This window comes from Bradyrhizobium sp. CFUWI, from assembly GCF_056429085.1.
Genome location: NZ_JBWJZE010000026.1, coordinates 1 through 56763 on the forward strand (window position 1 = coordinate 1; position 56763 = coordinate 56763).

51 protein-coding genes and 4 pseudogenes (1 of these 55 only partly in view) are annotated in these 56763 nt (G+C 64.7%); 25 read left to right on the forward strand and 30 right to left on the reverse strand.

The genetic code is table 11. From position 1 onward, the window contains the following. From AC066S_RS33885 to AC066S_RS33905, 5 genes and pseudogenes are all read right to left on the reverse strand, one after another. Positions 1 to 121: pseudogene (locus AC066S_RS33885) on the reverse strand (IS481 family transposase); the annotation flags it as partial. A gap of 193 nt (positions 122 to 314) precedes the next feature. Continuing rightward, positions 315 to 2045 (reverse strand): FAD-dependent oxidoreductase, encoded by a 1731-nt coding sequence (locus tag AC066S_RS33890; protein WP_478271692.1) that lies wholly within the window; start codon positions 2043 to 2045, stop codon positions 315 to 317. A gap of 58 nt (positions 2046 to 2103) precedes the next feature. Further along, the gene (locus AC066S_RS33895; RefSeq protein WP_126256595.1) at positions 2104 to 3123 is read right to left on the reverse strand and encodes a S1C family serine protease; all 1020 of its coding nucleotides are present in this window, start codon (positions 3121 to 3123) and stop codon (positions 2104 to 2106) included. A gap of 92 nt (positions 3124 to 3215) precedes the next feature. Beyond that, complete coding sequence (locus tag AC066S_RS33900) at positions 3216 to 3665, reverse strand: gluconate 2-dehydrogenase subunit 3 family protein (RefSeq protein WP_135167899.1); 450 nt, start codon at positions 3663 to 3665, stop codon at positions 3216 to 3218. 222 nt (positions 3666 to 3887) lie between these two features. After that, complete coding sequence (locus AC066S_RS33905) at positions 3888 to 5486, reverse strand: GMC family oxidoreductase (RefSeq protein WP_478271693.1); 1599 nt, start codon at positions 5484 to 5486, stop codon at positions 3888 to 3890. A gap of 200 nt (positions 5487 to 5686) precedes the next feature. Between AC066S_RS33905 and AC066S_RS33910 the strand changes: the two genes are divergently transcribed. Next, on the forward strand, positions 5687 to 6475 hold the full coding sequence (locus AC066S_RS33910) for a thermonuclease family protein (protein WP_478271694.1): 789 nt from the start codon (positions 5687 to 5689) through the stop codon (positions 6473 to 6475). A 272-nt stretch (positions 6476 to 6747) separates the two neighbouring features. Here AC066S_RS33910 and cyoD read toward each other — a convergent pair whose 3' ends face one another. Genes cyoD through AC066S_RS33930 form a run of 4 tightly spaced genes read right to left on the reverse strand, consistent with a single transcriptional unit; the run spans position 6748 to position 10595 of the window. Next, entirely contained in the window at positions 6748 to 7134 is a 387-nt protein-coding gene (gene cyoD, locus AC066S_RS33915) for a cytochrome o ubiquinol oxidase subunit IV (protein ID WP_126256600.1), read from the reverse strand. Further along, on the reverse strand, positions 7131 to 7772 hold the full coding sequence (locus tag AC066S_RS33920; RefSeq protein WP_478271695.1) for a cytochrome (ubi)quinol oxidase subunit III: 642 nt from the start codon (positions 7770 to 7772) through the stop codon (positions 7131 to 7133). Before AC066S_RS33920 ends, cyoD begins: the two co-directional genes overlap by 4 nt. After that, a complete protein-coding gene (cyoB, locus tag AC066S_RS33925) occupies positions 7772 to 9772 on the reverse strand; it encodes a cytochrome o ubiquinol oxidase subunit I (protein ID WP_478271696.1) in 2001 nt (666 codons plus the stop codon). The genes AC066S_RS33920 and cyoB overlap by 1 nt, the downstream gene beginning before the upstream one ends. Continuing rightward, a complete protein-coding gene (locus AC066S_RS33930) occupies positions 9762 to 10595 on the reverse strand; it encodes a cytochrome ubiquinol oxidase subunit II family protein (RefSeq protein WP_478271697.1) in 834 nt (277 codons plus the stop codon). Before AC066S_RS33930 ends, cyoB begins: the two co-directional genes overlap by 11 nt. Positions 10596 to 10855: 260 nt before the next feature. On the opposite strand from AC066S_RS33930, the gene AC066S_RS33935 reads away from it, so the two are divergent. Beyond that, the gene (locus tag AC066S_RS33935) at positions 10856 to 11656 is read left to right on the forward strand and encodes an SDR family NAD(P)-dependent oxidoreductase (RefSeq protein WP_126256605.1); all 801 of its coding nucleotides are present in this window, start codon (positions 10856 to 10858) and stop codon (positions 11654 to 11656) included. Positions 11657 to 11918: 262 nt separating this feature from the next. On the opposite strand, the gene AC066S_RS33940 is transcribed toward AC066S_RS33935, so the two are convergent. Further along, positions 11919 to 13253, reverse strand: coding sequence for a PQQ-dependent sugar dehydrogenase (locus tag AC066S_RS33940; RefSeq protein WP_126256606.1), 1335 nt, complete (start codon positions 13251 to 13253; stop codon positions 11919 to 11921). 232 nt (positions 13254 to 13485) lie between these two features. Here AC066S_RS33940 and AC066S_RS33945 point away from each other — a divergent pair, with 232 nt between their 5' ends. The 3 genes from AC066S_RS33945 to AC066S_RS33955 all read left to right on the forward strand — a co-directional run bounded on the left by AC066S_RS33945 (position 13486) and on the right by AC066S_RS33955 (position 16037). After that, a complete protein-coding gene (locus AC066S_RS33945; protein ID WP_478271698.1) occupies positions 13486 to 14676 on the forward strand; it encodes a urate hydroxylase PuuD in 1191 nt (396 codons plus the stop codon). 150 nt (positions 14677 to 14826) lie between these two features. Further along, positions 14827 to 15684, forward strand: coding sequence for a VOC family protein (locus AC066S_RS33950; protein ID WP_478271699.1), 858 nt, complete (start codon positions 14827 to 14829; stop codon positions 15682 to 15684). 77 nt (positions 15685 to 15761) lie between these two features. Next, positions 15762 to 16037, forward strand: a complete 276-nt coding sequence (locus AC066S_RS33955) for a hypothetical protein (RefSeq protein WP_135167890.1) — start codon at positions 15762 to 15764, stop codon at positions 16035 to 16037. On the opposite strand, the gene AC066S_RS33960 is transcribed toward AC066S_RS33955, so the two are convergent. Then, positions 16034 to 17077 carry a L,D-transpeptidase family protein gene (locus tag AC066S_RS33960; protein ID WP_478271700.1) on the reverse strand — a complete coding sequence of 348 codons (1044 nt, stop codon included), beginning with the start codon at positions 17075 to 17077 and terminating at the stop codon, positions 16034 to 16036. The genes AC066S_RS33955 and AC066S_RS33960 overlap by 4 nt on opposite strands. Before the next feature lie 185 nt (positions 17078 to 17262). Between AC066S_RS33960 and AC066S_RS33965 the strand changes: the two genes are divergently transcribed. Further along, positions 17263 to 18225, forward strand: coding sequence for a lytic transglycosylase domain-containing protein (locus AC066S_RS33965; RefSeq protein WP_478271701.1), 963 nt, complete (start codon positions 17263 to 17265; stop codon positions 18223 to 18225). A 141-nt stretch (positions 18226 to 18366) separates the two neighbouring features. Here the strand turns inward: AC066S_RS33965 and AC066S_RS33970 are convergent, their stop codons facing one another. Beyond that, positions 18367 to 19479, reverse strand: coding sequence for a DUF1236 domain-containing protein (locus AC066S_RS33970; RefSeq protein WP_135167887.1), 1113 nt, complete (start codon positions 19477 to 19479; stop codon positions 18367 to 18369). A gap of 106 nt (positions 19480 to 19585) precedes the next feature. Between AC066S_RS33970 and AC066S_RS33975 the strand changes: the two genes are divergently transcribed. Further along, positions 19586 to 20047, forward strand: coding sequence for an NUDIX hydrolase (locus tag AC066S_RS33975; RefSeq protein WP_478271702.1), 462 nt, complete (start codon positions 19586 to 19588; stop codon positions 20045 to 20047). Positions 20048 to 20087: 40 nt separating this feature from the next. Here the strand turns inward: AC066S_RS33975 and AC066S_RS33980 are convergent, their stop codons facing one another. After that, a complete protein-coding gene (locus AC066S_RS33980) occupies positions 20088 to 21071 on the reverse strand; it encodes a Bug family tripartite tricarboxylate transporter substrate binding protein (protein ID WP_478271703.1) in 984 nt (327 codons plus the stop codon). A 453-nt stretch (positions 21072 to 21524) separates the two neighbouring features. Between AC066S_RS33980 and AC066S_RS33985 the strand changes: the two genes are divergently transcribed. Together AC066S_RS33985 and AC066S_RS33990 are read left to right on the forward strand one after the other, a co-directional pair. Then, positions 21525 to 22181 carry a hypothetical protein gene (locus tag AC066S_RS33985; protein WP_478271704.1) on the forward strand — a complete coding sequence of 219 codons (657 nt, stop codon included), beginning with the start codon at positions 21525 to 21527 and terminating at the stop codon, positions 22179 to 22181. Beyond that, positions 22178 to 22453: an HGGxSTG domain-containing protein gene (locus tag AC066S_RS33990; protein WP_478271705.1), complete on the forward strand. Its 276-nt coding sequence runs from the start codon at positions 22178 to 22180 to the stop codon at positions 22451 to 22453. Before AC066S_RS33985 ends, AC066S_RS33990 begins: the two co-directional genes overlap by 4 nt. Positions 22454 to 22618: 165 nt before the next feature. Here AC066S_RS33990 and AC066S_RS33995 read toward each other — a convergent pair whose 3' ends face one another. The 3 genes from AC066S_RS33995 to AC066S_RS34005 all read right to left on the reverse strand — a co-directional run bounded on the left by AC066S_RS33995 (position 22619) and on the right by AC066S_RS34005 (position 24827). Beyond that, positions 22619 to 22801: a hypothetical protein gene (locus AC066S_RS33995; protein WP_126256616.1), complete on the reverse strand. Its 183-nt coding sequence runs from the start codon at positions 22799 to 22801 to the stop codon at positions 22619 to 22621. Positions 22802 to 22974: 173 nt separating this feature from the next. Continuing rightward, the gene (locus AC066S_RS34000; protein ID WP_478271706.1) at positions 22975 to 23202 is read right to left on the reverse strand and encodes a hypothetical protein; all 228 of its coding nucleotides are present in this window, start codon (positions 23200 to 23202) and stop codon (positions 22975 to 22977) included. 233 nt (positions 23203 to 23435) lie between these two features. Continuing rightward, positions 23436 to 24827: a TAXI family TRAP transporter solute-binding subunit gene (locus tag AC066S_RS34005; protein ID WP_478271707.1), complete on the reverse strand. Its 1392-nt coding sequence runs from the start codon at positions 24825 to 24827 to the stop codon at positions 23436 to 23438. Positions 24828 to 25123: 296 nt separating this feature from the next. Here AC066S_RS34005 and AC066S_RS34010 point away from each other — a divergent pair, with 296 nt between their 5' ends. From AC066S_RS34010 to AC066S_RS34030, 5 genes are all read left to right on the forward strand, one after another. After that, the gene (locus tag AC066S_RS34010) at positions 25124 to 26365 is read left to right on the forward strand and encodes an MFS transporter (protein WP_478271708.1); all 1242 of its coding nucleotides are present in this window, start codon (positions 25124 to 25126) and stop codon (positions 26363 to 26365) included. Between the two features lie 31 nt (positions 26366 to 26396). After that, positions 26397 to 27590, forward strand: a complete 1194-nt coding sequence (locus AC066S_RS34015; protein ID WP_478271709.1) for a M20/M25/M40 family metallo-hydrolase — start codon at positions 26397 to 26399, stop codon at positions 27588 to 27590. A 173-nt stretch (positions 27591 to 27763) separates the two neighbouring features. Continuing rightward, complete coding sequence (locus AC066S_RS34020; RefSeq protein WP_126256621.1) at positions 27764 to 28852, forward strand: mandelate racemase/muconate lactonizing enzyme family protein; 1089 nt, start codon at positions 27764 to 27766, stop codon at positions 28850 to 28852. A gap of 273 nt (positions 28853 to 29125) precedes the next feature. Next, positions 29126 to 30274 carry an amidohydrolase gene (locus AC066S_RS34025; protein WP_126256622.1) on the forward strand — a complete coding sequence of 383 codons (1149 nt, stop codon included), beginning with the start codon at positions 29126 to 29128 and terminating at the stop codon, positions 30272 to 30274. A gap of 100 nt (positions 30275 to 30374) precedes the next feature. Further along, complete coding sequence (locus AC066S_RS34030) at positions 30375 to 31097, forward strand: DUF72 domain-containing protein (protein ID WP_478271710.1); 723 nt, start codon at positions 30375 to 30377, stop codon at positions 31095 to 31097. 2 nt (positions 31098 to 31099) lie between these two features. Here AC066S_RS34030 and AC066S_RS34035 read toward each other — a convergent pair whose 3' ends face one another. The 6 genes and pseudogenes from AC066S_RS34035 to AC066S_RS34060 form a co-directional block, all read right to left on the reverse strand. After that, a complete protein-coding gene (locus AC066S_RS34035) occupies positions 31100 to 32287 on the reverse strand; it encodes a CaiB/BaiF CoA transferase family protein (RefSeq protein ID WP_478271711.1) in 1188 nt (395 codons plus the stop codon). A gap of 138 nt (positions 32288 to 32425) precedes the next feature. After that, positions 32426 to 34711 carry a heavy metal translocating P-type ATPase gene (locus AC066S_RS34040; protein WP_478271712.1) on the reverse strand — a complete coding sequence of 762 codons (2286 nt, stop codon included), beginning with the start codon at positions 34709 to 34711 and terminating at the stop codon, positions 32426 to 32428. A gap of 29 nt (positions 34712 to 34740) precedes the next feature. Further along, entirely contained in the window at positions 34741 to 35196 is a 456-nt protein-coding gene (locus AC066S_RS34045) for an EF-hand domain-containing protein (protein ID WP_478271713.1), read from the reverse strand. A 201-nt stretch (positions 35197 to 35397) separates the two neighbouring features. Continuing rightward, positions 35398 to 35592, reverse strand: coding sequence for a DUF2783 domain-containing protein (locus AC066S_RS34050; RefSeq protein ID WP_135167873.1), 195 nt, complete (start codon positions 35590 to 35592; stop codon positions 35398 to 35400). Continuing rightward, positions 35589 to 37226, reverse strand: a complete 1638-nt coding sequence (locus AC066S_RS34055) for an FAD-dependent oxidoreductase (RefSeq protein ID WP_135167872.1) — start codon at positions 37224 to 37226, stop codon at positions 35589 to 35591. Before AC066S_RS34055 ends, AC066S_RS34050 begins: the two co-directional genes overlap by 4 nt. Before the next feature lie 27 nt (positions 37227 to 37253). Next, positions 37254 to 37795: pseudogene (locus AC066S_RS34060) on the reverse strand (VOC family protein). A gap of 169 nt (positions 37796 to 37964) precedes the next feature. Here AC066S_RS34060 and AC066S_RS34065 point away from each other — a divergent pair. Continuing rightward, the gene (locus AC066S_RS34065; RefSeq protein WP_126256767.1) at positions 37965 to 38411 is read left to right on the forward strand and encodes a MarR family winged helix-turn-helix transcriptional regulator; all 447 of its coding nucleotides are present in this window, start codon (positions 37965 to 37967) and stop codon (positions 38409 to 38411) included. Between the two features lie 226 nt (positions 38412 to 38637). On the opposite strand, the gene AC066S_RS34070 is transcribed toward AC066S_RS34065, so the two are convergent. Next, the gene (locus tag AC066S_RS34070; RefSeq protein ID WP_478271728.1) at positions 38638 to 41220 is read right to left on the reverse strand and encodes an autotransporter family protein; all 2583 of its coding nucleotides are present in this window, start codon (positions 41218 to 41220) and stop codon (positions 38638 to 38640) included. A gap of 516 nt (positions 41221 to 41736) precedes the next feature. On the opposite strand from AC066S_RS34070, the gene AC066S_RS34075 reads away from it, so the two are divergent. After that, a complete protein-coding gene (locus AC066S_RS34075; protein ID WP_126256629.1) occupies positions 41737 to 42012 on the forward strand; it encodes a hypothetical protein in 276 nt (91 codons plus the stop codon). Positions 42013 to 42203: 191 nt separating this feature from the next. Further along, the gene (gene ftsH / locus AC066S_RS34080; protein ID WP_478271714.1) at positions 42204 to 44045 is read left to right on the forward strand and encodes an ATP-dependent zinc metalloprotease FtsH; all 1842 of its coding nucleotides are present in this window, start codon (positions 42204 to 42206) and stop codon (positions 44043 to 44045) included. 21 nt (positions 44046 to 44066) lie between these two features. Here the strand turns inward: ftsH and AC066S_RS34085 are convergent. After that, positions 44067 to 44168, reverse strand: a pseudogene (locus AC066S_RS34085) (co-chaperone GroES); the annotation flags it as partial. A 40-nt stretch (positions 44169 to 44208) separates the two neighbouring features. Then, positions 44209 to 44667: pseudogene (locus tag AC066S_RS34090) on the reverse strand (Lrp/AsnC family transcriptional regulator); the annotation flags it as partial. A 139-nt stretch (positions 44668 to 44806) separates the two neighbouring features. Here AC066S_RS34090 and hppD point away from each other — a divergent pair. Together hppD and AC066S_RS34100 are read left to right on the forward strand one after the other, a co-directional pair. Further along, entirely contained in the window at positions 44807 to 45910 is a 1104-nt protein-coding gene (hppD, locus tag AC066S_RS34095) for a 4-hydroxyphenylpyruvate dioxygenase (RefSeq protein ID WP_126256632.1), read from the forward strand. Positions 45911 to 45973: 63 nt separating this feature from the next. Then, positions 45974 to 46303: a Rieske (2Fe-2S) protein gene (locus tag AC066S_RS34100; protein WP_478271729.1), complete on the forward strand. Its 330-nt coding sequence runs from the start codon at positions 45974 to 45976 to the stop codon at positions 46301 to 46303. A 40-nt stretch (positions 46304 to 46343) separates the two neighbouring features. Here the strand turns inward: AC066S_RS34100 and AC066S_RS34105 are convergent, their stop codons facing one another. The 4 genes from AC066S_RS34105 to AC066S_RS34120 all read right to left on the reverse strand — a co-directional run bounded on the left by AC066S_RS34105 (position 46344) and on the right by AC066S_RS34120 (position 50880). Then, the gene (locus tag AC066S_RS34105) at positions 46344 to 47213 is read right to left on the reverse strand and encodes a fumarylacetoacetate hydrolase family protein (protein WP_478271715.1); all 870 of its coding nucleotides are present in this window, start codon (positions 47211 to 47213) and stop codon (positions 46344 to 46346) included. A gap of 32 nt (positions 47214 to 47245) precedes the next feature. Then, entirely contained in the window at positions 47246 to 48226 is a 981-nt protein-coding gene (gene hpaD / locus AC066S_RS34110; protein WP_478271716.1) for a 3,4-dihydroxyphenylacetate 2,3-dioxygenase, read from the reverse strand. Between the two features lie 29 nt (positions 48227 to 48255). Then, positions 48256 to 49773: a 5-carboxymethyl-2-hydroxymuconate semialdehyde dehydrogenase gene (gene hpaE, locus AC066S_RS34115; protein ID WP_478271717.1), complete on the reverse strand. Its 1518-nt coding sequence runs from the start codon at positions 49771 to 49773 to the stop codon at positions 48256 to 48258. 198 nt (positions 49774 to 49971) lie between these two features. Beyond that, on the reverse strand, positions 49972 to 50880 hold the full coding sequence (locus AC066S_RS34120) for a LysR family transcriptional regulator (RefSeq protein ID WP_478271718.1): 909 nt from the start codon (positions 50878 to 50880) through the stop codon (positions 49972 to 49974). 137 nt (positions 50881 to 51017) lie between these two features. Between AC066S_RS34120 and AC066S_RS34125 the strand changes: the two genes are divergently transcribed. The 6 genes from AC066S_RS34125 to AC066S_RS34150 are packed head-to-tail and all read left to right on the forward strand — an operon-like array spanning position 51018 to position 55905. Next, on the forward strand, positions 51018 to 51674 hold the full coding sequence (locus AC066S_RS34125) for an RraA family protein (RefSeq protein WP_478271719.1): 657 nt from the start codon (positions 51018 to 51020) through the stop codon (positions 51672 to 51674). Then, positions 51671 to 52891 (forward strand): aspartate transaminase, encoded by a 1221-nt coding sequence (locus tag AC066S_RS34130; protein ID WP_478271720.1) that lies wholly within the window; start codon positions 51671 to 51673, stop codon positions 52889 to 52891. The genes AC066S_RS34125 and AC066S_RS34130 overlap by 4 nt, the downstream gene beginning before the upstream one ends. A gap of 17 nt (positions 52892 to 52908) precedes the next feature. Beyond that, positions 52909 to 53727 carry an ABC transporter substrate-binding protein gene (locus tag AC066S_RS34135; protein ID WP_135162213.1) on the forward strand — a complete coding sequence of 273 codons (819 nt, stop codon included), beginning with the start codon at positions 52909 to 52911 and terminating at the stop codon, positions 53725 to 53727. A 33-nt stretch (positions 53728 to 53760) separates the two neighbouring features. Beyond that, positions 53761 to 54459: an amino acid ABC transporter permease gene (locus tag AC066S_RS34140; RefSeq protein WP_135162212.1), complete on the forward strand. Its 699-nt coding sequence runs from the start codon at positions 53761 to 53763 to the stop codon at positions 54457 to 54459. Further along, entirely contained in the window at positions 54459 to 55175 is a 717-nt protein-coding gene (locus tag AC066S_RS34145; protein WP_126256641.1) for an amino acid ABC transporter permease, read from the forward strand. The genes AC066S_RS34140 and AC066S_RS34145 overlap by 1 nt, the downstream gene beginning before the upstream one ends. A 7-nt stretch (positions 55176 to 55182) precedes the next feature. Further along, a complete protein-coding gene (locus tag AC066S_RS34150; RefSeq protein ID WP_126256642.1) occupies positions 55183 to 55905 on the forward strand; it encodes an amino acid ABC transporter ATP-binding protein in 723 nt (240 codons plus the stop codon). A 67-nt stretch (positions 55906 to 55972) separates the two neighbouring features. Here the strand turns inward: AC066S_RS34150 and AC066S_RS34155 are convergent, their stop codons facing one another. Further along, positions 55973 to 56763: the 3' portion of a glycosyltransferase gene (locus tag AC066S_RS34155; protein WP_478271721.1), read on the reverse strand. 484 nt of this gene lie beyond the right edge of the window; 791 of the gene's 1275 nt are visible here — the last part of the coding sequence; its start codon lies beyond the right edge, outside the window — the gene reads right to left on this strand; its stop codon occupies positions 55973 to 55975.

Here is a 56763-nt window from a genome sequence, read left to right on the forward strand (position 1 = left end):
AGCCCACATCTGGGCTGATGCCGAACCGCCGGCACAACTCACGCCGGTTCGCTCCCTCCTGCATGGCAAGCCACACGAACTCTCGTCGTTGATCCATCACCGACACCTCGTTCCAGGGCATGGACGGCCTCTCGAATCGACCAATCCAGCCCATTTTGATGTGTCAGCTATGTCTCCGAACACCCGTCAGTGATCTGTCCGGGCTAAACACTTGACCGGGCGATCCAGTATACTCAGAGGCAGCTGTGATTCTTCGATGGGCCGCGGCGTACTGGATGCTCCGCTTTCGCGGAGCATGACAGCGGTGGGGATGGCTAAACCGACGCCAACACGCTGGCAGCGGTCTCACGTGTCACCGCCCCCTCCGCCAGATGCCGTCCCGCGATATAGCCGAACGTCAGCGCCGGTCCTAACATGATGCCCGGCCCCGGATAATGCCCGTTCATGATCGAGCCCATGTCGTTGCCGCAGGCATAGAGGCCGGCGATCGGAGCGCCGTCCGCGCGCAGCACGCGGGCCTGCGCGTCGACCTTCATGCCGATCGCGGTGCCGAGATCGGCCGGATGAATGTGCATCGCGAAGAACGGTGCCAGCGTGATCGGGGCCACGCAAGGGTTGGGCTTGTGGCTGAGATCGCCGAGATGGCGCTGATAGATGGTGCTGCCACGGCCGAACTCGGGGTCGCGGCCCTCCGCCGCATCGGCATTGTAGTTCACGATCGTCGCCGTGAGGGTGGACGGCTTGACGCCGATCCTGGCGGCGAGCTGCGCGACATCGGGTGCCTCGATCAACTCGCCGCTCGCCACAAAACGCCGATAGAGGCGCGTGAACGGCCTGATGCGGCCGAGACCGTAAACCCACAGGAAGCGGCGGTCGCAGATCAAGTAGAACGGCCGGTCCGGCTCGCCGTTGCCGTCGCGCAGCATGGCCAGCACGAAGTCATGGTAGGACAGCGCCTCGTTGACGAAGCGCCGGCCCGCCGCATTGACGGCGATCACGCCCGGCTTGGCGCGGTCGGTCACCATGTGCGGGAATACGCCGCGGCTGCCGTCGGCCCTGGCGAATAGCGAAGCCGGCGCCCAATAGGCCGGGCTGGTAGCGTCTGTGTTGAGCGCGGCACCTGTCGCTGCCGCGAGCCGCAGCCCGTCGCCGCTGCTGGAGATGTTGGCCGCCGAGACAAATCCGGCCGACGCCGGAAAGAGACGCTTGCGCAACACGGCGTCGTGCGAAAAGCCGCCGGTCGCCAGCACCACGCCGCGGCACGCTGCGATCGGCCGGTCGCGAGAGCCATGGCGGATCACCACGCCGTTGACGCGATCGCCCTGCATCGAGAGGTCTTCGACCTCGGCGCTGAAGAAAACTTCAACCTGCCGCGCCAGCAGCGAGGCGTACAGCCGCGCGGCAAGCGCGTTGCCGAGATGCAGCGTCGTGCCACGCGGGCCTCGCAGCCGCTGCAACGCATAGGCCGAAAGCAGCCGCGCCGCGCGCATGGTCGAGCGCAGCGATTTTCCAACTCTGCGCAAATGCGCCATGTCGAGACGATTGACCATCATCCCGCCGAACAGCGTGACCTCCGGCAGCGGTGGCCGCAGGCGCGCAAAGCCCTCGCCCAGCCGCCTGCCGTCGAAAGCAACCGGTTCCAGCACGCGCCCACCTGATGTCGCGCCCAGTCGTTCCGGATAATAATCCGGAGAGGCCTTCACCGGTTGGAGACGAACTTCCGTGTTGGCTTCGAGATAGGCGACCGCCTCGGGCCCGCGCGTGAGGAAGGCGGCGCGCAGGCCGGCATTGGCGGGCTCGGGCACCGTGCTCGACAGATATTGGACGGCATCCGCGACACTGTCGGAGAGCCCGGCCTCCTTCATTTTCGCATTGGCAGGGATCCAGACCATGCCGCCGGACCAGGCCGTGGTGCCGCCGACGAACGCGGTCTTCTCGATTACGAGCACACGCAGGCCTTCGGCAGCGGCCACCGCCGCCGCTGTCATGCCTCCGGCACCGGCACCGATGACGATGACATCGTAGGTCTCATGCGCCGGCATCATGCGGCGGTGTTCCCGGGACGAGGCATGACATTGTCATACCTCGGCCGTGAGCCCGCAGCTAGCGCTGCGGCTTGCGCTCGATCGGGTCGATGTCGATCGCCCGCAGGCGGCCGAGCCGCAGCACATCCATGGCGAGCCGCCGGCCGATGCGGTCGCGATCGAGCACGCGGATCAGATCGTCGACGCCGTTGATCTCGACGCCATCCAGCCTGATCACGACGTCGCCGGGCAGCAGGCCCGCCCTTGCCGCAGGGCCGTCAGGCTCGATCTGCGCGAGCAGCGCGCCCATCTTGTTCTCGATGCCGGCCAGCACCGCGTGGCGCCGCGGCACCGGCGCGGTCTGGCCGGCAACGCCGATATAGGCGCGGCGGACATAGCCGTGGCGGATGATCTCCGACAGCACGAATTGCGCGGTGTTGCTGGCGACCGCGAAGCAGATGCCCTGCGCACCGTTGATAATGGCGGTGTTGATGCCGATCACCTCGGCATGCGACGACACCAGCGGCCCGCCGGAATTCCCCGGGTTGAGCGCGGCATCGGTCTGGATCACGTCTTCGATGGTACGCCCGCTCACGGAGCGGATCGAGCGGCCGAGCGCCGAGACCACGCCGGCCGTCACGGTCGATTCGAAGCCGAGCGGATTGCCGATCGCGATCACGAGCTGGCCGCGACGCAACGTCTTGGAATTGCCAAGCGCGGCATAGGGCAAATGGCGCACGCCGTTGGCGCGCAGCAAAGCGAGGTCGGTATCGGGATCGACACCGAGCACCTGGGCGTCGCCGACATGACCCTCGACATCGCGCAGCCGGATCTCCTTCGAGGTGCCGACCACGTGGCTGTTGGTGAGGACGAGCCCGTCCGGCGAGATCACGATGCCTGAGCCGAGCCCGCCGCGTTCGCGGCCGTTCGGCACCTTCGGCCCGGTCTCGACCCGCACGACCGCGGGGCCGACCCGGTCGGTGACGTCGATCACGGCATTGGAATAGGCGTCCAGCAACGCCCGGTCATCGACCGGGGCAGAGGGGGTCGTTCGCGATGACGGCGTGTCATCGACGATGTCTGAAGTGAAATCCAGCATGGCAAGAGTCCTTGAAGGCCCACACAGATGGTGGCCTGTTCGCTGCCGCGCAAGGTGCCCGCCTGGATCGCAGGGCTGGACTACCCAGATGGCTAGGGCACCCGCCTGAGCGAACCGCCTCTCGCCTTGACCGGATCGAGCAGCGACCAGTCGCCGTCCGGCAGCACGTGGCCCTTGGGGAACGGCGCGCGCAGCTCGAGCCCAAGCGAGCGCAGCACGCGGTCGTCGCGGTAATAACATTGCAGGACCACGCGGACGAGCGTTGCCGCGGCCACGCCGCCGTGCTTGCGGAACACTAGCGCCACGGCATCGCGCCTCTCGGCATCGAGCTCCGCGAGCGACCCTCCCGCGAGCTGCGCCAGGTGATCGAGCGCAGCGACCACGGGCCTGGTGTCCCGGCCGAGCGTCGCCAGGATGTCGGCCTGGATTGCGGGGTCGTCGGCGCCGGGGACCCCATACTCGTCACTGGCGGGAATGATCATCGCGGCGATGGTGCGCAGGTCCTGGCGCTGCCGCGGCGTGAGGGTGAGCTCTTCAGCCATGTCGTCCTCTCGTGGAAACTTTGAGACCAAAATGAAGGTGCGCTCCCTCCCCCGCTTGCGGGGCGCGACGAGCTTCGCTCGCGCTGGGAGGGTTGGGGAGAGGGTGCTTCCGCAGAGAGACTCCCCCAGCGGAGAGAACCCTCACCCGGCGCTGCGCGCCGACCTCTCCCGCAAGCGGGAGAGGTGCACTGACCTCGCGGCTCGCTTCGGTCCACATCATGATCAATCGAACAAATTGGCGAGGCGCTGCTTCATCTGGTCGGCGATGTAGAGCGCGAGGGCCTGGATGGTGGAGGTCGGGTTCACGCCGCCCGAGGTGACGAAGATGCTGCCGTCGACGATGAAGAGGTTCTTGACGTCGTGCGTGCGGCCCCATTCGTTGACGACGGAGCGCTCCGGGTCCGTGCCCATCCGCGCGGTGCCGAGCAGATGCCAGCCGCCCCAGGGGATCGGCGAGTTGATGCAGATGTCGGTCGCGCCTGCCGTCTCCAGAACCTCCCGGCCGCGGGCGAGTGCATGCTCCATCATCTTTCGGCTGTTCTCGCTGATCGTGTAGTCGATCTTCGGCGCGGGAATGCCGTGGCTGTCCTTGAGCACGGGATCGAGCGTGACCTGGTTGTGCTCCTCCGGCAGATCCTCACAGATCGCGGAGAAACCCAGGCGATGGCCATTGAGCTTGCGGAAGATACGGTGATGATCCTCGCCCCAGGGCAAAATGCCCTTCTGCTCGCTGACGACGGCCTCGAACACCGGGCCCGCGCCGCGCACGAACTGCACGCCATAGCCGCGCACGAAGCCGCGCGACAGGTCCGTGTCATACCACTGCTTGCTCCACAGGCAGGTCGGCGGCGCGCGGTTGCTGTCGGTCGGCTCCTTCACATAGCCGTAGATCTGCGCATAGGGGTGGAACATCAAATTCTTGCCGACGAGGCCCGATGAATTGGCAAGCCCGTTCGGGAAGCGGCTGGACGCCGAGTTCAAGAGCAGCCGCGGCGTGCCGACGCCGTTGCAGGCGATGATGACGACATGCGCGGGCTGGAACTGCTCGACACCGTCCTTGTCGTAATAGACCACGCCCGAGGCCATGCCGTTCTCGTCGGTGGTGATCTCGCGTACCCGGCAATGGGTGCGCAGCTCGACGCCGGCCCGGATCGCATGCGGCCAATAGGTGATGTCGGTGGAGGACTTTGCGCCTTGCGCACAGGCCGGCGTGCAATGGCCGAGATTGATGCAGCGCGCCCGCCCCTCATAGTCCATGGTCGCGACCGTCGTGTCCGACGGCCACCAGTGCCAGCCGAGCTTGTTCATGGCCTTGCCGATGATGGCGCCGGACAGGCCGAGCGGCTGCTGCGGCATCGGCGGATGCGTCAGCGGCGAGAGCGGATCGCCTGAGAGGCCCGACGTGCCCATCATGCGGTCGTTCTCCTCGAAGAACGGGGTCAGCGCGTCGTAGTCGATCGGCCAGTCGTCGGCGACGCCGTCCAGCGTCTTCACCTTGAAATCGGAGGGATGCAGCCGCGGCCAATGCGCGGTGTACATCACCGTCGAGCCACCGACCGCATTGTAGTTGACGACCTTGATCGGCGAATTGTCGTCGTTAATCGGATAGTCCTCGGGCCGGCCGCGCACGTTCGGGCTCGACGACCACTCGCCGTAGAATTTGGCCTCCCAGTCCCGGCCCGTGCTGGGATATTCCGCCGGGTTCATCCAGCCGCCCTGCTCGAGGCAAAGAATGTGCATCTTGGTCTCGGCCAGCGACCACGCCACCGCCGCGCCCGAAGCGCCGGCGCCGATGATCAGGACGTCCACGGGGTCTTTCATCGCAACCTGTTCCTCCCGCCTTCGCCGCTTTCCGGGCGATTCGGCCTGCACGGTTCGCAAGGCCCGTGAACGATAGGGTCAGAGCGGCCGGGGAGTAAAGCCGCGAGGCCGGAATGTCACACTTCGCGGGGTGCAGACCATTGGTATCGCCATATCCGGATGCTAGGAACGGGCAGACTAGCAATCGATAGCGAGACCACATGTCCTTCCGAAATGTCTTTGCCGCCGCCCGCGCTTTCGCGCTTGTTTGGTTTTGCGCCTTGCCCGGCTTGCTGGCGTCGTCCCAGCCAGCCTCCGCGCTGACCGCCGCCGCGACGGCCCGCGACGGCAATTCCATCCAGCTCGGCGACGTCACCTACCGGCTCGACGGCGTCGACGCGCCGGAGCTGGACCAGGTCTGCATCGACGATCACGCCGATCCCTGGACCTGCGGCATCGAGGCGCGCGACCAGTTGGCCAAGCTGATCAACAAGCGGACCGTGCGCTGCGACGATGTCGGGCCGGAGAAGAGCTTCGGCAAGCGGCATCGGGCGATCTGCACGGCCGAGGGCGACAAGGCCAGCCTGAACGAGCAGTTGATCAAGCTTGGCTTTGCCGTCGCGCGGGAGCCGATCAGGGCGAACGTCAAGCCGGCGGCGTCCGAAGCCAAGACGGCGTCGGCCGGAATCTGGAAGGGCTGCTTTGTTGCACCGCAAGACTTCCGCGCCGGCAAGAGGGACGGCGCACTCCTGGGCTCGGCCTGCCGCCAGGACCGCGACAAGGAAATTCGCGCCGTGCTGTTTCCGGAGGAGCTGACGATGCCGCCGAGCTGCAGCATCAAGGGCAAGCTTGCGGTGCGCGCGCGCGTCACCGGCAATATCGGCATCTATCATTTGCGGGGCTGCCCGAGCTACCCGGCGACCACCAAGCCGGACCGCTGGTTCTGCTCGGAGGACGACGCCCAGGCGGCCGGCTTCCGCAAAGCCTATAATTGCCGCCGCCCGAAGTGAACAAAGTGCTTCACGCAGCCGTGAGTAGTAGTCCGGCACCGTATTGATCCGGAATTGAGCTAAGCCGGGACTTGCTGCATTTGTATGCGTACGCAAGCGCTTGCGCGAGCGTTTCCTTGGCAGACGATCCTCATCGGATTGTCCTTGCTCGGGCGTTTCCTCCCTAGACTTGGGCCGCTTGTCATCACAAGCGGCTCTTCTTTTTTGTGCGGTGCTGGGGACAGGTGAATCCGAACCGACCAAGTCCAATCCGATCGCGCAACCACGCGCTATCACTGCATACGCATGATCTGGTCCATCGGCGGCATGTTCGCATTCAGATGCGCCATGATCCAGACTGTGCCGCCGACCACGAGGAACACCACCAGCAGGCCGAAGGCCAGCGCCAGCACGTTGTTGGTGTTGTCGGGGCCGGTCGTGATGTGGAGGAAGAACACCAGATGCACGCCCATCTGCGCGATCGCCAGCACGATCAGCGCGACGGGAATGGAGGGCTGCCAAACCAGATCGGTGCCTGCAATGAAGAATGATGTCGCCGTGAGCAGCAGCGCGAGCGCGAGCCCGACGACGTAACCGAGAATGCGGGCGCCGACACTATGCTGCTCTTCCTCGCCCGGCGCGAGGTCATGGTCGGTCCGCGCGTGGGTCTGATCGCTCATGCGCCACTCCCGAGCAAATAAACGACGGAGAACACCGCGACCCAGATGATGTCGAGCGCGTGCCAGAACAAGGCAAAGCACGTCATCCGGCGCAAGATATCGGCGCGAAAGCCCTTTGCGAACACCTGGGCCATCATGGTGAGCAGCCACAACACGCCGGCGGAGACGTGCAGGCCGTGGCAGCCGACCAGCGAGAAGAATGCGGACAGGAAGGCGCTGCGCGACGGGCCATAGCCGCGCGCGACGAGGTCGGCAAATTCGCGGAACTCGAGCACGAGGAAGATCAGCCCGAGCACGCAGGTCACGGCCATGGCGAGATAGAACCAGAACCGGTTGCGCACATCGGCCGCGATGCTGGCCATGCCGCAGGTGAAGCTCGACAGCAGCAGGCAGACGGTCTCGATCGCGACGTTCCTCTGCTCGAAGATCTCCGAGCCCTTGGGGCCATCGGCGGTCTGGCCTGATAGCACCGCATAGGCTGCAAAGAAGCAGGAGAACATCACGATGTCGGAGAGCAGGAAGATCCAGAAGCCGTAGGCGGTCACGATCCGCTTCGGCGCGGGGCCGGGATGCTCGATGACGACGCCGATGTGGTGCGGATCGGTGTGCGCGTGGCCGGCGGTCGCGGTCATCGCCATCAGACTGTCCCCGCCATGCTGACGAGGCCGCGGCGTTCCTCGCGATTGATACGGTCTATCGTTGCGACGTCCTCGGCCAGGATGACGTATTCGTCATGATCGCGCCAGGCGAACACGACGAAGGTCGCCCAGGCTCCGAGGCCACCCAGAACCACCATCCACCAGATGTGCCAGATCAGTGCAAAGCCCATGATGGTGGCGAAGAACGCGCAGACGAAGCCGGTCGGGGAATTCCGGGGCATCTCGATGTCCTGATAGTCCGGTCTGTCGTGATCGAGCGATTGCTGCCGGGCATGGATCTTCATGTCCCAATAGGCGTCCTCGCCGCGCACGTCGGGATTGAAGGCGAAATTGAACACCGGCGGCGGCGACGAGGTCGCCCATTCCAGCGAACGGCCGTCCCAGGGATCGCCGGTGCGGTCGCGCAGCGCCTCCCGGTTGCGGATACTGACCACGAGCTGCACGATCTGGCAGATCACGCCGACCGTGAGCACCGCCATGCCGACCGCCGCGACGATCATCCAGGGTCGCCAGGCCGCGACATCATAGTGCTGCATGCGGCGGGTCATGCCGAGCATGCCGGCGACGTAGAGCGGCATGAACGTGACGTAGAAGCCGAGGAAGGTGAACCAGAACGCAGCCTTGCCCCAGCGTTCGTCGAGGCGGAAACCGAACGCCTTGGGAAACCAGTATTCGAAGCCGGCGAAGGCGCCGAACAGCACGCCGCCGATGATGACGTTGTGGAAGTGCGCCACCAGGAACATGCTGTTGTGAAGCATGAAGTCGGCCGGCGGCACCGCGAGCAGGACGCCGGTCAATCCGCCGATGATGAAGGTGACCATGAAGCCGACCGCCCACAGCATCGGCGTCGCGAAACGGATTCGGCCGCCATACATCGTGAACAGCCAATTGTAGATCTTCACGCCCGTGGGCACCGCGATGATCATGCTGGCGATGCCGAAGATGGCGTTGACGTCGGGGCCCGCCCCCATCGTGAAGAAATGATGCAGCCAGACCATGAAGGAGATGACGCAGATCGCCATCGTCGCAAGCACCATGGAACGATAGCCGAACAGCGCCTTGCCGGAGAAGGTCGAGACCACCTCCGAGAAGATGCCGAAGGCCGGCAGCACCAGGATATAGACCTCGGGATGCCCCCAGGCCCAGATCAGGTTCATGAACATCATGACGTTGCCGCCGGCCTCGTTCGTGAAGAAATGGAAGCCCAGGTAGCGGTCGAGCAGCAGCATCGCGAGCGTGGCGGTCAGGATCGGAAAGGCCGCGACGATGAGCAGGTTCGAGGCCAGCGTGGTCCAGCAGAACATCGGCATGCGCAGATAGTTCATGCCCCTGGTGCGCAGCTTCAGCACCGTGGTGACGAGATTGATGCCGGCGACCAGCGTGCCGACGCCGGAGATCTGCAGCGACCATGCGTAATAGTCGACGCCGACGCCCGGCGAATAGGACAATTCCGACAGCGGCGGAAAGGCGAGCCAGCCGGTGCGCGCGAACTCGCCGACGACCAGCGAGATATTGACCAGCAATGCGCCGGTCGCCGTCAGCCAGAAACCGACCGAATTGAGGGTCGGGAACGCGACGTCGCGCACGCCGAGCTGAAGCGGCACGATGAGGTTCATCAGCCCGATCACGAACGGCATCGCCACGAAGAAAATCATGATGGTGCCGTGTGCCGAGAAGATCTGGTTGTAATGCTCGGGCGTCAGATAACCTTGCGACTGGTAGGCGACCGCCTGCTGGATCCGCATCATGATGGCGTCGCTGCCGCCGCGCAGCAGCATCACCGAAGCGAGCAGGATGTACATCACGCCGATCCGCTTGTGATCGACGCTGGTGATCCATTCGTGCCAGAGGTAGGGCAGATGTCCCTTCGCCACGACCCAGGCCAGCACCGCGAGGATCGCAACCAGCACCACCGCGCCGGCGACAAGCGGAATCGGCTGATCGAACGGAATGGCGGACCAGTCGAGCTTACCGAGCATCATGGCCTCCACTGTGCGGACGGCCGGCCTCGGAGATCAGCTCCGGGCCCGGCCCCGGCGGAATGTGCTGGTTCGCGATCAGGTCGAACAGGCGCGGGTCTTCGAGACGATAGGACGGCCTGCCCCTCTCGATGCCCTGCTGCATCAGCTTCTTGTAGCTGGCCTCGTTCAGCACCGCGTCGGTCTTCGCCGTATTCGCCACCCAATCGGGAAAGGCGAGCGGCGAGATCACGTTGACGTCGAACATCATGTCGGGAAAGCCGTCGCCGGAAAAGTGCGCCGACAGGCCTTGCAGCTTGCCTTCATTGTCGGCGCGCAGGTTCAGCTTCGTCACCATGCCGTTCATGGTATAGATCATGCTGCCGAGCTGCGGGATGAAGAACGTGTTCATCACGCTCGACGACGTCAGCTGGAAATTCAGCTCGGCGCCGGCCGGCACCGTCAACGTATTGACGGTAGCGATGCGCTGGTCCGGATAGATGAACAGCCATTTCCAGTCGAGCGAGACGGCCTGGATCCGCACCGGACTGCCGGTCCCAGGAACCGGCGCCGCAGGATCGAGCTGGTGCGAGCCGATCCAGGCGACGCCGCCGAGCAGGATGACGGTGAGCGCCGGAATCGACCACACCACCATCTCGACGCGGCCGGAATAGACGAAGTCGGGCTGGTAGCGCGCCTTGGTGTTGGAGGCGCGAAACCAGAACGCAAAGGCCAGGATCGCGACAATGGTCGGCACCACGATCACGAGCATGATGAAGACGGAATCGACCAGAATGGTTCTGTTGGCCGCAGCCACGGGCCCTTGCGGATCGAGCAGATTCATCGGCAAGCCACTGGCGGTTGGGAGGTCCCCCGGGAGAGAGCCTAGCGCGGGAAAGGCTCCGGCAGCAAACGCTGCGACCTCAGAACGGTTCCCTGCACTGCAAGGCTCAGTCATGCGCGACAGGCCGGCCGCAACATGCAATTCCATGTGATGTCAATGACATGTACGCAGGAGCCACGCTCTTCTCTCCGGTCGGGACGATTGCTAATCTGCACGAAAATAATGGGACGAATGATGCCCGTGCCGGGGAGTGAACTGAGATGCGGTTGAAGGACAAGGTCGCGATCGTCGTCGGGGCCGGGCAAAGTCCCGGCGAAGGCATGGGCAACGGCCGCGCCACCGCGCTCACCTTCGCGCGCGAAGGCGCGAAGGTCCTGTGCGTCGACCATCATCTGGAATCCGCGCAAGAAACCGTTGCGATGATCGCCGCGAAGGGCGGCACCGCCGCGGCCTTCAAGGCCGACGTGACGAAGTCGGCCGACATCAAGGCGATGGTTGTAGACGCGCAGGCGCGCTGGGGCCGGATCGACGTGCTGCATAACAATGTCGGCGTCAGCTTGTCCGGCGGCGACGCCGAGCTGCTGCAACTGACTGAGGAGGCGTTCGACCGCGTCGTCGCCATCAATCTGAAGAGCTGCATTCTCGCCGCCAAGGAAGTGATCCCGATCATGCGCGCGCAGAAGAGCGGCGCCATCATCAACATCTCCTCGATGGCGGCGATCACGACCTATCCTTACGTCGCCTACAAGGCGACGAAATCGGCGATGATCGCCTTCACCGAACAACTTGCCTACCAGAACGCCGAATACGGCATCCGCGCCAATGTCATCCTGCCCGGCCTGATGAACACGCCGATGGCCGTCGACACCCGCGCCCGCGAATGGCACAAGACCCGCGCCGAGGTCGAAGCCGAGCGCGACAGCAAGGTGCCGCTGCGCAAGAAGATGGGAACGGGGTGGGACGTCGCCAACGCCGCGCTGTTTTTGGCGTCAGACGAGGCGAACTTCATCACCGGCGTGACCCTGCCGGTGGACGGCGGGGCGAGCGTGAGACGGGGGTAGGTCCTACTTCTCCCTCCCCCCCGCGGCAGGGCTATCGCATATGAGAGCTTTTCCCTGCGGCCATCCTTCGAGACGCCCGCCTTTGGCGGGCCCTCAGGATGAGGACGGAGTGCGCGGCAGCAGTTTCAGCGAGCACCGATGCCACTTAGCCTCATCCTGAGGAGACCGCGAAGCGGTCGTCTCGAAGGACGAGGCGCGCGCTCCGCTCGCGATGACATATGCGATTGCCCTGCCCTTGCGGGGAGAGGCGAAGCATGTTCGCTCACCGCGAATGCGTCACCCTCCAGATCGTCCCATTCCCATCCTCCGACACCAGCAGCGATCCGTCCTTCGCCACGGCGACGCCGACCGGACGGCCCCACACCTCCGTGTCGCTCACCACGAACCCCGTGACGAAATCCTCATACTCCCCGGTCGGCTTGCCGTCCTTCATCCTGATACGGATCACCTTGTAGCCGGTGCGCTTCGACCTGTTCCACGAGCCGTGCTCGGCGGCAAACGCATCGCCCTGGTACTCCTGCGGAAACTGCGTGCCCTGGTAGAACGTCATGCCGAGCGAGGCCGAATGCGGCTGAATCAGCACATCGGGCACCGTCACCTTGTCCTTGAGGTCCGGCCGCGCGCCGGAATGGCGCGGATCTTCATTGCTGCCGATATAAAACCACGGCCAGCCATAGAACGCGCCCTCCTTCACGCTGGTGACGTAGTCGGGCACGAGATCGTCGCCGAGGCCGTCGCGCTCGTTGGTCGAGCACCAGGGCAGACCGGTCTGTGGCTGGATCGCAAGGCCGACGCAATTGCGGATGCCGGTGGCGTAGATCTTGCGCTCCCTGCCATCAGGCGTGAAGGCGAGCACGGTGGCGCGCTCCGTCTCGCTGGCCCAGGCCGCGCCGAGCGGCTGCGCTTTCGCCCAGGCCTCCAATCCGCCCGGCGGCGTGCCCAGACCTTCCGCGACATTGCTGAGCGAGCCGACCGAGACCAGCATGCGCTTGTTGTCCGGCGCGAAGACGATGTCGCGGGTGGAGTGGCCGCCGTCATGCGGCAGGCTTGGCACGATTGTCTCGGCCTTGCCGCGCGCCTTGAGATCGCCGGCCTGATAGGGAAAGCGGACGACGCTGTCGGTGTTGGCGACATAGACCCATTGCGGATTGTCGCCGCTCGGGAAGAAGGCGATGCCGAAGGGCTGGCGCAGACCGCTGGCAAACACCTCGTTGCTCGCAACCTTGCCGCCCTCGCCGGCGCGCAGCACGCGGATAGTGCCGGCCCGCGTCTCCGCGACGAAGACATCGCCGTTCGGCGCCACCCGCACGATGCGCGGCGCGCGCAGGCCTTCGGCGAACAGCTCGATCTTGAAGCCCGCCGGCACCCGGAGCGCGGCCTCCGGCGGACGCGGCACCACGCGCGACGAGCTCGCAACCGAGCGCGTGGCGCCGGGCCTGACCAGATCCTGCGGCCGGATCAGCCTGGTCGTGCCGGGCTTGTCGGCCTGCCAATCGCCATAAGCGTCCTTGCCCTGCAACACCGGCTCGGCCTCCGCACTGGTCGCCGATACGATCATCCCCGCAGCCAGCACCGCGGTCGAAATCCTGTTCTTCACGTCGTCATCCTCCCGGCCTGCCCGTCGCGAACGTAACGTCGATCGCCCGCAAATGGTCTGCGGCAGGTTACACGCCGCCGAATTCCACGTCAGCCCGTGCTCGCACGATGTGCATCAGCCGCATTCCATCGTACTGGAAAATGCGGCCGATCGATGCGACAGATGTGAGGGCGCGGCTGCACGTCGCGGTCAGCAGTGCCGCGGCATCGCCGCCACGATTGTTGGGGGCATCATGTGGGGATCCATCATATCGGAATGGGTGAGCCTGCTGCTCCGCTGGCTGCACGTGGTGGCGGCGATCGCCTGGATCGGCAGTTCCTTCTACTTTATCGCCCTCGATCTCAGCCTCAGGCCGGGACGCGACCTGCCCGATGGCGTGCAGGGTGAGGCCTGGCAGGTCCATGGCGGCGGCTTCTACCGGATCATGAAATATCTGGTCGCCCCCAGCCAGATGCCGGACGAGCTGACCTGGTTCAAATGGGAGGCCTACACGACCTGGCTGTCCGGCTTTGCGCTGATGGTGGTGGTGTATTATCTCGAGGCCGACCTGTTCCTGGTCGACAAGTCGATCCTCGACCTCAGCCCGTTCCAGGCCGGCCTGTTCAGCTTCGCGAGCCTCGCGCTGGCATGGCTGCTCTATGAGGCCGCTTGTCGCACCGGGCTCGCGCAGCGCGAATTGCCCTTTGCCGTCGGCGGCTATTTGTTCCTGGTCGCGCTGACCTATGCCTTCACCCATGTGCTCAGCGGGCGCGGCGCCTTCAACCAGATCGGGGCGATCATCGGCACCATCATGGTCGCCAACGTCTTCGCGCTGATCATCCCGAACCAGAAGAAGATCGTGGCGGCGCTGATCGCGGGGCAGTCGCCCGATCCGAAGCTCGGCAAGGCCAGCAAGGAGCGCTCGGTCCACAACAATTATCTGACGCTCCCCGTCGTCGTGCTGATGATCAGCAACCACTATCCCCTGCTCTACGCCACACGCTTCAACTGGATCATCGTCGCGATCATCCTGGCGCTTGGCCCGGTGATCCGCCATTTCTTCAACGAGCGGCACGCCGGGCGCAAATCGCCATGGTGGGTCTGGGGCGTGGCGGCAATCGGCGTGATCGCGATCCTGTTCCTCTCCGCAGCCGGCCCACGCGAGGTGAGGACGAGCGCGCTGTCAGCACAACCCACGCGCAACGCTGTCGAGGAGATCGTGATGTCCCGGTGCAGCATGTGCCACGCGGCCGAGCCGGTCTGGGCCGGGATCGTGACCGCGCCGAAGGGCATCCTGCTCGATACGCCCGAGCACATCCATCGCAACATCCGCTTGATCGGCCGTGTCGCGGCCTGGTCCGGCGCGATGCCGCCGGGCAACATCACCGAGATGACCGGCGAGGAGCGCGCGATCCTCGCCGCCTATCTCGCGCAGGCCCGCTGACCTGGTCATCCAACGGCGCCGCATTTCGCGAAATGAAATTCCGCATCTCGCGCCGATTTGAAAATGACTTGGCCGCCTATCCGGCGTAGACAGGATCAGCGGCCGCCGGCGCGGCGGTCCATGTCGGTTTGCATTCGCGGGAAAAGAACAGTGGCTCTCAAGAACGTCATCGGTATCGACCACGCCGTCATCATGGTGAAGGATCTCGACAAGGCCGCCGATAACTACCGGCGACTTGGCTTCACCGTCTCCCCGCGCGGCACCCATAGCGCGCATATGGGCACCGGCAATTACACCATCATGCTCGATCCCGATTATATGGAGCTGCTCGGCGTGCTCGCCGCGACCGAGCACAACGCGCCGGCGCGCGCCTTCCTCGACAAGCGCGGCGAAGGCATCGAGCGCATCGCCTTCACCGCGGTCGATTCCGCCGCCGGCGCCGAGGAGATCCGCGCCCGCGGCCTGACGCCGATCGGCCCGACCGATTTCGAGCGGCCGGTGACGCTGCCTGATGGCACGGTCTCCGCCGCGAAATTCCGCACCTTCATGTGGCCGACCGCCGAAGCGCCCGGCGGCGTTCGCATCTTCGCCTGCCAGCACAAGACGCGCGAGACCGTGTGGATTCCCGAGTTGATGAAGCACGCCAACGCGGCGAAGCGGATCAAGCAGATTCTGATCGCAACGCCCGAGCCGGCGCAGGACGCCGCGCATCTCGGCCGGCTGATCGACCGCGCGCCGAAGGCGGACCCCGACGGCGCCCTGACCGTGGCCTCCGGCGGCGATCGCGCCGACTTCGTCTATCTCACGCTGGAGCAGCTCGGAAAGCGCTATCCCGGCGTGCCACTCGCCGGCCTCGCCGAGCGCGGCGGCGCAGCGCTCGTGCTCGTCAGCGGCGATCTCGCGGCGACGGAGAAGGCACTGGGGTCGGCTGCCGTGCGCAGTGGGCCTGCGGTCTGCGTGCCGCCGGCCAAGGCCAACGGCACCCTGCTCGCCTTCATCGCCGATTGATTTGAACTAATTCTTTAACGTGTGTTTACCCGGCGGCTCTAGGATTCCAGGCAATCCTAGCCACCGGGGCCGAACGCATGTTCAAAGAGGGATCGCCGATCGCATATGACGCGCCGGCCGAATTGAAGAAGTGGCCGTCGCTGAAGGGCGAGAGGCAGAAGGACCGAGGTCCGCCCTATCTCGTCTACGACGGCACGCTCGCCGACTGCGTCCGCGAGCTGATGGGCAAGCCAATCAAAGGCATCTCGCTCTACGACATCATGACGAAGCCGCAGGCCGCCTTCGACCAGACCGTGCTGTCGCCCGGCGATGCCGCCGAGATTGCGATGCGCAAGGATTTCCCCAAGGACTAGTTCGACGAATTCGCCGCCCGTTTGCGGGCCGCCGTGTCCCGCTGCTGCGAGGAGGATTCCGTCGGCGCATCGAGGAAGACGACGGGGATGCCGCGCTTGGCATTCTCGCCGAGCACGCGCGCGTCCCAGTTGGTGAGCCTGATGCAGCCGTGAGAGGCGGACTTGCTGACCCTGTCCGGCTCCGCCGTCCCGTGGATGCCATAGCCCTGCGCCGAGAGCCCGATCCAGTACGATCCGACCGGGTTGTTGGGACCCGGCTTGATCTCGAAGGGCCTCTTGGATTTCACGCTCTTGAACCTGTATTCCGGATTGTAGTGATAGGTCGGCAGCTCATGGGTGCCGGTGACCTTCAGCGTCCCCGTCGGCGTCGGGCGATCCGGACTGCCGATTGACGCCGGATAGAACGCGACCAGACGACCAGAGCCCTCGTAAGCCTTCAGCGTCGCGCGCGCCTTGTCGATTTCGATCCGAACGATGCGCGGAAGCTCCCGACGCGCCGGTACGTTGGCCACGGCAATCGTCTCGCCGATCTTGTCGAACGCCTTTCCCGGATTGAGCGCCTTCAACAGCTCTTCGCTCATGTGGAATTTTTCAGCGAGCCCTTCGAGCGGGCTGGTGTAGCTCAGCGCCTCCAGCGACTTCATCTCCTCGAGCTTGGTTGGCAGCTTCTTGAGGAATGGCCCCTTCGCATCCGCGTCGGTGATCTTGTAGTCGACGAGGACAGGGCCTTCGCTGGTTGCGTTCAGCTTGTCCCAGAGTTCAGCGGCGATGGTCTTGTCGAAGCCAAGTCCGTTCTGCTCGGCGAACGCCTTCAGCGCCTTCTGCGCGTTCTCGCCGAGCTTGCCGTCGATCTGGCCCGGAGAGAATTGCGCACGATCGAGCAGAATCTGAAGCTTCGTCACCGGCGCGCTGATCTTGTCCGCAGCTGGCTGCTTTTCCGGACGCGCTGCATCGTTCACTGCCTTCGCATCGAGATTGCCCGCGAGCGCCGGGCAGACGAGCCACAGCGACATCACCACGCCAAGCATCCATCGCATCATGATCGCTCGTCCCATTTGAAAAACAATGATCCGCAAAATCGCGGGCAGTTTCTTTTTGGGAACACCGTAGTAGCACCGAAGGAACCGGCGAGATCGCAGCTTTGCCGCAATCGGAAGGTTAAGGACTTCCTAGCGCCGGCGCATCGCTGGCCGTTCATTCCCACAGTTCGAGGTTGTCCCAGCAAATGCGATTTGTCGTCGCGGCTTGCGCCGCGTTCCTGATTCTGATGTGCGACCTCGATCCGTCGGCGTCCCGGAAGACATCAACCTTCAACACCGCCATTCTTCAGAACAATCATGCCTCGCCACTGGTTCCGATGGTCGAACTCTTCCTCGCCAGCGTGCAGGCCATCGAGCTGGCCAACGCGCGCGCGGCGCATGAGGAAACGATCGAGCCACTGCGCGCGAGCGAGCCCGTCACCGAGGGGTCGGTTTCGCCGACCGATAAATTCTGCCATGCGCTTCGCGAAGCCGCCGAGGCCAGCGGCATTCCCGTGCCGTTCTTTGCCCGCCTGCTCTGGCAGGAGAGCCGCTTCAAGTCCAACGAGGTCAGCCATGCCGGCGCGCAGGGCGTGGCGCAGTTCATGCCGGAGACGGCCGCCGAAGTCGGGCTCGACGATCCCTTCGACCCCATGAAGGCGCTGCCGGCATCGGCAAAATTCCTGCGCAAGCTGCGCGATGATTTCGGCAATCTCGGTCTCGCCGCAGCCGCCTACAATGCAGGCCCGGGCCGCATTCAAAGGTGGCTTGCCAAACAAAGTGAGCTGCCACGCGAGACGCGCGACTATGTCCGCATCATCACCGGCACCAAGGCCGAGGACTGGACCGAGCGTTCGGAGGCCATTGCGATCCGGATCGACCTGCCGCGCGAGGCGCCTTGCGAAGGTGTCGGCAGCCTGTCGAAGGCCAAGGACGTGGCCTGGGTTCCAGTCAACCTGACGTCTTCCGCGATCGCTTTCATCCGCAAGGCCGAACAGCTGGCCGCGCGGCTGACGGAGAATCGTGCCCGCAAGCGATTCGCGACCCTGCTGCGCAAAAATGCGTCCGCTCACGGCAAGGCGCGCAGCATGATTGCAGCGCGCGCGGCCGGAAAGAGCGCGAAGGCCCGCGCCGTTCGCTTCGCATCACGCGAACGGCCCTCGGGCTAAAGCATGATCCGGAAAAGTGCGCAGCGGTTTTCCGAAAAGATCATGCTCAAACAACAACCTAAAGCGCGATGACGATTCATCCTAATCGCATCGCGCTTTAGTGCTCGGAGCCACCCGCGAGAGTGGCTCCGACATTCACCGCTAGTCGATCTCCTCGATCACGCGCCGTTCGCGGGGCTCGATGACGTAGGTCCGGGCGTCGCGATGGATGTAGCGGTATTCCCGCAGACCCGGCGCATCTCGATAGACCGTGCTCGGGAATTCCTCCACTTCGATACTGTCCGGCACGCGATCGCCGACGCGGATCTCCGTTCGCGCCGTGCTGCCGGTGGTCCGCGCCTCGCTTCGCCCTTCGGGGCGGATCTTCGCATGCTTGCGGATCACCTCACGATCGCGATCGGAGAACTTGCTGGCGCTGCGCTCGCGCGTGGTCGTCGTTGTCGCGGTGGATTGCCCCGAATACGGCAACACCGTCACGATCTTGTACGTCGCCGGATCGACCACCACGATCTGATCCTTGACCAGCGCGAAGCTGTAGCCGCGATATTGCGGCACGATCTCGACGACGTCCGGCGGCAGCGTCGAGAGATGCACGTCGCGCGGCACCACCGTGCCGACGTTCAGCGAGAAATTGACGCTGGTCAAAGGCCGAACGTTCAGGCGCGAGATCGACGTGCTGATCCTTGTCTCCTGCTGCCGGTTGAGATTGACGTCGGTCTGCGCGGCCGCCTGCGAGCCGGTTCCGGCCCGCTCGCCCTGCGCCTGATTGCTGGCAGGCGCATTCGGCGCCTGCTGGGCCTGGTTGGTTCCGGACGCCGCAGGGGCCTGCTGGGCCTGATTGCTGTTGGTCGGAGGCGGATTGGACCGATCCTGCGCCTGGTTGCTGTTGGCCGGTGGCGGGTTGGCGCTCTGCTGGGGCGCGGGCTGGTTGCCGGCCGTGTTCGAGGTCGCGGTGCCGCTCTGTGGCCGCGAGGTATCCGTGCTGTTCGCCGCATTGTTGGTCGTGCCGGGACTTGCAGCCCCAGACGACGCGGGGCTCTGCGTATTCTGTGCCGACGTTCCAGTCGCCGGTGATTGCTGCGGCTGCGATGTGGTGCGCTGCGTATCAGCGGCGCCGGATGTGCTGGACGGCGCTGTGGAATTTGTCTGGGATTGCGGTGTCTGATCGGACTTCGTGGTCGTGCTGGGCGATTGCGCAAAGGCGGCGTTCGCCAGCACCAGCCCCAAGGCCGTGGTTGCCAACAGGCGGATCATGGGTCACTCCCTTTTATCAAATGAACGTTGGCTACTAACCTGCGCTAAAACCGCCTGTTCCACTTTTTCCCGAACGAAAGGTGGACCCTTCTGCACGGAACCCGCGATGCCATCGAAGAGTGCCGGGATCATCGCCTATCGCAGGCGCCGGAAGCTCGAGGTTCTCCTCGTTCATCCCGGGGGGCCGTTCTGGCGCAACAAGGATCTCGGCGCATGGTCGATCCCCAAGGGGGAATATGCGGACGAAGAAGGTGCTGATATCGCCGCGCGGCGCGAATTCGCCGAGGAGCTTGGGCTCGAGCTGTCCGGGCCGCTGACGGCGCTTGGTCAGGTCAAGCAGCGCGGCGGCAAGCTCGTCACCGCCTTCGCTGCCGAGCTCGATCTCGACGTGCGCAGCGTTCGCAGCAACACGTTCGAGATGGAATGGCCGCCACGAAGCGGCCAACGGCAAACCTTCCCGGAGGTCGATCGTGCCGAATGGTTCACGCTCGAAGCGGCGCGGGAGAAGATCAACGCAGGCCAACGCCCGCTGCTCGACCGGCTGGCGCAGCTGGCCGGCGACGCATAGAGATGACCGCAATCATGATCAATTCAAGCAAGCGGCCTTCTCACTCCGCCTTGATGTTCGCCGCGGCCACGACCTCGGCAAGGTCCTTCGTCTCCTTCGCGATCTTGGTGGCGTAGTCGGCCGGGCTGAGCACGCTGACGACGCCTTGGGAGCCGAGCTTCTCCGCGATCGCCGGATCCTTGGCCGCCGCGACGATTTCCCGGTGCAGCGTCTCGAGGATCGGCGCCGGCGTCGATTTCGGCATGAAGAAGCCGACCCAGAACGAGATGTCGAAGCCGGGATAGCCCGCTTCCGCAACGGTCGGCACGTCAGGCAGCGACGGCAGCCGCTCGGCCGACGACACCGCGAGCGCGCGCAGCTTGCCGGCCTTGACCAGCGGCACGGCGGAGAGCGGATCGAACACCGCCAGCACCTCCTGTGCGAGAATCCCGACCTCGGCGGCCGAGCCGCCGCGATAGGGCACGTGGATCAGCTTGATGCCGGCCTTCTGGCTGAGCAGCTCCATGGCGAGATGGGCGAGGTTGCCGTTGCCGCCCGAGCCGTAGGCCAGCGCACCGGGCGCGGCCTTCGCCGCGGCAACGAGATCGGCCACGGTCTTGATATCGGCCGTCTTGGGATTCTCCGGATTGACCACCAGCACGAGCGGCGCCGACACGACGGTGGTGAGCGGCGCGAAGTCCTTTTCCGGATCGTAGCGGATGTCCTTGAACAGCGTCCTGTTGAGCGTGATGGTGGAGGAATTGCAGGCGAGCATGGTGTAGCCGTCCGCCTCGGCACGCGCGACGCCTTCGGCCGCGATCATGCCGTTGGCGCCGGCGCGGTTCTCGACCACGAAGGGCTGTCCGAGCTTACTGCCCAGGCGATCGCCGACGATGCGCGCGACGACATCGACCGGTCCGCCCGCGCTGAAGCCGACCATGACTTTGACCGGCCGCACCGGATATTTCTGCGCCATAGCGCCGGTCGACAGCACAGCAGCGCACAATCCGGCGATGGCGGCGAGCAGGCGGACGGTTCGTTGCATTGGTTCTCTCCCCAGACCTCACCAGCGCCGCTTGTGCAGGCTTGTTGGTGCGACGCATTGAAGGATCATGAATAGCGGTCGTGCCGGATTTCGCAATCGCGTTCGGGCGTCTTCATTCCGCAGCACGGCAGGTACGCACCTCCTCCAAACAAAAAATGCGAAAACAACCCCATGCACAGTAGACGGCCCCAGTCGAAACAAGGGCTTGCGAGGGGGCACCCATTTCGGATGTGACGAAATCGATTTTGACTCGTCGGGCAAAACAGGGGCATAATGGCATCATCGCGAGAACCGTGAGCAACCCGGCCTGCCCGGCTATGGTGCCGGTTTCAATCGCGCTTAAGCCCTTCATCGACATCTGAAAATCGAAAACCGCCGCACGGCAGTTGCGCGGGTCGGCCTCGCGCCAGCGAGCCTCCCCGCGCGCCTGCCGTGGGCCCAGGAGATATCGACATGACGACAGCCCTGACACGCAACGGCACCACGCCCGTCACCAAGCATGACCGCGGCAAGCCGAGCCCACGGATCAAGCTCACCCCAGAGCACATCGTGATCCAGCATCCCGACTCCGAGGCCGGCGAACGGCTGTTGGGCGAGGCGCTCGGCGCCGTCGACCGCGACGCGCTGCACGGCATCCTCAAGCAATTGATGAAAGCCAGCGTGATCCTGCAGAAGCCCGACGAGGCCAATCTCGCCTTCATGGTCTCGATGATGAAGAGCATCGCGCCCAGGGATTCGCTCGAGGCCATGCTGACGGCGCAGATGGTGTCGGTTCACGTCGCCACCATGCGCTCGGCCTGCCGCCTCGCCTTCACCGAGGACCTCGCGCAGCAGGAAGGCGTCGCGCGCACGATGACCCGGCTGGCCCGCACCTTCGCCGCCCAGATCGAGGCCCTCAACCGCCACCGCGGCAAGGGCGAACGTCCGATCACGGTGCAGAATCTGTCGGTGCAGGATGGCGGCAGGGCAATCGTGGGGAATGTCGCGCAGCATGCGCACCTGACGGTCGGCGAGCCGGGCAGCGCGACAGACGCGGGACTGGTCCCGTCTCGCGACGCCGGCGACCCCGAGCCCAACCTGGCCGAAGTGTTGCGGGGCGCCACCGCGTGAGTGCCGATCGCATCCGCAACACGCGCGCGATGGCGGCGAGCCCGCGCTGCGGCGCCAGCACGCGCGGCGGCCTCGCCTGCCGCGCGCCGGCCGTGCGCGGCAAGCTGCGCTGCCGCATGCACGGTGGCGCCCCGGGATCGGGCGCGCCATGGGGCAATCGCAACGCGTACAAGCACGGCGCCTTCACGCAGGAGCGGATCGCGGAGCGACGGGCGATCCGGGAGCTACTCGAAGAGGCGGGGAAGCTTCTAGGGGAGTTGGACTCGAGTTAACGGAAAGCAGGGCCAGAGCGGAAGCGTTCAGGCACCCGTTTTGTTTCGCAAAGAGATGTAGGACGGTGCCGCAACGTTCTTGCCGTCACCAATTCCGGGACGCGTTCGCCCTCACGAAACAATGCAATCGAGGCTTGGTCACGCCATCGGCTGGCCGCCGAAAGACTAGGGCGGCGCGTTCGTTGGATTGGCAGCAGAAATCTGCAGCCCTGCCTCCTCCAGCGCCTGGGTAATCTGCTTCGCCAGCAGCTTGGCCTCTTCGGTCCCGATCTGGGCGTCGGGATGTCCTTTGAAGAACGCGCAAATGGTCGTGGCGATGATGGTATTCACCTGGTGCAAATCATCCATTTGATACACACGAAGTCGCCAACTGCTTCACCCATATGGGTGGCGCGTCGGCCCGCATGAGAACGATCACCGCAAGCCAAAAAACGACAGAATGGCCGCGATCACGACGATGAGTCCTATGAGGTAGATCAGGCCGTTCATCTCAGTTCTCCTTTTCGACGGGATGATTGAGTCTATCCGGGGATCATGTGTCCGCCCTTGGTGCTGCACTGCTCAACGAGCTCGAGCTTTTCGAGCTGAACTTCTTTCTCTATGGCCGCCAGAGAGTTACCGATCTTATCGACGATCCTGATCAGATCGGCATCGGAGATCTTGAGGCGCTTGCGAACGGACTTGACCTGCTTCGCATTCGCAAGATCAAGCGTTGTGCGAATGACCCGTGGCGGTCTTGAGCGCAGCATGAGAAGGTCTCCTGACCAAGCTAAGAGCGACAACGTCGCTTTTGTTCCGATTATTCCCGGGCCGCGCGGCCCTGAATCACGAATGAGCGAAACGGCGAGGTCACCGTCACGCCGACCGCGTCGGAAGCTGGGTGCCCGCAAGCAGAAGTTGATCCTCCCGACTGTGCCCTCGGACTTTGCATTGCGGGACATTTGCGCGCGGAGATCGACCGCGGCAGTTTCGGATGGTCGCCTCATCCTCGCGGCGCCGTCGCCGCGCCTCGAACGGTTTCGAAATTGGCGCGCTGCAACGCGGCTCGTCGGTCCGCGATGGCATTGCTCAACAGCCCGAGCACCAGAGCAAATGCCGCGAGTTCGTCTTGCTCGATAGCGCCGTCATCGTAGCATTCGAGCGTTTCACCGATGAGGGCGTCGGCCTCGCGCTGCAAATCCAGAAGTTCCTGGTTCGATCCCGCGGTGCGCGCGCTGAAAACCATGGCCAGGATTCTCTTGCGGTGGCTGTTGGTTTCCTCTCTTTCGTCGCGATTCAAATAGCGACGCAACCAGGCGGCGGCCGAGCCGATCCCCGACAGAAGCAGCAGCCCGAACCAGAAGTAATCGCCGTACCGGTCAAGAAAGGTACGCTCATTGCCGTCGATGACAGCCGCCGCTCCTCGATGGACCGGCAGTTCGGTGTCCTTTTCGACGTCCGGCTTGGTAATATGCGCTGCACCCGGCACCTGCCTTGCAATCGCCTGGCGAACGGCAAAGAGCTGGCGGAAAAAGGCGGCGATCGTCGTTTCAGGCAGGGACTTTCTCGCGACGATGAGGTGGCTGACGCTGATTGTTTCAACCTTGTCGTCCGGCCACGCCGGATCCGCATTGAAGACGCTGGGCGGAATTTCCTCCGATTCGTACCGGGGGTGCTTGAGGGCGATCGCTTCCGATGTCTCGATGGCGAGAAACTTCGGCGCGCCGCGCACCCGGGCCGTTGCAGCCACGGCATCGGATGTGATTTTGCTGTCGAGCGGCCCCACGGCCATGAATGCATCGAGGGTCGGATCGCGCGCCAGCTCTTCGATCTGGTCCGTACTAAAGTGTGTCACGACGACCTTGTCCGACTCTACTCCGGAGGCGCTCAGGATGACGCGGAGCAATGCGGCGTTGACCGGGGTCCGGCCGATCACGCCGACGCGGCGCCCTGCGAGATCGCCGACCTCCTTGATTCTGGGCGAAGGCTTTCTTTTCGAGCTCTTGCCCGCGGCTCCAGACGGAGCCCACAGCACGACGAAGTTCTTACGTACGACGGCAACGGTCTGTGCCTCGGCGGGCATGTCCAGATCGCCCCGCCCGACAGCAAGGTCGGCCTTGCCAGCCCCAAGCAGAGCGAGAGACTCCACCGCTCCATCGGTCTTGATCGGGAGCAGCCTGACAGTCCGGCTTTCGCCGCCGAAGGCCTCGGCCATCGCCTGAATGACTTTGTGGTCGTCGCTGCCTGGGGGACCAACGGCGATCCGGAGGACGTCCGGCCGCAACGCAGAATAGAGTGCGCCCGCCGCGCCGCCAAAGACGAGGAATCCCACGGCAAGAGCCAAAAGCAAGGAATTGCTCCTCCTCCGCTCCCGACGGGCCGTCTCGCTTGTCATCTGACTTGTACTTTCGGGCCGCCGCTGACGGCAAGGGAAGGCGCGTCTACCCGGCAGGATGCCACGTTTCCCCGAATACAACGTCTGGCGGCCGTCCTGGTTCAGAAGGGCCGCCCGAGGCCGACAATACCACCTGCCCGGCACTTCGCCATGACGGTCCAGAGGCACCTGCTCAACGCCGTGCGGATTGCCGGCTGAAGCCTCAATCCGGAATGAGGGGGGGCGCGCTACTGCCATTGGCGCCCTCTTCGCCGTCATGTAAGCCCATCCAAAACCATTTCGGGGACGGGACGCCCATGGCCACCACCGACGACGCGGGCAGCGCCACCCGCGTGCTGATCTTCGCGCTCGTGGCGCTCGCTTGCGGCCACATGCTCTCGACCTTGCTGCGCACCATTCCGGCCGTCAGCCTCGACCTGATGGCGGCGGATTTCCATATCGAGCCGCAGGCCCTCGCCAGCCTCACGTCGATTTATCCTTTCGCCTTTGCGGCGGCGCAGATTCCGGTCGGGGCGGCGATGGACCGGTTTGGCGTGCGGCCGGTGTCGCTGAGCCTGCTCGCGGGGACCGTGTTCGGCGCGGTCGCGTCGGGGTTTGCGACAGGGCCGGAAAGCTTTGCCGTCGGGCAGCTGCTGCTGGGCGTTGCCACCTCGGGCATGCTGATGTGCCCGATGACGCTGGCGGCCAAGCAATTGTCGGCGGCCCGCTTCGGGCTGTGGTCGGGCGCGATCCTCTCGATCGGCAATATCGGCATGCTGCTGTCGTCGAGCCCGCTCGCTTTCGTGGTGGACGCTTACGGCTGGCGCGCCGGATTCTGGATGTCCGCGATCGGCGGAATCGCGGTGGCGCTTGCGGTGTTCGCGCTGGTCCCACACCAGCCGGCCGAGCACAAGGACGAGTCCTCGCCGCTGACGCAAATGATCGAGGTGCTCAGGCTCGGCCTCTCGCGTCCCTTGCGCGGGCTGATCGCGCTGGCGCTGGTGTCGCTGGCGACCTCGCTGGTGCTGCGCGGCCTGTGGGGCGGGCCGTGGCTGATGGACGTCAAGGGACTCTCGCGGGTCGAGGCCGGCAACCAGCTCGGCGCGTTCACGCTGGCGATGATCGCGGGTCCCCTGTGCATCGGCATGATCGACCGCAGGCTCGGCCGCCGCCGCGATCTGGTGGCGGGCTCGCATATGGCCGGGGCGGTGCTGCTCGCGCTGATGGCGCTCGGGGCACCATATTATGCGGTCTCCGTCCTGTTCGGCGTTCCCGTGATGCCGCCGCAATACGACCTCGTGCTGTTCGTGCTGATCGGGCTTGCGACCTCCGCCCAGCCGCTGCTGTTCGGCATGTCCCGCCAGCTCGTCGATGCGCAAGTGGCGGGAAAGGCGCTGGCGGCGATCAACCTCGCTTTCTTCCTCGGCGCGGCCTTGATGCAGTCGGTGACGGGCGCGGTGGCAGCGTTCGCGGGATTACCGGCCGTGCTGCTATTCATGGCTGCCATGCTGGCACTCGGCGTGCTGATCTTTTTGACTTACACCTCGTCGCATTCATAAGGTGCGGGGCCGGTTTGCCAAAGGAAGAATCATGCCCGTCGATACCAAAGCCGCCACCGATCGCCTCATGCGTTTCCTCGCCGTCGAGGGCGTGACCGGACAGGAGGCGGCGATCGGGCGTGAGCTCACAGCCGCGCTGAAGGAAGCCGACGTGCCGGCAAAGGCGATCCGGCTCGACGACGCCAACACCCGCATTCCCGTGCCGACCGAGACCGGCAATCTCATCGTCGACCTGCCCGGCCGCGGCGCGCTGCACAACCAGCCGCGCATCATGTTCATGACCCACATGGACACCGTGCCGCTCTGCGCCGGCGCCAAGCCAAAGAAATCCGGGCGCAAGATCGTCAACGAAGCCAGGACCGCGCTCGGCGGTGACAACCGCTGCGGCTGCGGCGTGCTGGTGACGCTGGCGGCCGAGCTCGAAAAGCAGAAGCTCGATCACCCGCCGATCACGCTGTTGTTCTGCGTACGCGAGGAGAGCGGGCTCTACGGCGCGCGCCACGTCAAGCTGGACGAGCTCGGCTCGCCGGTGATGGCCTTCAACTATGACGGCGGCTCCGCCTCCAACGTCGTCATCGGCGCGGTCGGCGCCGACCGCTGGACCGTCGAGATCTTCGGCCGCGCTTCGCATGCCGGCGTCGCGCCGGAGCGCGGCATCTCCTCGACCATGATCATGGCGCTGGCGCTTGCCGACGTGAAGGCTGGCGGCTGGTTCGGCAAGGTGGTGAAGGGCAAGCGGCAAGGGACCAGCAATGTCGGCCCCGTCACCGGCGGCGAGGGCCGCCCCGCGGGCGATGCCACCAACGTCGTCACCGATTACGTGCATGTGCGCGGCGAGAGCCGCAGCCATGACGGCAAATTCTTCAAGGAGATCACCAAGGCCTACAAGGCCGCGTTCGAGAAAGCGGCCAAGAAGGTGACGAATGCGCAGGGCAAGTCCGGCAAGGTCAAGTTCAAGGCCGAGACCGACTATTATCCATTCCGCATGAAGGACAGCCAGCCCGTCATCAAGCGCGCGGTCGAGGCCGTGACCGCCGTCGGCGGAACTCCGAACGTCCGCACCGCCAATGGCGGCCTCGACGCCAACTGGATGGTCCGTCACGGCATTCCGACCGTGACCTTCGGCGCCGGCCAGAACGAGGCACACACGGTCGACGAATGGATCAATCTCGACGAATATGACCGCGCCTGCGCGCTGGCGGTGCAACTCGCAACGATGCGGTGAGATAGATTTGTAGGGTGGGTTAGCCCCGCGACTGCGCGAAGCGCAGTTCGCGCGGCGTAACCCACCATTTCTGCCGCCGCGGAGATTAAAGAGGTGGGTTACGCGAGCGGACTGCGCTTCGCTCAGCCGCTCGCTAACCCACCCTACGAAATAAAAAGAAAAAGGGAGGTCGCATGCCGCTTATCGCAAACATCGAGACCGGACTCTACCGGATTCCCCTCCCCGTCACGCTGTCCGACTCCACCCATGGCGAGATCGCGGCGTTCGAGCTGATCACCTGCCGCATCCGCGATGCCGACGGCGCCGAAGGCGTCGGCTACACCTACACCGTGGGCCGTAATGGCGGCGCTGTCGCCGACATTCTCAGGCGCGAGATCCCCGCGCTGGTCGAGGGCCGCGAGGCCGACGATACCGAGGCAATCTGGCAGCAGGTCTGGTGGGCGCTGCACTATGGCGGGCGCGGCGGGCCGGTGGTGCTGGCGCTCTCCGCGCTCGACATCGCGCTGTGGGACCTGAAGGCGCGGCGCGCCAAGCTGCCGCTGTATCAATTGCTCGGCGGCTTTGATGCACGTGTGCCGTGCTATGCCGGCGGCATCGATCTCGATCTCTCCGTCGATGCACTGCTCAAGCAGACCGACGGCAATCTCGCCAAGGGATTCCGCGCCATCAAGATGAAGGTCGGCCGGCCCGACCTGAAAGCCGACGTCGCCAAGGTCTCCGCGATGCGACAGCATCTCGGCGACGGCTTTCCGCTGATGGCGGATGCCAACATGAAGTGGACGGTGGAGGAGGCGATCCGCGCCGCGCGCGCGTTCGTTCCCTATGACCTCACCTGGCTCGAGGAGCCGATCATCCCCGACGACGTCGCGGGGCACGTGCGCATCATGCAGGCCGGCGGCGTGCCGATCGCGGCGGGCGAGAATTTGCGCTCGCTGTGGGAGTTCAAGAGCTACATCGCCAGTGGCGCGGTGTCCTATCCCGAGCCCGACGTCACCAATTGCGGCGGCGTTTCCGCCTTCATGAAGATCGCGCGGCTGGCGGAAGCGTTCAACCTGCCCGTCACCAGCCACGGCGCCCACGACATCACCGTGCATCTGCTCGCGGCCTGCCCGAACCGCACCTATCTGGAGGCGCACGGATTCGGGCTCGACAAGTACATCGAGCATCCGCTGGTGCTCGAGGACGGCAAAGCGCTGGCGCCGGCCCGGCCCGGGCATGGGATCAGCTTCGACTGGGCGGGGCTGGCGAAGCTGCCGGCGTAGAGAGATGCGACAACAAGTGAGGCGCGCCCCCTCTCCCGCTTGCGGGAGAGGGTTGGGGAGAGGGTGTCTCCGCAGTGAGACTCCCAATGACGATCCAGCCCTCTCCCGGCCTCTCCCGCAAGCGGGAGAGGTGAAGTGGAGCGCACGGCACGGTTGGTGCCCCAGCCATCGCCGATCTCATTGCTGCACGCGAGCCATTCCAAGGCGCTTGATGCATGGCGCGGATAATCCGCTATTGTGCCGGCAACCTACATTTTGCGAGAGATCGTTGCCTTGACACCCGAGCTGCACCAGAAACTGACCGCGTGGCGCCGGCATCTGCATGCCCACCCGGAACTCTCGCTCCAGGAAAGCGCCACCGCCGCCTTCGTGCAGGACAGGCTCACCGAGCTCGGCATTCCCTTCGAGGCTGGTATCGGCGGCCACGGCATCGTCGCGACCCTGACGCGCGGGCATGCGCAGAGCCGCGTCGGCTTGCGTGCCGACATGGACGCGCTGCCGATCACCGAGGACACCGGCCTGCCCTATGCTTCAAAGACTCCCGGCGTGATGCATGCCTGCGGCCATGACGGCCACACCGCCTCGCTGCTCGGCGCCGCCGCGCTGCTCGCCACCGACACCAGCTGGAGCGGCACGGTTGATTTCATCTTCCAGCCGGCGGAGGAAGGCTTTGGCGGCTCGCGTGCGATGGTCGCGGCCGGGCTGTTCGACCGCTTTCCGATGCAGCGCGTGTTCGGCTTTCACAATTGGCCCGGCCTTGCCGCCGGCACCATCGCCGTGCACGACGGCGTCGTCATGGCCTCCGGCGGACGCATCACCATCACCATCGAAGGCCATGCGGGCCACGCCGGCATGCCGCATTTGACGCGCGATCCGGTGATGGCGGCCGGCCATCTGATCGTGGCACTGCAATCGATCGTGGCGCGCGGCGTCGATCCGCTCGACACCGCCGTGCTCTCGCTCTGCACCATCGAAGGCGGCACCGCGCCGAACCAGATCGCGGGACGCGTCACCATCCGCGGCACGCTGCGCTACCACCGCGAGGCGGTCAAGGACGTCATCCTCGACGGCATCGAACGCACCTGCGCCGGAATCGCGACGAGCTTCGGCGTCAAGGTCACGCCGGAGATCGTCTGGGGTGTGGGCGTGGTGGTCAACACGCCTGATGAGGCCGACCTCGCGCGCATCGCTGCGGAAAAGGTGCGGGCACCCGTGCGGCGCGACCTCGCGCCCAGCATGGCCGGCGAGGATTTTGCCCATTATCTCCAGCAGCGGCCGGGCGCCTTCGTCTGGATCGGCAACGGCGAGTTGCGCGACGGCGCCGAGCTGCACGGCCCGCGCTACGATTTCAACGACGCGATCCTACCCGTGGCGTCAAGCTGGATGGCCGAGGTGGCCAAGGCGGCGCTGGCGTCGAACTGATCCACGCGCGCCCGCCACGCCGACAGCAACATATCTCGCGCACGAACGTTTGCCTCCAGCAAGGCGCGGCTTCCCGCCGCGCCCAAGGGATGGCAGATCAATGGCGCGCGTTCTGATCGGAACTTCGGGCTGGCATTACGATTCCTGGCGCGGCCCGTTCTTTCCCAAGGACGTGACGCTGAAGCAGCAGCTCAGCTACTACGCCGGACAGTTCGACACCACGGAGCTGAACGGGGTGTTCTACCGCACGCCGACGCCCGAAGCGGTGACGGGCTGGCGCGAGCAGACCGGGCGCGACTTCGTCTTCGCCTGGAAGGCATCGAAATTCATCACGCATTGGAAGCGCCTGTCGGAGCGCTCCGTCAACAGCCTCGAGCTGCTGGAAGACCGCGTCTCGCGGCTCGGCGGCAAGGCCGGCCCGATCCTGTTCCAGCTGCCGCCGCAATTCGAGGCGAACCCCGATCGCCTTGCATCCTTCTTCAAGCTGCTGTCGCGGAAACGGCGTTACAGCTTCGAATTCCGTCATCCGAGCTGGTATCAGCCGCGCATCCTGCGCATGCTGGCCGATGAGAACATCTCGCTCTGCCTGTCCGACCATCACGATGCGCCGGCGCCGTGGAAGCGTACGGCGGATTTCGTCTATGTGCGCGGGCACGGGCCGAGCGGACGCTATCACGGGCACTATACCAGGGCCGCGCTGGCGCAATGGGCCAAGCGCATCAAGTCCTGGAAGCGGCAGGGCTGCGACGTCTATGTCTATTTCGACAATGACCAGAAGAGCGCCGCCCCCGCCGACGCGCTGGCGTTGAAGCAATTGCTGTGACGCTAGACGATGCCGCCTTGCCGAAGCGCCGCGATCTCTGCATCGTCATAGCCGAGCTCTTTGAGGACGACATCGGTGTGCTCGCCGAGCGTCGGCGGGCGGCTTGCGATTTCACCGGGCGTTTCCGACAGCCGGACCGCGGCCCGCGTCACCGGTGCCGGCTTCGGCAGGCCGGGATAGTCGACGTCCTGCATGAAGCCGGCCGCACGGATATGCGGATGATCCAGCGCCTGTTGCGGCGAGAGCACCGGGCCGGTCGGAATCATGGCCTGGCCCAGCGTATCGACGGCCTCCTGCGTGGTGCGCTCGGCGCACCAGCGCGCCATCCGCTCGCTGATGACGGCGCCGTTGTTGCCGCGGCTGATGTCGTCGGCAAAGCGCGGATCGTTCAGCCATAGCTCTTCCTCGCCCATCAGCCGCGCCCAGCGCTTGAACAGCGGATGTCCCGTGACCTGGCACAGCACCCAGCCGTCCCTGGTGCGGTAGATGTCGGCGGGAGCCGCGGTCTGGCCGAGATTGCCGGTCGGCACGCGATTGACGTTGATGACGGCCTGCTCGATCAGCGTGGCGTTGGTGAAGGACAGCGCGGTTGCAAGCAGCGCGCCCTCCACGATCTGCCCGCGCCCGGACTTGCCGCGCTCGATCAGGGCGGCGAGCGTGCCGAACGCGCAATGCAGCGCGGTGCCGAAATCGACCCAGTTCACCGCGGCGCGGTACGGCGGATCGCCTGCGCCCGTCATGTACACCGATCCCGACATCACCTGCCCGACACCGTCGAAGCCGACGCGGTCGGACCACGGCCCCGGCCCGCCGAACGCGGTCGCCGTGGTCAGGATGATGTCGGGCTTGATCGCCTTCAGGGACTCGTAGTCGAGCTTCATCGCGCGCAGGGTCTGCGGCGGCAGATTGGCGACGACGACGTCCGCTCTCGCCACCAGGCGGCGCATCACCTGCTGCCCTTCCGGCTTCATCGGGTCGAGCGTGATGCACTTCTTGTTGCGGTTGATTTGGAGAAACAGCGCGCCTTCGCCATTCTCGCCGACCGGCGCCACGAAGCGATCCTCGCTGCCGTCGCGCTTCTCGACGCGAATGACCTCGGCGCCGAATTCGGCTAGCAGCGTCGCGCAATAGGGCCCAGCGATATAGCGCCCGAAATCGAGCACACGCACGCCCTCCAAGACTCCTGCCATCGATCCCTTCCCTGTTGCTTGTTGCAGATTACAGGGAAAGGCTGCGAGGGCAAGTTGCGAAGCGGAATGCACATGCGGCTTTCATCATCGCATCGCGAACAGCTCCTGATTCCCGTCAGTGTGCGGCACGGCGACCGCCTATGCCGCCACGGCCTCGTAGATGTCCTCCTCCTGGGCCGTGTGCATGCGGACCAGCGTTTCGATCGCCTCGATCACGCGCTGAGCGTCTCGAACAAGGTAACGGTCGATCTTCTCCGACGGCAGATCCTCCGCGATCCGGGCCAGTAGCCGCGCGAGATGCAATATCTCGCGATGCGCACGGCTCATGGCAGAGAGCCCGTGGCGGTCGCGCAGCACCTCCGTGAGCTTCGGATAGACGCTGTCTTCATCCTCGCGTTCGTGCAGCACGACGCTGCCCTGGACCAGGCGGTGGGCCTCGCCGATCAAGGCAGCGACGGATTCGGGGGCCGCATCGTCCAGGGCATCGACGATCTGGCGCAAGCGGTCGAGATCCCTGAGCAGGGCCTGATGATCGTGATGCAATGTCAGCCCCTGCTCCGCGCTGAGGCGCGGACCAGTCCTGACCAGGGGCGGATTGAGCGCTCGCAGCGCGTTCAGAATGACGGCAACATCGATCACCTCCTGGACGATCGCGGCGGGTACGGGATCGAGCCAGCCAAGGCTGGCAGCGACCATTGCCGCCAACGACAATCCCATTCCGACGAAGATGCTCTGAAGGGCGATGCGCCTCGACCGCTGCGCGATGACGATCGCTTCGCCGACCCGATCCAGCCGATCCGTGAGAATCACCACGTCTGCCGCCTCGGAGCAGGCGCTTGCACCGCGTGCGCCGAGCGCGACCCCGGTGTCGGCCACGGCCAGCGCCGGGGCGTCATTGATGCCGTCGCCGACCATGATGGTCGGATGCAGCCGCTGTTCGCTACGCACAGCCTCGACCTTGTCCGAGGGAACGCGATCGGCCAGCACGGCATCGAGGTCGAGCGCGGCCCCGATGGCCTGCGCCGCGGCGGCGCGATCACCCGTGACCATCACCATGCGCACGATGCCGGCATCGCGCAGCAGCCTGATCGCTCGTGGTGTATCGGCTCGCAATTCGTCGGCCAGCAGCAACGCGCCGATGAGACGGCCGTCCACCGCGACAAAGACGATCAGCGCCGAGCGCCACGAGGCACGACGAATTGCCCGCAACTCCCATGGCGATAGCTCGGCACGCGAGAGAACCATCTCTCGCGAGCCCGCCATAACCTGGCGTCCGTCGATCTGGCCGCTAAGGCCGGAACCCATGGTCTCCTTGACATGATCCGGCGGCTTCAGCTTGAGCCCTCGGGCGAGGGCCGCAGCGACGACGGCCTTCGCAAGCACGTGATGCGAAGCCTGCTCGAGCGACGCCCCGAGCGCGAGCACCTCATCCGGATCCTCGCCCGGCGCGACTTCGACGGACAATAACCGCGCCCCGCCTACGGTCAGCGTCCCGGTCTTGTCGAATAGCACCGTGTGCGCACGGGCCAACGCCTCCAGCGCCCTCCCGCCCTTGACCAGGATGCCGCGGCGGGCCGCCTGCGCCACCCCGGCGATAAAGGCCACGGGTGCGGCCAGAATCAAGGGGCAAGGCGTCGCCGCCACCAGCACGGCAAGGCTGCGGGTCACGTCGCCGGAGACGTACCATGCCACAAAGGCGATGACGAGTGTCACCGGCAGAAAGATCAGCGCATACCGATCGGCCAACCGCACAAAAGGCGCTCTCGCCGTTTGCGCCGCAGTCACCATGCGCACGATGCCCGCGTAGGTACTCTCGCTGGCCGGCGCGGTCACGGTCAGCTGGAAGGTCTCACCCGCATTCAGAGAGCCGGAGAGAACGGCGCTTCCGCGCGTCTTCTCCACCGGAATCGGTTCGCCCGTAACCGCGGACTCGTCGATCGTGGCAGAAGCCGACGCAACGACACCGTCGACCGGCACGATCTCGCCGGCCTGCACCAGAAGCTCTTCGCCGACCGCGACGTCCTCGATCGGAACATCCTCTATCCGGTCGCAGGATTTGCGATGGACCTGCCGCGGCGCCCGATCAACCAGGGATCGCAGATCATGCTCCGCCCGTGCGATCGCGATCTCCTCCAGCACGTTGCCACCGGAGTACATCAGCGCGACGACAGCCCCTGCGAGCGGCTGCCCGAGCGCCAACGCCGCACTCATCGAGAGCAGAGCGATCGCGTCCACTCCGACGCGGCCTCTCAGCAGGTCCTGGATGATCGAGACCGCCAATCCTGCAATCACGGGCGCCGTGCCGAGCGACCAGGCGACCTCGGCCAGATCAGGCCGGCCCGCGGCTTGCGCGAGAATGCCGGCAGTCAACCCGGCGATTGCGATCGCAACCAGAGCCCAGCGCAGGACCCGATCAAACGACATGGTCTGGCGCGCCTGCCCTTCGGTTCGGCTCACTGCTGTGGCGCGACGTGGCTCTTGTTCCTGTGCATGAACGCCATCATCTCCTCAAACGTGAGCTTTCCGTCCTTGTCGCGGTCCATTGCCTTGAAAATTCGCTCGTGAGCGACCTGAAACTCCGGCAACGAGACGTTCCCGTCTCCATCGGCATCCATCAGCGCGAAGATGATGCGGAAGACGACCGGCGAGTGCACGGCATCGCCGCCTGTCGAGCCGTGCCCCTTCATTCCTTGTCCCATCATTCCGCGCCCCATCATTCCCATCATTTCTCCGCCGCGCGTCGAGCCTTGCCGCTCGGCGGACGGGTTTGCCGGAGAACTCGACTGCGGCGACGCCGGCGCCTGGTCCTGTCCTGGATGATGGCTCTGATGGTCCGCTGACGATTGAGCCAGAGCTGGCTGGCTCAGGACGGCGAACAGCAACGCTGCGGCAACGGTTCGGCCTACCATGGGGCTTCCTCCGACCTTGGTGTGGCCTGAGAGGATGGCGAACTTCGCCGAGCTCACCTTGAGCCAAGTCAAGAAGAGGCGCCCCCGTGGCTTTTCGACGCGAGCGACCCCGGCGCCGCATTCAGCCGGCGAGATCGCGCGACAGGAACCCGGCGCCGCCGGCGGCTTCGTACGAGCCTCGATGCGGCCGGCGTCCGGGACCTAACCGCCGCCCCTGCGGGCGCAACCGATCGCCTCGGTCAGCACCTTGCGGTCGCCGATGTGATTGGCGAGCAACAGGATCAGCCGGGCGTTCATGCGCAGTGCCTGCTCCTCGTCGAGGTCACGCTGACTGTTGATCAGTTCGGCGTAGAAATCGTCGGGGTCAGTGATGTTCGGTGACAGATTGAGCATCATGCCGCAAGCTCCGTCCGGTCGGCGGTGTCGTGGCCGGCGGCGCGCAGCACCGCCTGTGTGATCTTGGCCTCGTCGAGGCCGCTCCAGCGCGCGGCGACATATTGGTCGGGACGGAACAAATAGGTGGTCCCGGGCGCAGCGCCGTAGCGCTCGGCAAGAAGACCTGTGGGATCCTCGATATCGCGGCCGACGAGAATAAGCTTCGCCGTGAACGGCCCCACCGCGATCTCGGTCTTGTCGCTCACCTTGCCGAAGGCCACGACCGTGAAGCCGTCGCCGAGACAATGCAGGAACCAGGCCGGCTTGCCGTCCACCGCAATCGGCGCATCCGCCGCATTCGTGCCGGGCCGCATGCCTCCCGGCACCGCGTCCTGGTCGGGCGTGTTGAGCGCCGACGTCAGGTAAGGGGTCGGGGTCGAGAGCCGGCCGCTGTTGACCAGCGGTCGGGCAAAGCCGTGATGCCGGGCGAGCTCCAGCACCGCGTCACGGAAATAGCGGCTCGGTTTGGTCTTCGGGGTGATGAAGTCGGTGGCCCGCGTCGAGTTCAGGATGTTGTCGTCCGCGGCATAGGCACGCTCCTCGTGATAGCTGTCGAGCAGCGCTTCCGACGCTTCGCCGCGCAGCACCATCGCGAGCTTCCAGGCGAGATTGTCGATGTCCTGCACGCCGGTATTGGCGCCGCGTGCGCCGAACGGCGAGACCTGATGCGCGGCGTCGCCGGCGAACAGCACCCTACCTTGCCGGAAATTGTCGATGCGCCGGCAGGCGAACTGATAGATCGAAACCCATTCGAGCGCGAACTCGGTGTCCTCGCCGAGCATGGCGCGGATGCGCGGGATCACCCGCTCGGGCCGCTTTTCCTCATCGGGATTGGCTTCCCAGCCGAGCTGGAAGTCGATGCGCCAGATATTGTCCGCCTGCCGGTGCAGCAGCACGGACTGGCCGGGGTGGAACGGCGGGTCGAACCAGAACCAGCGCTCGGTCGGGAAATCCGCCTTCATGGCGACGTCGGCGATCAGGAAGCGGTCCTGGAAGAACTGTCCGGTGAACTCGGCGCCCACCATCTTGCGCACGTCGGAATTGGCGCCGTCACAGGCGATCACCCATTGCGCCTCCATGGTGAAGATGCCGTCGGGCGTTTCCACCGCCAAGGTCGCATGGTCGGCGGCCTGCTTGAGGCTGATGAGACGGTGCTTCCAGCGCAGCTCGATCAGCGGATTGGCCCTGCATTGGGCAACCAGCATCTCCTCCAGATGATATTGCTGCAGGTTGATCATGGCCGGCCATTGGTGGTCGGCCTCCGGCAGCAGATCGAACTGGTAGGACAGCTCGTCCCGGAAGAACACCTTCCCGACGTTCCAGCTGACGCCGCGCCCGACCATGGGCGCCGCGCAACCCAGGCGGTCCCATATTTCGAGCGGACGCTTGGCGTAGCAGACCGCGCGCGAGCCGATCGAGACGGTGTCGTTGTCGTCGAGCACCACGACCGGCTGGCCGCGTGCCGCGCAATCGAGCGCCGCGGTCAAGCCGATGGGACCTGCGCCGATCACCACGATCGGGTGCCGCTTCACGATTCCCTCGGCCTGCTCCTGGCAGCGCCGATAACCGAACTTCGGATAGATGTAGCTCGTCATGTTCGCTTCCTGATGCACGGCCAGAGATCAATGCGCGTCCGCGAATTCCTTCTCGTGCATCCAGGCGGTGTGGCGCGGCGGACGCTTGGTGCGCGACCATTCCTCGACCATCTCGTGGGCGACCGACTTCATGCGATCGATCTGCTCGGGTGTCGCGGTCCAGGCCGCGATCTCCAGGCGATGACCGCTGGGGTCGCGGAAATAGATCGACTTGAAGATGGTGTGGTCGGTGACGCCGACGACCTCGAGGCCGGCGGCCTCCGCGCGCGCCTTGGCCTCATCGAGCTCGGCGAGATTCTTGACCTGGAAGGCGATGTGCTGGGTCCAGTCCGGCGTGTTGGGATCGCGTCCCATCGGCGGCGAGTTCGGCAGCTCGAAGAAGGCTAGGATGTTGCCGTTCCCGGCATCGAGGAAGATGTGCATGTAGGGATCCGGCGCCTTGGTCGACGGCACCCGTCCTCGGCAATGGCGCCGAGAAGATCCATGTTCATGACCTTCTTGTAGAACTCGACGGTGGCCTTGGCGTCGACGCAGCGATAGGCGACGTGATGGATCTTCTCGATTTTCATGATGTCTCGCTCCCTGGATTGCCGTTGCGAAATTGGTATCAGATGTTACTATTCCCTGGATTTGATCTGGATCAACCGGCTCGGAAGAATCCGCCAGGTGGACCTACGGCGCGGACATGGTGTGATGGGACGTTCGGGGGAGGCGCGAGACCGGGAAGCGACCAAGCGCATGACGCCGCAGGATGGGGGCGAGCTCGACCTGCAGCGATATTTTCCGTACCGGCTGGCGCGGCTCGCCGAACAGGTGTCGCTGGCGGTTGCCGAGGTCTATTCCGAGCGCTTTGCACTGACGCGGCAGGAATGGCGCGTGCTTGCGATCCTCGGCGTACGCCCGCAAATCGCGACCAAGGAGATCGGCCCTCTGACGACGCTCGACAAGATGCAGGTCAGCCGCGCCGTCCAGGGACTTCAGTCGCGCGGCATCGCGAGTCGCAAGCATCATCCAGAAGATCGGCGCGAGCTGATCGTTGCGCTGACCCCGGCCGGCCGCGCGCTCTATCGCAAGATCGTGCCTTTCGCGCTGGCGCGGGAGACCGAGCTGCTCGGCGTGCTGACCGCCGAGGAGGTGAAGGTGCTCGACCGGGTGATGCACAAGCTCTCGGCCGCGTTGAGCTAGGCCGTGTACTCATTACGCGGCTGGCCGCGCAATGCCTCTAACGGCGGCGGAAAAGCGGACGTCTCCAGACGTCGCTGAAGGGCAAAACCGAGAAATCGGAGCTCGGCCGGCGGGTCAACTTTTCGCTACTCCAGACAGACCGCTGCATCGGACCAAACGACGCTATGGGGCCTATTTCGGACTTGGACGTCAGGGCTAAGAACGCGAAGCGCGCAGAGGCGGATATTCACCAGATGACGCGGAAGCCGCCGGTGCCTCTGTAGCTGTGGTTCTCGTCAACGCTTTCGAGGCTCGCGCGATAGGTGATTTCGCCGAACACAGCATAGCGTCCGTTGGCCCAGCTATAGGTGCCTCCACCGCCGATATTGCCCCACAGGCGGTCGCCGGCACTCGCGAAGCCGGTGCCGGCGACGTCAATCCTGGTGCCATTGAGGAACTCGTATTGCAGATTGCCGATCGCATAGACGTCGGAGCGGATAATGCCCGAGCCGTCGTTCCAGACATTTTGATGATTGAGCGACAGCCCGACGCGGCCGAGCAGGCTCTCGGCATCCTGCATTGAGACCAGCGCGCCGAAGCGATCGGCGAAGGCATCGAAACCGACTTTTGCATAGGAAAGCTGCGCCTGCGGCGTCAGCGAAAAGCCGTTGCCGACCGCAATCCGCTTGCCGGTCTCGACGCTGAACGTGTAGCCGAAGCCTTCATTGCCATGCGTCATGCTGCCGACGAGCGCCGACGAGAGGTCGCTGCGGTAGAACATGGTCTGAGCCTGGCCATCGACATAGAAGCCGTCATGGCCATACCAGGTCGCAGTCGCTCCCACCCCCGTCCCCTCGGCACGGATGCGGCCGTTGCCGAAGAACGAATTGATATTGGCCGTCGTCAGGCCATATTGCGCGGTGAGTCCTAAGATCAACCGGCCGCGGTCGTTGTCGAGCGCAACGCCGTCGAGACCCACTTGGGCCTTCATCTCGTCGGCATTGTAAGTCGAACCGGTGGTGTTCGACGGCCGCAACTCGGCCTGACCGCCCTCAACGCGGCCCCAGAATGCCGATTGCGTCCACGAACTATCCGCCGTCGGCGCCGTGTTGATGCCAGCGCGCGCCATCGCCTCGCTGCCGTTCCAATAGCGGTTGCCGACGCGCTGCTGCAAGCTCGGCGCCTGGTTCATGCCGAGCAGCACCTGTCCATAGTTCTCATAGAGCGGAACGCCGGGCTGGTAGAGCGGTCCGGCAGGTGGCGACGTCGGCGAATTAATGAGACTTGAACGCAGATACCAGTCGCCATCCGTCGGCGTGCCGAGGCCGTTCTTCTGCAGCGTATAGGCGTAGGCACCCCCGACGACGGCCTGCTGGCCTTGCAGCACGTAATCGCCCTGCAAGACGAAACTCCCATTCGAGGCACCGGCGACGTCGATCACCTTGATGCCTTCGACCGTCTGCGCTCCAGCGCCGCCCACATTGGTGATTCGCAGCGTGGAGGAGCCAGACGTGTTTCCCTGCACCACCAGGCGATCCGTGGCCGAGTTGTCGCCGCCGAGCGCAGTGTTGAGGAGAAGCGTGCCGCCGTTGCCGACATAGTTCCCGGTCACCGTCAGTGTAGTCCCCGGCGCGCTGCCGAACCGCAAGGTGCCGGCGTTATCAAGCGAGGCCACCGTCTGATTGAAGCCGTTCAGGTCTAATGTCGTGCCAGCGTTTGCGACGGTGGCGGAAGCGGCACTGAAAGCGCCCGCAGCGCCGGCTCGTAGCGTGCCCCCGCTCAACGTGGTCGCGCCGGTGTAGGTGTTGCCCCCCGCCAGCGTCTGCGTGCCGCTCGTGAGCGTCAGTCCGCCGCTGCCGTTGATGGCTCCGGCGAACGTATCGTTCGCATTGGTGACGATCAGGTCTTTGGCGCCCAGGTTGACGGTGCCGGTGCCGGCCAGACTCTGAATATGCGAGCCGGCACCTATTATCGCCGAAATATCGAATGTTGCGTTCGCGACCACGCGGCTCGAGTTGGCGAGGGCATCAGTGGCAGAGCCGGCAGGGCCCGCCAGCGCAAGCGTGCCCTGCTGGATCACCGTTTCGCCGGTATACGTACTGGCGGCGCCCAGCGTGAAGGTCCCGGCGCCGATCTTGGTCAAGCCACCGACGCCGCTGAATCCAAGCGTTTTGACGTTGAACCCATTGGTATCGAACGTCAGTCCGCCGGCGGCAATATTGATCTGGTTGATGCTCCCACCAAAAAAAACGGCGCTGTTGGCCAATGCCCGGACAGTGGCGCTATCAAAGCTCATCTGCCGCGCTCCGGCGCCCGCAACCAGACCGGTTGTCTCCAGGACGCCACCGCCGCTGATGTTGAGCGTGCCGAAACCTGCGGCAAGGTTTCCGAGCCTCATCCCGTTCTGGGCGACGACGGTCGCTCCGTCCGTAATGTTGAGTGTGCCGTTGCCGGCATTGCCGATGATGAACGTCGTACTGGATACGATCCACCGCGATCCGGTGCCGGTCACCGTCACGATGCCGGTGCCTGCCGTGCCCGAACCGACCGAAGACAGGGTGCCGCCGCTCGTCAGCGTGCTGCCGTTCTGAATTGTGAGGCTGCCGGACGTTGCAGATGACTGAGCGACGCCGAAGCTGCCCACCGCAGCCGACGCAGCACCGCTGACGCCGAGGATGGTCGGATTGGGGGACAATGTATTGATGCCGGCCGCGGCACCGGCACTGGGCAGAATTCCGCCTGTCCAGTTGGCTGCGACGGTCCAGTCGGAACTCGTGCTGCCGTTCCAGCCCTGCGCTGCCACAGATCGCGGCAGCAGCGCCGATAGCATGGCCACCGAGACGCTCATCAGCAGCAGACGGTAAATGGGCTTGGCCGATCGCCGAGTTCCACGCGGACTGATTCTCTTCATCTGGTCCGATTGAGTTCGAACCAGCACAGCCCCAATGCATTCGCGCATCGTACCTCAGCCTCTCGACGATTGCCGCTCCACAAGCCGGAGACCGCGGTTCCACGCGGATTGCGAAGTGCTATCGATTGTTACGGTAGATGACGCAGGTGAGCTCGACAACGACGGAGCGCGCTCTTCGAAGCAAAAACACGCATTGTGCCTTTGATGCAACGTGAGCGCGACTGAGTTAACGGACTGGCAACCAGCTGCAGCGTGCTGCGGGCATTTGCCTAACTGTGCTGGCGTTGAGTCAAACTCGGAAGACTCAAAATGAGGCTTGAAGTCCTCGCCGCCAATCCTAGTTCAGAATCTGCCGGGCCGCGTGTTCGGCGAAACGAAACTCATACAGAGGATAGAAGAGCCCGCGCTCGCGGGCGCGCATTCGAGGGAAGTCACATGAGAAAGCTTGCTCTTGCAATCGCCGCGGCAGCAACGCTCCTCATCGGAACGGTTGCGCCGGCTTCGGCTCACTGGCGAGGTCATCATCATTGGGGTGGCCCGGGTATTGGTCCAGCCGTCGCGCTCGGCCTGTTCACGGGCGCATTGGCCGCGGCCACCGCCCCGCCGGTCTACTACGCGCCGGTCTACGGACCGCCGGGGTATTATTATGGACCCCGGTACTATCGGACTGTCCGCTATCCACCCGCCTACCCCTATTGGTACCCCTGGTGACTGGACAGGGCCCGGCCCCGGCCGGGCCTAGTCAGCCCGTGTCCTCGCCGCGGGGATCATCGGGAACGGAAGGCAGGAGGAAAAGTTCTGTCGATACGACGCAGGTCCGGACGCGTCCCGGGCCCTGATCGCGCGCGCAACATGCGCCTCGACGCGACCCGGCGGCGCAATAACATCGGATCTGCTCCCGCATGAACAAGAATGTCCGCTTCAATCTCGGATATGCCGTAGCCGCAATCTTCGCGGTGTTCTTGATCCAGCATCTCATCTCCACGGCCAGCCAAATCGCCGTGATCCCCTACAGCGAATACCAGCAATTGCTGCGCCAGGGGAAGGTCGACGCCGTCGGCATTTCCGATCGGACCCTGCAAGGCACGCTCAAGGAGCCGCTCGCCGGCGGACAGAAGCAATTCGTCACCACGCGGGTCGACCAGGACGTCGCGCAGGAGCTGGAGAAATACAACGTCCGCTTCACCGGACAGATCGAGAGCACGTTTCTGCGTGACCTCCTGTCGTGGGTCATGCCTGTGCTGCTGTTCTTCGGTCTGTGGTGGTACATCGGCCGCCGCATGGCGGAAGGCGGCGGCATCGGCGGCGGCCTGATGGCGATCGGCAAGAGCAAGGCCAAGGTCTATGTCGAGTCCAACACCGGCGTCACCTTTGCCGACGTCGCAGGGGTCGACGAAGCCAAGGACGAGCTTCGCGAGGTGGTCGATTTCCTGAAGAATCCCACCGATTATGGCCGACTTGGCGGCCGCATGCCGAAGGGCGTGCTGCTGGTGGGCCCGCCGGGCACAGGCAAAACCCTGCTGGCCAAGGCCGTCGCGGGCGAAGCCAGAGTGCCCTTCTTCTCGATCTCCGGTTCGGAGTTCGTCGAGATGTTCGTCGGCGTCGGCGCGGCGCGGGTGCGGGACCTGTTCAAGCAGGCGCACGAAAAGGCGCCGGCCATCATCTTCATCGACGAGCTCGACGCGCTTGGCCGCGCCCGCGGCATCGGCCCCTTCGCCGGCGGCCACGACGAGAAGGAGCAGACACTCAACCAGCTGCTGGTCGAGCTCGACGGCTTCGATTCCCGCTCCGGACTCGTCATCCTTGCGGCCACCAACAGGCCGGAAATCCTCGACCCCGCCCTGCTCCGCGCCGGCCGCTTCGACCGGCAGGTGCTGGTCGACCGTCCCGACAAGAAGGGCCGCATCGAGATCCTCAAGGTCCACATGAAGAAGGTGCGCCTCGCCGAGCAGGTCGAGGCGGAGACGGTCGCAGCCCTGACGCCGGGCTTCACCGGCGCGGACCTTGCCAACCTCGTCAACGAAGCCGCTCTTCTGGCGACCCGCCGCGGGGCCGACGCGGTGAGCATGATCGACTTCAACAATGCGGTCGAACGCATGATCGCAGGCCTCGAAAAGCGCAATCGCCTGCTCAATGCCAAAGAGCGCGAGATCGTCGCCTATCACGAGATGGGACACGCTTTGGTCGCGCTCTCGCTGCCGGGGACCGACCCCGTGCACAAGGTCTCGATCATTCCGCGCGGCGTGGGGGCGCTCGGCTACACCATCCAGAGACCGATCGAAGACCGTTTCCTGATGACGAAGGAGGAGCTGGAGAACAAGATGGCGGTGCTGCTCGGCGGCCGCGCGGCCGAGCTGATCGTGTTCGGGCATTTGTCCACGGGTGCGGCCGACGATCTGCGCCGGGTGACCGACATCGCGCGCAGCATGGTGACGCGTTACGGCATGTCCGAGAGACTCGGCAGTGTCGCCTATGAGCGTGATCCCGGCAATTTCCTTGCAGGCGCGGACCGCCCCTACCCGGGTCGCGACCGCGACTATGCGGAGGAGACCGCGGCCGCGGTCGACCGCGAGGTGAAAGCCATCGTCGACCAGGTCTTCCAGCGCACCCAGGGCATCCTGAAGACGCGGCGGCCGATCCTGGACCGCGCTGCGAAGAAACTCCTGGAGAAGGAAACCCTGGAGCAGAGCGATATCGATGCGCTGATCCAGGAAATGCCCAAGGACGGATTGCGGGCGATCTGAGCATCTCGAGCAGCACCCGGCGCCGGCCTTGACGTCGAGCGGCACGAGCTGGCCCTGCTCGCTACGGCCGCGCGGCCCTACGCCGATGATCTCGCCCTGCTGCGGCTTTTCCTTGGCGGCGTCGCGACCCGGATCTCTCCGCAGTACGCGCCTCGGCCGGGACGAGGTGCCCAAGCGGCAATTGCGAGGTTTGCTTCAAGCGATCGAGAACGATGGATGAGCGCACATGCGCGACGCTGTCGTGCGGCAGAAACACCTCGTTGAGAAGCCGCGAGAGCGCCTTCAAGTCGGTGATCGTCACCTTGATGAGGTAATCGGCTTCGCCGGTGAGCGCATACGCCTCCTGCACTTCCTCCAGACTCTCGATCAGCTTGAGGAAGCGCCGCGAATTGTCCGGCGAGTGTGTCGCAAGCGTCACCTGCACGAAGACGACAATGCCGAGTCCGAGCACTTCGCGATCGAGATGCGCGTGGTAGCTCGCAATCGCGCCGGTATCCTCGAGGGCAGCGCGACGGCGCGAGCATTGCGATGCCGACAGACCGACGACGTCGGCCAGTTCGAAATTCGACAGACGCCCGTTGGATTGAAGCGCCTGCAGCAATTTGACGTCGAACTGATCCATGCGTGATCCTTGCATGTTAACGCGTAGATATGCATGTTTCACGCATATCCTGGCTTTGTCGAGCGGATTTTGCGGAGATCGTGCAGGCCGCCGGCAGTATATTTCCTGTCGGAACAGATACCTTTCCAGGAGTGCGACATTGGGCCCCTTCCCTCACGATGCCCCACCGGCCACGATTTCGGCAGTCAATCCGGCCGGCACCGATGGCTTCGAGTTTGTCGAGTTCGCCCATCCGGATCCGCAGCAGCTCGCCAAGCTGTTCGAGCAGATGGGCTACACGGAGGTCGCGCGGCACAAGACCAAGGACATCTCCCTTTGGCGCCAGGGAAAGATCAATTACGTCCTGAACCGGGAGCCGAACTCCCATGCGGCGCGCTTCGTCGGAGAGCACGGACCTTGCGCGCCGGCGATGGCCTGGCGCGTCGTCGATGCCAAACACGCCCTGAAGCGCGTCCTGGAGCTCGGCGGAACGGAATACACCGGCAACGACAAGTCGCTCGACGTGCCGGCCGTGGTCGGCATCGGCGGATCCCTGCTGTACCTGGTCGAGACCTATGGCGCGAAGGGCTCGCCCTATTCGGCCGAGTATGACTGGACCGGCGAAGTCGACCCAACCCCGAAAGGCGTCGGGTTCTACTATCTCGATCACCTCACGCATAACGTCATGCGCGGCAACATGGACACCTGGTACAAGTTCTACAGCCAGACGTTCAATTTCCGCGAGATCCGCTACTTCGACATTTCGGGCAAGCTGACCGGCCTGACCTCGCGCGCCCTGACGTCCCCCTGCGGCAAGATTCGAATCCCGATCAACGAGAGCGCCGACGACAAGAGCCAGATCGAAGAATATCTGCGCCAGTACAAGGGCGAAGGCATCCAGCACATTGCCGTCGGCACCGACGACATCTATTCGGCGACCGACGCCATCGCCGCGCGCGGGCTCCAGTTCATGCCGGGCCCGCCCTCGATCTACTATGACAAATCATTTGACCGCGTGAAGGGCCACACCGAACCGCTCGATCGCATGCGCAAGCACGGAATCCTGATCGACGGCGAGGGTGTCGTCAACGGCGGGCTGACGCGCATCCTGCTTCAGATCTTCTCCAAGACCGTGATCGGCCCGATCTTCTTCGAGTTCATCCAGAGAAAGGGCGATGACGGTTTCGGCGAGGGCAACTTCAAGGCCCTGTTCGAGAGCATCGAGGCCGATCAGATTCAGCGCGGCGTGCTGAAGGCATCCTGAGGGAGGGTCGCTATACAAGACGCGTGGAGGAGCTATCGCGGCGCGCCGGCCGAGGGAACCATCCTGTGCGACGCCAATGATGTCGGCGAAGGGAGCTTCAAGTCGATCAAATCCGGCGCGGCGGATTTTCCGATCCTGATCGTCAGATCGGCGGGCACTCTGGCAGCCTATGTCAATGCGTGTCCGCACCAGTACCTGCCGCTCGATTATCGCGGTGACAATTTGCTGAGCGCGGATGGAACCGTTCTTCGGTGCACCAATCACAGCGCCGGATTCCGTGTTCGGGACGGCGTCGGGGTCGAAGGACTGGGCCTGAATTGCGCTCTCGATGCCATTCCGATCGCCGTGGACGACCAGGGCCGAATTCGCGTGCAGGCCGCATCAGCGGCCTGATCAAGCGCGACCATCGGCGGGCCGTGGCGGCGACAACAGATCACACCTCATCTGCGATCGTGTTGCGAAGCACGCCGATGCCTTCCGCCTCGACCTGGACGACGTCGCCGGGCTTCAGCCAGATCGGCGGGTCGAAGCGTGCGCCGGCCCCCGTCGGCGTACCTGTTACGATGACATCGCCCGGGACCAGGGTCGTGAACGTCGAGATGTAGTTGATGATCTTGCGGAAGGAGAAGATCATCCGGCTCGTGCGGTCCTGCTGGCGGACGTCGCCATTGACCCGCGTTTCGAGCTTGATGTCGGCAAGCTGGCTTTCATCGGTATAGGGGATGAGCCAGGGTCCGATCGAACCGGTCCGATCGAAGTTCTTGCCCTGTGTCACGTTGAACTTGGCGTGCCTTACCCAATCGCGGATCGTGCCTTCGTTGCACAGCGATAGCGCGGCGATATGCTCGAGCGCCTCGCTCTGCGCAATCCTGCGGCCGCCCTTGCCGATCACGATGACGATCTCGCCCTCGTAGTCGAGCTGCGGGCTCTCCGGGGGACGCAGCAAAGCCTGTCCATGGCCCGTGAACGAACGCGGAAAGCGGATGAAGAGCGAGGGATTTGAGGGGGCCGCCTGCCCGTCCTTGTATTCCTCGTTGCGGTCGGGAAAGTTGACGCCGACGCAGATGATCTTTTCCGGTGCCGGCACTGGAATCTCATAGCGGATGTCTTCGACCGGAAAATCCGTCGACAGCGCGGCGCTCTCCTCGGCCAGAGACAGCAGCGCACCGTCCCCGATCACGTCACGCAAGCTGGGCCAGCGCTTGCCGTGACGTCCGGACAGATCGACCACGCCATGGTCCACGAGCAGGCCGTAGCCGAGCGCACCGTTGCGGGTGAAGCTGATGAATCTTGGACGAGACATGCGCGGCCTTCCTTGTTGAACGTGTTCTCCGATCAGGGGGCGATGATCGGCTGGGCCGCCAGCTCGGCGTCGCGCGGCGCAATCCCGGCGAAGAGGCTGCCGTGCTCGAACCAGGATCTCGGCGCGGGCGCCCCCCACAGTGTCTGACGCTGCGGGTCCTTCAGGTCCCATTTGATCGGTTCGAGATCGGGATCGACGGTCTGGTAATCCGAGCAGTAGATTTCGATGCGGTGGCCATCGGGATCGAGGATGTAGAGGAAGAAGGCATTCGAGATGCCGTGGCGGCCCGGACCACGTTCGATGTTGGACACCCATCCGGTGGTCGCCATGAGGTCGAGAAGATCGATGATGTTGAGCGGGGTCGGCACCCAGAACGCCGTGTGGTGCAGGCGCGGGCCGCGGCCATTGGTGAACGCCAGGTCGTGAACTCCGCCTTTGCGGTGGGTCCAGGCCGCCCATAGACGTCCGGTTTCCTCGTCCTCGGTGTACTCCGTCACGCGGAAACCGATCTCGTTGTAGAAAGCGACGGATTGGTCGACGTTCGGCGAGAAGCAATTGAAATGGTCGATGCGGAGCGGCTTCACACCTTTGTAGAGGGCGTATTTTTGATGAATCGGCGGCAACCGATCCATCTTCGAATAGAACTCGAGCGGTATGCCGTGCGGATCGCGGGTGCGGAACGTGCGCGACTGATAGGGACGCTCCACCCACTCGACCGGTAGATCCTTGCTCTCGAAGAACTGGGCCGCCTTGTCGAGGTCCTCTTCGCCGAACACCTTGAAGCCGAGATCGCGGGCCTCGATCTTGTCGGACTTCCTCAGCACGATGCAATGGTGGCCGCGCTCTTCCATCGCCCGAAGATAGATCGCATCGGAACTTTCGTCCGTCACCTGCAGACCGAGCGTGTCGACATAGAACGCACGGGACTTGGCAAGGTCGCTCACGCCAAATTCGACATGGCTGAGACGTACGATGTTGAATGGCGGATAAAGGTTGGGCGTAGGCAATGCCATGATGTCCTCCTTGGTCTGCTGCGGACCGCTTAACCGCCTAGTTTTTGGATCTTATGCGCGGTGGTGGCGAACGCGACGTTCTTCGTCTCCATATAGAAATCGAACGACCAATCTCCGCCGTCGCGGCCGATACCGGAGCTCTTCACACCGCCAAAGGGCGTCGGCAGGTGGCGGACATTCTCCGAATTGACCCAGATCATGCCGGCTTGCAGCCGGTCGGTGAAGCGGAAGGCGCGCGTGACGTCGGCCGTCCAGAGATAGCCGGTGAGGCCGTACTGGACGTCGTTGGCGAGTGCGAGCGCCTCCGCCTCGTCCCTGAACGGGATCGCCGTCAGCACCGGCCCGAAGATTTCCTCCTGTGCGATGCGCATTCGGTTGTTGGCGCCGGTAAAAAGCGTCGGGGCGACGTAGCAGCCGCCGCCAGGACCATCGACCTTGCGGCCGCCGGTGGCAATCGTCGCGCCCTCCGATTTGCCGATCTCGACGTAGTCGAGCACCTTCTCCTCGTGAACCGGATGAATCAACGGACCGATGACGGTCTCGGGATCGAGCGGATGTCCCACCTTTATCCGGCCGGCCTTCTCGGCGACCGTCGCGGTGAATTGGTCGTAGACGCTCGCCTCGACGAGCAGACGCGAGGAGGAGGTGCAGCGCTCGCCGTTGAGAGAGTAGATCATGAAAACTGCCGCATCCGCGGCGCGGTCGAGGTCGGCATCGGCGAACACGATCACCGGGTTCTTGCCGCCCAGTTCGAAATGAACGCGCTTCAGCGTATCGGCGCCCTGTTTCATGATCATCGAGCCGGTGCGGCTTTCCCCGACGAATCCGATCGCCTTGACCAGCGGATGCTCGGTCAGCGCCTTGCCGGCGTCCTCGCCAAAGCCGTTGACGAGATTCCAGACGCCCTTGGGCAGACCGGCCTCTTCCGCGATCTCGATCAGCAGGCGCGCGGTCAGCGGCGAGAATTCCGCCGGCTTATGAACGATGGTGCAGCCGGCCGCGAGCGCCGGCGCGATCTTCCACGTCGACAGCATGAAGGGCGTATTCCACGGTGTGATGATGCCAACCGGACCGATCGGCACGCGGGTGGTCATGTTCACCTGGCCGTCGGTCCGAAGCGACTTGCCGTCGCGCGCCTCGGGCGCGCGGTCGGCAAAGAAGCGGAAATTCTCTGCGCCCCTCAGCGCCGCCTTGGCCATGAATTTGAGGGACTGCCCGGTATCCATGCATTCGACGAAGGCGATTTCTTCGGCGCGGGCGACGATGGCATCGGCAACCCGGTGCAAGAGCGCTTTCCGGGCCTCCCCGGATGTCTCGGCCCATTGCGGAAAGGCTGCGTGCGCAGCCTTCGCGGCCCGATCGATGTCTGCGGCCTTGCCGTGCGCCACCTTGGCGAGCGGCTTCAGATCGACGGGAGAAATCGTTTCGAACGTCGCGCTGTCCGCAGCCGGGACGTCCTCGCCGCCGATGCGGTTGAGCACCCCATGCTCCGCGAACCGGGCAAGGTAGCGTTCCGCCTTGGCGATGTTTTCCGCAAGCTTGGACATCACGGGTCCTTCCCTGGTTCGAGCCGTTGCGACCGGCAGCTCTTTGTTTGGGCGACGGCAGCGAACAATGCGCGCTTCGACGCACGAAGTCGCGTAGCTGGCCCCACACATACTTAACATGTTAAGTATTTTGGCCGCTGTCAAGAGGTTTGCATCGGGATCGGCGCAAGCCGGACTCGCAGCCGGACGGGAGCCGCTTCACCGGCCCGGCAGGCTGCGGGCCGAGAAGTCACAGCTTACCTGGGCAATGTCTGCGATGCGGCCGGCAAGCGGCGACAGATCCTCGGCGCGACGCACAGCGAAATAGCGGATCGGCGGAATCGCAGGCTCGGTCCGGATCACGCGCAGACGTCCGCGCCTGATCTCGTCGGCGAAATAGCTCGCGGTCAGGAAGGTGACGCCAAGGCCGGATGCAGCGAGCCCGGCCAGCACGTTCAAGCTGTTGCACTGGACCACGCGATTGATCCGCAGGCCATTCGCGACCGCCCAGTCCAGCACCAGACGCTGCAGGCCCGAGCCCTGGGTCTGGCTCAGGATGGGATATTTCGCCATCTCATGCAGCGGAATGCAGTCTTCGGCCGGTCCGAAGCCTGGCGCGGCGACCCATTCGAGCTGCACCGCCCCGAGCGGCACCAACAACAGGTTTGGAGTTTGCGGCGGATCGAGCCCGATCACGAGATCGATCTCGTTGGCAGCGAGCTTTCCATACAGGTCGATGCTGGCCGCAACCTCCGGCTCTGGGATCAGGTTCGGATATTCCCGTTTCATCGCGACGATCAACTTCGGCAGCCAGGTCAACGCCACGAGCTCGGTCACGCCGAAACGGAATGGACCGGAGAACGTCCCCGAGCCGCCGGCGACTTCGCGAAAGCGCGTTTCCAGCGTCAGCATCTCGGCCGCGATCGGCAGGCTCGCCGCACCCGCCCGGGTCAGCCGCAACGCGTAGCTTGCCCGGTCGAACAGCGGCTCCTTGATGACGTCCTCAAGCTCCAGGATCCGCTTCGAGATCGTCGATTGGGCCAGATGGAGCCGCTCGGCTGCCTCGGTGAAGCCGCCCAGCGTCGCCGTCCAGTAGAAGGCCTCGATCTGCTTCAGGCTGACCGGCATCGGCAAATCCTCGATCGCCAGCGGCCGAACGAGCTATGAAAAAAAGCGATCATGTCTGCGAATATTATTCACTTTCCATCATTGAAGCCAAGTCACATGATCGTCGTCAACGCCCTTTCCCAAAGCAAGATCAACGCATGTCCCCCATCGGCCATCGCATCAATCCCAGCGCCCCTCCCGTCCCGGCCGCTATCCTCGACGATTTTCGCGATGCCGCGGTCGCCGTCATTTCCGACAACATGAACCGGCTGCACGGCAGCAAGAGTCTCAGGCCCTATCATCGCTCCGGCCGCCTGATCGGCACGGCGGTGACGGTGAAGACCCGGCCCGGCGATAACCAGACCCTGCACAAGGCCTATGAAATCCTCCGCGCCGGCGACGTGCTGGTGGTGGACGGCAGCGGCGACCTCGCCCAGGCCCTGGTCGGCGAGATCATGATGAGCCGGGCCAGGGCGATCGGCGTTGCCGGTTTTGTCATCGACGGCGCGATCCGCGACGTAGATGCGTTCGTGAAGGCCGACTTCCCCTGCTACGCGCGGGGCGTCACCCATCGCGGTCCCTACAAGAGCGGTCCTGGCGAGATCAACGTGCCGGTCTCGGTCGACGGCATGGTCGTGATGCCGGGCGACGTGGTGATCGGCGACGCCGACGGCGTCGTGACGTTCGACCGTGCCGATGCCGCCGAATTGCTGGCGCTGGTGCGCAAGCAGGAGGCCCGGGAGGCCGATGCGCTGAAAGCAATCGCGGAAGGCCGGCTCGACAATGCCTATATCGGCGTGGCGAAGGCACCATGAACACGATGGCCATTCCGCTTTCGGCCCGCGTCCAGCGGATCAAACCCTCGCCCAGCATGATGGCGCGCATGCGCGCGCAGCAGTTGAAGGCGCAAGGCCGCGATATCATCGATCTCACCACCGGCGAGCCCGATTTCGATACCCCCGCCCATATCCAGGCGGCGGCCACCGCTGCCATGGCCGCCGGCCAGACGCGCTACGCCCCGGTCAACGGCACGCCGCGGCTGCGCAAGGCGATATCAGCCAAGTTCGCGCGCGAGAATGGGGTCACTTACGCGATCGACGAGATCACGGTCGGCAGCGGCGCCAAGCAAGTGATCTTCAACGCGCTGGCCGCGACCTTGAACGAAGGCGACGAGGTGATCGTGCCGGCGCCCTATTGGGTGTCCTATCCCGACATGGTGCTGGCCTGCGACGGCAAGCCCATCATCGTCCCCTGTGGAGAGAATACCGGGTTCAAGCTGACGGCCGAGGCGCTAGAACATGAGATCACGCCGCGCACCCGCTGGCTGATCCTGAATACGCCGTCGAACCCGACCGGTGCGTTTTACGATGCCGCTGAAATGGCCGCGCTGACCGACGTCCTCCTGCGCCATCCGCACGTCGCGCTGATGACCGACGACATCTATGAGCAGATCCGTTTCGACGGCGGCGCGCCGGTGTGCCCGGTGGCCATCGCGCCGGCGTTGCGGGAACGCACGCTCCTGGTCAACGGCGTTTCCAAGACCTATGCGATGACGGGCTTTCGGATCGGCTATGGCGCCGGCCCGAAGCCGCTGCTGGCCGCGATGAACGTGATCCAGTCGCAGACCACGTCGGCTGCAGCCGCCATGAGCATGGCCGCCGCCGCTGCCGCGCTCGAAGGCGACCAAAGTTTTGTTGGCACGGCGCGGGCCGCCTACAAGGCACGGCGCGACCGGGCCGTCGAACTGATGAACGCGATCGACGGCATCAGCTGCGCGACGCCCGACGGCGCCTTCTACATTTATCCGTCCTGTGCCGGCCTGATCGGCCGCAGGCGGCCCGACGGCAGCTTGCTGGAGACTGATCTCGACGTGGCGATGTATTTCCTCGAGGACGCGGGCGTTGCCGTGCTCGACGGCTCGGCCTATGGGCTGTCGCCCTATCTGCGCCTGTCGATCGCGACGTCTCTGGATGCGCTCGAGGATGCCGGGGCGCGCCTGAAGCGCGCCTGCGAGGCGCTGCACCGACCATGATAGCAGGGGAACGCACGATGCGACTGATTTCGATTCTTGGATTGGCCACCCTCCTCGCCGCCGGCGCGGCGACCGCAGCCAACGCCGACCAGCTCGCCGACATCAAGGCGCGGGGCAAACTGATCTGCGGCACGCTAGGCACCGCCGAGCCGTTCTCGTTCCAGCACCCGCAGACCCGCGAGATCGTCGGCTATGACGTGGACGTCTGCCAGAAGGTCGCGGAATCGCTCGGCGTTACACTCGAGCTCAAGCCGATCGCGGTAGAGGCGCGCATCCCCGAGCTGATCCAGGGCCGCGTCGATATTCTCGCCGCCAATCTTGGCTACACCCCCGAACGCGCCAAGCAGATCGACTTCTCCTATTCGTATTTCGTCAGCCAGCAGAAGCTGATGGTGACCAAGGAATCCGGCATCACGGCACTCGACCAACTCGCCGGCAAGAAGGTCACGGCGCTCAAGGGCTCGTCCTCCGAGCAGGGCGTGCGTCGTCTGATTCCAACGGCGGAGACCGTGACCTTCCAGGACACGTCGTCGGCTTACCTCGCACTGGTGCAGGACAAGGTCGACGCCTTCTGCGCCTCCGAGCTGATCCTGGTAAAACTGCGCCAGCAGAGCCAGGCCAAGACGCCGATGCTGGTGATCGAGAAATCGCTGTTCGTCGAGCCCTGGGGCCTTGGCCTGCGCAAGAACGAGGCCGCGCTCAAGGATCATGTCAACGCCGTGCTCGCCAAGCTCGCAAGTTCCGGCGAGATCGACAAGGTCTTCGGCAAATGGCTCGGTGAAGGCACCGCGTTCAACATCAAGCGCGATTTCCCGGTCGAAGAGATCAAGGGCTGAGGTCGCAACCGATATCGAGAGAGGGCCGGCGCGATGGGATATATCTTTGATCTCCGCGGGGTCCTCTCAGGCCAGTATTTCGACTGGTTCCTGATCGGGCTTGCCGTCACGATCGCACTGACCTGCGCCGCGTGGTGCCTTGCCATGACGATGGGTATCATCTTGACGCTGATCAGAATGATCCCGTTCCGGCCCTTCGAGTGGTTTGTCGCGCTGTATGTCGAGTACCACCGCAACGTGCCCCTGCTGGTGCAGATCTTCGTCTGGTACTTTGGCGTCCCCTCACTGCTGCCCCGCCCGGCCCGGCAATGGATCAACGGCCATCACGGCGAGTTCTTGCTGGCCACTATCGCGCTCGGGCTGGCGGCGGCCGCGTACGTCGCCGAGGACATTCGAAGTGGCATCCGCTCGATTCCCAAGGCGCAGAACGAGGCGGCGCGCTCGATCGGCTTCGGCTATCTCGGGGCGATGGGCTACGTGGTGCTGCCGCAGGCGATCCGGATCGCGGTCCCGCCTCTGATCAACCAGACGCTTTTGCTGTTCAAGAACACCAGCCTCGCGATGGCGATCGGCGTCGGCGAACTGACCTACCGCACGCGCGAGGTCGAAAGCTACACCTTCAAGACCTTCGAAGCCTTTGCAGTCGCCACCGCGATCTATCTCGCCATCTCGTTCGGCATCATGGCCTGCGGCGCCTATGCCGGTCGCCGCCTCAAGCTCGAGAACGCCTGATGCTGGAGATCCTGCAGAACAACTGGTTGCTGTTCCTCGTCGGGCAATACCCGCACGGACCGATCGGCGGACTGGCCATGACGCTGTTCATGGCGTTGACGGCGCTCGCTTTGTGCTTCCCGTTCGCCATTTGCCTGGCGCTGGCGCGGCTCAGCCCCTATCGCTGGCTGCGCCTGTCTGCGACCGCGATCGTGCACACGGTCCGCGGCCTGCCGCTGATCATGTTCATTTTCTGGACCTATTTCTTCTCGCCGCTGATCATCGGCCGCGCGGTCGGCGGCGTCGAAACGCTGATCATCGCGCTGGTGGTCTATGAGGCGGCCTATCTATCGGAGATCATCCGCGCCGGCATCCAGGGCCTGCCCAAGGGCCAGTTCGAGGCAGCCTCCGCGCTGGGCCTCGGCTACTGGACCACAACCTGGAAGATCGTGCTGCCGCAGGCGCTGCACAACATGCTGCCGAGCATGGTCAGCCAGTTCGTCTCGACGATCAAGGAGACGTCGCTGGGCTATGTCATCTCGGCGCACGAAATGACCTTCGCCGCGAGCCAGGTCAACAACGTGCTGCTGACCCAGCCGTTCGAGGTCTACGCCATCCTGGCGCTGACCTATTTCGTGCTGTGCTTCGCGCTGACTTCGCTGGCCCGATATATCGAGCGGCGAATTTCTGCCGGGCGCGTCGCCGTCGCGACACCGGCCGTTGCGGTGGCAGTGTGAGGCGGCCATGATCCGGTTCGAGAGCGTCGATAAATGGTACGGAGCGATGCAGGCTCTGGCCGGCGTCTCCGGCGAGGTCCGCCGCGGCGAGGTCAAGGTGCTGGTCGGGCCGTCGGGTTGCGGCAAGTCGACCCTGATCCGCACCGTGACCCGGCTCGAGGCGATCCAGGGCGGCCGCGTGCTGGTCGACGGCGTGGACGTCGGCGCGCGCGGCGTCAACATCAACCGGCTGCGCCAGCGGGTCGGCTTCGTGTTCCAAGCCTACAATTTGTTTCCGCACTTGTCGGCGATCGGCAACATCACCCTCGGCCTGACCAAGCTGCGCAAGATGGGAAAGGCGGAAGCCCGCGAGCGGGCGTTGGCCGAGCTCGCCCGCGTCGGCCTCGCCGCGAAGGCCGAGGAGATGCCGGGCAAGCTGTCCGGCGGTCAGCGCCAGCGCGTCGCCATCGCCCGCTCGCTCGCCATGGACCCCGAGGTGATGCTGTTCGACGAGCCGACCTCGGCGCTCGATCCTGAAATGGTCGGCGAGGTGCTGGCCGCGATCAAGCAGCTTGCGACCAATGGCATGACCATGATCTGCGTGACTCATGAAATGGGCTTCGCCCGCGAAGTGGCCGACGAGGTGTGGTTCATGGAACGCGGGGCGGTGGTCGAGCGGGGCAGACCGGCGGACCTGATCAACAGCTCCGCGCATCCCCGGTTGCAACGTTTTCTCCGAACGCTCGCGTAGGGCAGTCGAGGGCCCCCGAGCGCCTCGACCAACCCTTTCGGCTTCCGTCCTCTGAGTGGTCTCGACATCACGCGCGCGTGCCGGCCAGCCCTTCGAGAAGGGCGACGGTGGTCGTCAGGCTCCGGCTCGGCGGTGTCATCTGATCGGCCACCTCGCGCGCCCGGGCGGCGCAGCCTGACTCCAGAACGGTCCGCAGGTCATGTCGAAGGGTGTCCCGGGTCGTTGTGGCGAGACGACGCGAGGTGCCGACGCCGAGGCGTTTGATTTGTGTCGCCCATACGGGCTGGTCGGCGCCTATCCACAGCACAAGAGTCGGGACGCCGGAGCGCATGCTGGCGGCCGTGGTGCCGGCGCCGCCATGGTGAACGATGGCCCGGCAGCGCGGCAGGACGTCGGCGTGATTGACCGAAGGCACGATCATGACGTCCTGTTTGGGAACCGTGCCTTCAAGCGGCAGGACTCCCGAACAGATCAGCGCACGCTCGCCGAGGTCCCGGCACGCATCTGTGATCATGGCGACGGTCTCCGCCGGTCTATCGACTGGCATGCTGCCGAACCCGAAGTAAAGGGGGCGGTCGCCGGCGGCGATCCAGGAATTCACGGAATCGTCGAACTCGGTCGCGAATTGCAGGGTCATCGTGCCCACTAACGGTCTCTTCCCGCCCCATTCCGCCTCGAGCCCGGGAAAGAACACCTTGTCATAGGCTTGAATCTCCAACGCGCCGGATTCGACGATATGACGCGCGGCACGAATTCCGGAGTGCGGAAGTCCCAGGGCACGGCGCTGGTCATCATAGGCCGGCCGCAACAGACGCCAGTGCGACCACTCGGCGAATGACCACAAGGTATCGACCAATC

Coding starts and splice junctions, on each gene's coding strand:
- AC066S_RS34005 (WP_478271707.1), bottom strand. CDS start 24,827: ATGACAAGCGAGACGGCCCGTCGGGAGCGGAGGAGGAGCAATTCCTTG.
- AC066S_RS33970 (WP_135167887.1), bottom strand. CDS start 19,479: ATGATCCGCCTGTTGGCAACCACGGCCTTGGGGCTGGTGCTGGCGAAC.
- AC066S_RS33930 (WP_478271697.1), bottom strand. CDS start 10,595: ATGAATCTGCTCGATCCGCAAGGGCCCGTGGCTGCGGCCAACAGAACC.
- AC066S_RS34145 (WP_126256641.1), top strand. CDS start 54,459: ATGCTGGAGATCCTGCAGAACAACTGGTTGCTGTTCCTCGTCGGGCAA.
- hpaD (WP_478271716.1), bottom strand. CDS start 48,226: ATGGCATTGCCTACGCCCAACCTTTATCCGCCATTCAACATCGTACGT.
- AC066S_RS33955 (WP_135167890.1), top strand. CDS start 15,762: ATGTTCAAAGAGGGATCGCCGATCGCATATGACGCGCCGGCCGAATTG.
- AC066S_RS33920 (WP_478271695.1), bottom strand. CDS start 7,772: ATGGCGATGACCGCGACCGCCGGCCACGCGCACACCGATCCGCACCAC.
- AC066S_RS34065 (WP_126256767.1), top strand. CDS start 37,965: ATGACGCCGCAGGATGGGGGCGAGCTCGACCTGCAGCGATATTTTCCG.
- hpaE (WP_478271717.1), bottom strand. CDS start 49,773: ATGTCCAAGCTTGCGGAAAACATCGCCAAGGCGGAACGCTACCTTGCC.
- AC066S_RS33960 (WP_478271700.1), bottom strand. CDS start 17,077: ATGATGCGATGGATGCTTGGCGTGGTGATGTCGCTGTGGCTCGTCTGC.
- AC066S_RS34150 (WP_126256642.1), top strand. CDS start 55,183: ATGATCCGGTTCGAGAGCGTCGATAAATGGTACGGAGCGATGCAGGCT.
- AC066S_RS34055 (WP_135167872.1), bottom strand. CDS start 37,226: ATGACGAGCTACATCTATCCGAAGTTCGGTTATCGGCGCTGCCAGGAG.
- AC066S_RS34120 (WP_478271718.1), bottom strand. CDS start 50,880: ATGCCGGTCAGCCTGAAGCAGATCGAGGCCTTCTACTGGACGGCGACG.
- AC066S_RS33935 (WP_126256605.1), top strand. CDS start 10,856: ATGCGGTTGAAGGACAAGGTCGCGATCGTCGTCGGGGCCGGGCAAAGT.
- cyoB (WP_478271696.1), bottom strand. CDS start 9,772: ATGCTCGGTAAGCTCGACTGGTCCGCCATTCCGTTCGATCAGCCGATT.
- AC066S_RS34050 (WP_135167873.1), bottom strand. CDS start 35,592: ATGATGCTCAATCTGTCACCGAACATCACTGACCCCGACGATTTCTAC.
- cyoD (WP_126256600.1), bottom strand. CDS start 7,134: ATGAGCGATCAGACCCACGCGCGGACCGACCATGACCTCGCGCCGGGC.
- AC066S_RS33895 (WP_126256595.1), bottom strand. CDS start 3,123: ATGCTGGATTTCACTTCAGACATCGTCGATGACACGCCGTCATCGCGA.
- AC066S_RS33900 (WP_135167899.1), bottom strand. CDS start 3,665: ATGGCTGAAGAGCTCACCCTCACGCCGCGGCAGCGCCAGGACCTGCGC.
- AC066S_RS34105 (WP_478271715.1), bottom strand. CDS start 47,213: ATGTCTCGTCCAAGATTCATCAGCTTCACCCGCAACGGTGCGCTCGGC.
- AC066S_RS34015 (WP_478271709.1), top strand. CDS start 26,397: ATGCCCGTCGATACCAAAGCCGCCACCGATCGCCTCATGCGTTTCCTC.
- AC066S_RS34030 (WP_478271710.1), top strand. CDS start 30,375: ATGGCGCGCGTTCTGATCGGAACTTCGGGCTGGCATTACGATTCCTGG.
- AC066S_RS34125 (WP_478271719.1), top strand. CDS start 51,018: ATGTCCCCCATCGGCCATCGCATCAATCCCAGCGCCCCTCCCGTCCCG.
- AC066S_RS33945 (WP_478271698.1), top strand. CDS start 13,486: ATGTGGGGATCCATCATATCGGAATGGGTGAGCCTGCTGCTCCGCTGG.
- AC066S_RS34000 (WP_478271706.1), bottom strand. CDS start 23,202: ATGCTGCGCTCAAGACCGCCACGGGTCATTCGCACAACGCTTGATCTT.
- AC066S_RS34010 (WP_478271708.1), top strand. CDS start 25,124: ATGGCCACCACCGACGACGCGGGCAGCGCCACCCGCGTGCTGATCTTC.
- AC066S_RS33910 (WP_478271694.1), top strand. CDS start 5,687: ATGTCCTTCCGAAATGTCTTTGCCGCCGCCCGCGCTTTCGCGCTTGTT.
- AC066S_RS34140 (WP_135162212.1), top strand. CDS start 53,761: ATGGGATATATCTTTGATCTCCGCGGGGTCCTCTCAGGCCAGTATTTC.
- AC066S_RS34130 (WP_478271720.1), top strand. CDS start 51,671: ATGAACACGATGGCCATTCCGCTTTCGGCCCGCGTCCAGCGGATCAAA.
- AC066S_RS34075 (WP_126256629.1), top strand. CDS start 41,737: ATGAGAAAGCTTGCTCTTGCAATCGCCGCGGCAGCAACGCTCCTCATC.
- AC066S_RS33965 (WP_478271701.1), top strand. CDS start 17,263: ATGCGATTTGTCGTCGCGGCTTGCGCCGCGTTCCTGATTCTGATGTGC.
- AC066S_RS33995 (WP_126256616.1), bottom strand. CDS start 22,801: ATGGATGATTTGCACCAGGTGAATACCATCATCGCCACGACCATTTGC.
- AC066S_RS34070 (WP_478271728.1), bottom strand. CDS start 41,220: ATGCTATCGGCGCTGCTGCCGCGATCTGTGGCAGCGCAGGGCTGGAAC.
- AC066S_RS34045 (WP_478271713.1), bottom strand. CDS start 35,196: ATGGTAGGCCGAACCGTTGCCGCAGCGTTGCTGTTCGCCGTCCTGAGC.
- AC066S_RS33905 (WP_478271693.1), bottom strand. CDS start 5,486: ATGAAAGACCCCGTGGACGTCCTGATCATCGGCGCCGGCGCTTCGGGC.
- AC066S_RS33985 (WP_478271704.1), top strand. CDS start 21,525: ATGACGACAGCCCTGACACGCAACGGCACCACGCCCGTCACCAAGCAT.
- AC066S_RS33890 (WP_478271692.1), bottom strand. CDS start 2,045: ATGATGCCGGCGCATGAGACCTACGATGTCATCGTCATCGGTGCCGGT.
- AC066S_RS34035 (WP_478271711.1), bottom strand. CDS start 32,287: ATGGCAGGAGTCTTGGAGGGCGTGCGTGTGCTCGATTTCGGGCGCTAT.
- AC066S_RS34135 (WP_135162213.1), top strand. CDS start 52,909: ATGCGACTGATTTCGATTCTTGGATTGGCCACCCTCCTCGCCGCCGGC.
- AC066S_RS33975 (WP_478271702.1), top strand. CDS start 19,586: ATGCCATCGAAGAGTGCCGGGATCATCGCCTATCGCAGGCGCCGGAAG.
- AC066S_RS34040 (WP_478271712.1), bottom strand. CDS start 34,711: ATGTCGTTTGATCGGGTCCTGCGCTGGGCTCTGGTTGCGATCGCAATC.
- AC066S_RS33980 (WP_478271703.1), bottom strand. CDS start 21,071: ATGCAACGAACCGTCCGCCTGCTCGCCGCCATCGCCGGATTGTGCGCT.
- ftsH (WP_478271714.1), top strand. CDS start 42,204: ATGAACAAGAATGTCCGCTTCAATCTCGGATATGCCGTAGCCGCAATC.
- AC066S_RS34020 (WP_126256621.1), top strand. CDS start 27,764: ATGCCGCTTATCGCAAACATCGAGACCGGACTCTACCGGATTCCCCTC.